This window comes from Jeotgalibaca ciconiae, assembly GCF_003955755.1.
Taxonomy (GTDB): domain Bacteria; phylum Bacillota; class Bacilli; order Lactobacillales; family Aerococcaceae; genus Jeotgalibaca; species Jeotgalibaca ciconiae.
The window spans coordinates 2,804,114-2,861,784 of the sequence record NZ_CP034465.1 but is presented as its reverse complement, the minus strand read 5'-3'; the positions used below and the strand labels follow the sequence as shown (position 1 = coordinate 2,861,784).

At 36.2% G+C, this 57,671-nt stretch carries 57 protein-coding genes and 1 other annotated feature (2 of these 58 running past the window's edge); of the genes, 46 read left to right on the top strand and 11 right to left on the bottom strand.

The genetic code is table 11. From position 1 onward, the window contains the following. From metK to EJN90_RS13265, 4 genes are all read left to right on the top strand, one after another. Positions 1-38: the 3' portion of a methionine adenosyltransferase gene (gene metK / locus EJN90_RS13280; RefSeq protein ID WP_126112049.1), read on the top strand. 1,165 nt of this gene lie to the left of the window's left edge; 38 of the gene's 1,203 nt are visible here — the last part of the coding sequence; its start codon lies off the left edge, out of view; the stop codon is at positions 36-38. 241 nt (positions 39-279) lie between these two features. Beyond that, positions 280-1,149 carry an AraC family transcriptional regulator gene (locus tag EJN90_RS13275; RefSeq protein WP_126112047.1) on the top strand — a complete coding sequence of 290 codons (870 nt, stop codon included), beginning with the start codon at positions 280-282 and terminating at the stop codon, positions 1,147-1,149. Continuing rightward, positions 1,149-2,327 carry a Gfo/Idh/MocA family protein gene (locus EJN90_RS13270; RefSeq protein WP_126112045.1) on the top strand — a complete coding sequence of 393 codons (1,179 nt, stop codon included), beginning with the start codon at positions 1,149-1,151 and terminating at the stop codon, positions 2,325-2,327. The genes EJN90_RS13275 and EJN90_RS13270 overlap by 1 nt, the downstream gene beginning before the upstream one ends. Before the next feature lie 16 nt (positions 2,328-2,343). Continuing rightward, positions 2,344-3,201, top strand: coding sequence for a sugar phosphate isomerase/epimerase family protein (locus EJN90_RS13265; protein ID WP_126112043.1), 858 nt, complete (start codon positions 2,344-2,346; stop codon positions 3,199-3,201). 88 nt (positions 3,202-3,289) lie between these two features. On the opposite strand, the gene EJN90_RS13260 is transcribed toward EJN90_RS13265, so the two are convergent. After that, positions 3,290-3,856: a tRNA (mnm(5)s(2)U34)-methyltransferase gene (locus tag EJN90_RS13260; protein ID WP_126112041.1), complete on the bottom strand. Its 567-nt coding sequence runs from the start codon at positions 3,854-3,856 to the stop codon at positions 3,290-3,292. Between the two features lie 183 nt (positions 3,857-4,039). On the opposite strand from EJN90_RS13260, the gene EJN90_RS13255 reads away from it, so the two are divergent. Together EJN90_RS13255 and leuS are read left to right on the top strand one after the other, a co-directional pair. Further along, positions 4,040-6,286 carry a LysM peptidoglycan-binding domain-containing protein gene (locus EJN90_RS13255; RefSeq protein ID WP_126112039.1) on the top strand — a complete coding sequence of 749 codons (2,247 nt, stop codon included), beginning with the start codon at positions 4,040-4,042 and terminating at the stop codon, positions 6,284-6,286. 46 nt (positions 6,287-6,332) lie between these two features. Continuing rightward, positions 6,333-6,537 (top strand) — a binding site (T-box leader). A 228-nt stretch (positions 6,538-6,765) separates the two neighbouring features. Beyond that, positions 6,766-9,180 (top strand): leucine--tRNA ligase, encoded by a 2,415-nt coding sequence (gene leuS, locus EJN90_RS13250; RefSeq protein WP_126112037.1) that lies wholly within the window; start codon positions 6,766-6,768, stop codon positions 9,178-9,180. Between the two features lie 194 nt (positions 9,181-9,374). Here the strand turns inward: leuS and EJN90_RS13245 are convergent, their stop codons facing one another. Then, on the bottom strand, positions 9,375-10,613 hold the full coding sequence (locus tag EJN90_RS13245) for a LysM peptidoglycan-binding domain-containing protein (RefSeq protein ID WP_227872521.1): 1,239 nt from the start codon (positions 10,611-10,613) through the stop codon (positions 9,375-9,377). A 345-nt stretch (positions 10,614-10,958) separates the two neighbouring features. Here EJN90_RS13245 and EJN90_RS13240 point away from each other — a divergent pair, with 345 nt between their 5' ends. The 14 genes from EJN90_RS13240 to trxA all read left to right on the top strand — a co-directional run bounded on the left by EJN90_RS13240 (position 10,959) and on the right by trxA (position 27,482). Then, positions 10,959-12,737 (top strand): putative polysaccharide biosynthesis protein, encoded by a 1,779-nt coding sequence (locus EJN90_RS13240; protein WP_126112035.1) that lies wholly within the window; start codon positions 10,959-10,961, stop codon positions 12,735-12,737. Positions 12,738-12,750: 13 nt separating this feature from the next. Next, positions 12,751-13,482, top strand: a complete 732-nt coding sequence (locus EJN90_RS13235; protein WP_126112033.1) for a pseudouridine synthase — start codon at positions 12,751-12,753, stop codon at positions 13,480-13,482. Positions 13,483-13,572: 90 nt separating this feature from the next. Beyond that, entirely contained in the window at positions 13,573-14,973 is a 1,401-nt protein-coding gene (gene pepV / locus EJN90_RS13230) for a dipeptidase PepV (RefSeq protein WP_126112031.1), read from the top strand. Positions 14,974-15,542: 569 nt separating this feature from the next. Continuing rightward, positions 15,543-16,862 carry a murein hydrolase activator EnvC family protein gene (locus tag EJN90_RS13225; RefSeq protein WP_126112029.1) on the top strand — a complete coding sequence of 440 codons (1,320 nt, stop codon included), beginning with the start codon at positions 15,543-15,545 and terminating at the stop codon, positions 16,860-16,862. A gap of 92 nt (positions 16,863-16,954) precedes the next feature. Then, positions 16,955-17,722 (top strand): TrmH family RNA methyltransferase, encoded by a 768-nt coding sequence (locus EJN90_RS13220; protein ID WP_126112027.1) that lies wholly within the window; start codon positions 16,955-16,957, stop codon positions 17,720-17,722. A 117-nt stretch (positions 17,723-17,839) separates the two neighbouring features. Next, complete coding sequence (locus EJN90_RS13215; protein ID WP_126112025.1) at positions 17,840-18,370, top strand: HD domain-containing protein; 531 nt, start codon at positions 17,840-17,842, stop codon at positions 18,368-18,370. Positions 18,371-18,446: 76 nt separating this feature from the next. Then, a complete protein-coding gene (locus EJN90_RS13210) occupies positions 18,447-18,776 on the top strand; it encodes a winged helix-turn-helix transcriptional regulator (protein WP_407657504.1) in 330 nt (109 codons plus the stop codon). Between the two features lie 316 nt (positions 18,777-19,092). Continuing rightward, a complete protein-coding gene (pheS, locus tag EJN90_RS13205) occupies positions 19,093-20,142 on the top strand; it encodes a phenylalanine--tRNA ligase subunit alpha (protein ID WP_126112023.1) in 1,050 nt (349 codons plus the stop codon). A gap of 3 nt (positions 20,143-20,145) precedes the next feature. Next, positions 20,146-22,560 (top strand): phenylalanine--tRNA ligase subunit beta, encoded by a 2,415-nt coding sequence (pheT, locus tag EJN90_RS13200; RefSeq protein WP_126112021.1) that lies wholly within the window; start codon positions 20,146-20,148, stop codon positions 22,558-22,560. 102 nt (positions 22,561-22,662) lie between these two features. Next, positions 22,663-23,412, top strand: a complete 750-nt coding sequence (locus tag EJN90_RS13195; RefSeq protein ID WP_126112019.1) for an acyl-[acyl-carrier-protein] thioesterase — start codon at positions 22,663-22,665, stop codon at positions 23,410-23,412. A gap of 164 nt (positions 23,413-23,576) precedes the next feature. After that, on the top strand, positions 23,577-24,086 hold the full coding sequence (gene zapA, locus EJN90_RS13190; RefSeq protein ID WP_126112017.1) for a cell division protein ZapA: 510 nt from the start codon (positions 23,577-23,579) through the stop codon (positions 24,084-24,086). Between the two features lie 4 nt (positions 24,087-24,090). Further along, positions 24,091-24,642 (top strand): CvpA family protein, encoded by a 552-nt coding sequence (locus tag EJN90_RS13185; protein WP_126112015.1) that lies wholly within the window; start codon positions 24,091-24,093, stop codon positions 24,640-24,642. A gap of 69 nt (positions 24,643-24,711) precedes the next feature. Beyond that, positions 24,712-27,096: an endonuclease MutS2 gene (locus EJN90_RS13180; protein WP_126112013.1), complete on the top strand. Its 2,385-nt coding sequence runs from the start codon at positions 24,712-24,714 to the stop codon at positions 27,094-27,096. A gap of 74 nt (positions 27,097-27,170) precedes the next feature. After that, complete coding sequence (gene trxA, locus EJN90_RS13175; protein WP_126112011.1) at positions 27,171-27,482, top strand: thioredoxin; 312 nt, start codon at positions 27,171-27,173, stop codon at positions 27,480-27,482. 96 nt (positions 27,483-27,578) lie between these two features. Here trxA and EJN90_RS13170 read toward each other — a convergent pair whose 3' ends face one another. Together EJN90_RS13170 and EJN90_RS13165 are read right to left on the bottom strand one after the other, a co-directional pair. After that, positions 27,579-27,995, bottom strand: coding sequence for a DUF2507 domain-containing protein (locus tag EJN90_RS13170; protein WP_164544096.1), 417 nt, complete (start codon positions 27,993-27,995; stop codon positions 27,579-27,581). Between the two features lie 432 nt (positions 27,996-28,427). Then, the gene (locus tag EJN90_RS13165; RefSeq protein WP_126112007.1) at positions 28,428-28,727 is read right to left on the bottom strand and encodes a P-II family nitrogen regulator; all 300 of its coding nucleotides are present in this window, start codon (positions 28,725-28,727) and stop codon (positions 28,428-28,430) included. Between the two features lie 140 nt (positions 28,728-28,867). Between EJN90_RS13165 and racE the strand changes: the two genes are divergently transcribed. The 4 genes from racE (at position 28,868) to cbpB (ending at position 31,408) form a co-directional block, all read left to right on the top strand. Beyond that, positions 28,868-29,683 (top strand): glutamate racemase, encoded by an 816-nt coding sequence (gene racE, locus EJN90_RS13160; RefSeq protein WP_126112005.1) that lies wholly within the window; start codon positions 28,868-28,870, stop codon positions 29,681-29,683. A gap of 14 nt (positions 29,684-29,697) precedes the next feature. Then, positions 29,698-30,300 (top strand): XTP/dITP diphosphatase, encoded by a 603-nt coding sequence (locus EJN90_RS13155; RefSeq protein ID WP_126112003.1) that lies wholly within the window; start codon positions 29,698-29,700, stop codon positions 30,298-30,300. 12 nt (positions 30,301-30,312) lie between these two features. Next, positions 30,313-30,834 carry a YfcE family phosphodiesterase gene (locus tag EJN90_RS13150; protein WP_126112001.1) on the top strand — a complete coding sequence of 174 codons (522 nt, stop codon included), beginning with the start codon at positions 30,313-30,315 and terminating at the stop codon, positions 30,832-30,834. 88 nt (positions 30,835-30,922) lie between these two features. Further along, positions 30,923-31,408, top strand: a complete 486-nt coding sequence (gene cbpB / locus EJN90_RS13145; RefSeq protein WP_126111999.1) for a cyclic-di-AMP-binding protein CbpB — start codon at positions 30,923-30,925, stop codon at positions 31,406-31,408. Positions 31,409-31,451: 43 nt separating this feature from the next. Here cbpB and EJN90_RS13140 read toward each other — a convergent pair whose 3' ends face one another. After that, complete coding sequence (locus EJN90_RS13140) at positions 31,452-32,351, bottom strand: mechanosensitive ion channel family protein (protein ID WP_126111997.1); 900 nt, start codon at positions 32,349-32,351, stop codon at positions 31,452-31,454. 222 nt (positions 32,352-32,573) lie between these two features. Between EJN90_RS13140 and EJN90_RS13135 the strand changes: the two genes are divergently transcribed. Beyond that, a complete protein-coding gene (locus EJN90_RS13135; RefSeq protein ID WP_126111995.1) occupies positions 32,574-33,035 on the top strand; it encodes a DUF948 domain-containing protein in 462 nt (153 codons plus the stop codon). Between the two features lie 54 nt (positions 33,036-33,089). Beyond that, the gene (locus EJN90_RS13130; protein ID WP_126111993.1) at positions 33,090-33,521 is read left to right on the top strand and encodes a YtxH domain-containing protein; all 432 of its coding nucleotides are present in this window, start codon (positions 33,090-33,092) and stop codon (positions 33,519-33,521) included. Between the two features lie 198 nt (positions 33,522-33,719). On the opposite strand, the gene EJN90_RS13125 is transcribed toward EJN90_RS13130, so the two are convergent. Next, positions 33,720-35,078: an IS91 family transposase gene (locus EJN90_RS13125; protein WP_126111991.1), complete on the bottom strand. Its 1,359-nt coding sequence runs from the start codon at positions 35,076-35,078 to the stop codon at positions 33,720-33,722. A gap of 137 nt (positions 35,079-35,215) precedes the next feature. Then, on the bottom strand, positions 35,216-36,334 hold the full coding sequence (locus tag EJN90_RS13120) for a M24 family metallopeptidase (protein ID WP_126111989.1): 1,119 nt from the start codon (positions 36,332-36,334) through the stop codon (positions 35,216-35,218). 191 nt (positions 36,335-36,525) lie between these two features. Here EJN90_RS13120 and ccpA point away from each other — a divergent pair, with 191 nt between their 5' ends. Further along, a complete protein-coding gene (gene ccpA / locus EJN90_RS13115) occupies positions 36,526-37,536 on the top strand; it encodes a catabolite control protein A (RefSeq protein WP_126111987.1) in 1,011 nt (336 codons plus the stop codon). A 62-nt stretch (positions 37,537-37,598) separates the two neighbouring features. Here ccpA and EJN90_RS13110 read toward each other — a convergent pair whose 3' ends face one another. Then, complete coding sequence (locus EJN90_RS13110) at positions 37,599-40,328, bottom strand: transglycosylase domain-containing protein (RefSeq protein ID WP_126111985.1); 2,730 nt, start codon at positions 40,326-40,328, stop codon at positions 37,599-37,601. A 138-nt stretch (positions 40,329-40,466) separates the two neighbouring features. Continuing rightward, on the bottom strand, positions 40,467-41,441 hold the full coding sequence (gene trhO / locus EJN90_RS13105; RefSeq protein WP_126111983.1) for an oxygen-dependent tRNA uridine(34) hydroxylase TrhO: 975 nt from the start codon (positions 41,439-41,441) through the stop codon (positions 40,467-40,469). A 225-nt stretch (positions 41,442-41,666) separates the two neighbouring features. Here trhO and EJN90_RS13100 point away from each other — a divergent pair, with 225 nt between their 5' ends. Then, entirely contained in the window at positions 41,667-42,542 is an 876-nt protein-coding gene (locus tag EJN90_RS13100) for a diacylglycerol/lipid kinase family protein (RefSeq protein ID WP_164544095.1), read from the top strand. Positions 42,543-42,665: 123 nt separating this feature from the next. Here the strand turns inward: EJN90_RS13100 and EJN90_RS13095 are convergent, their stop codons facing one another. Then, a complete protein-coding gene (locus EJN90_RS13095) occupies positions 42,666-44,474 on the bottom strand; it encodes a M3 family oligoendopeptidase (RefSeq protein ID WP_126111979.1) in 1,809 nt (602 codons plus the stop codon). 166 nt (positions 44,475-44,640) lie between these two features. On the opposite strand from EJN90_RS13095, the gene EJN90_RS13090 reads away from it, so the two are divergent. Next, the gene (locus EJN90_RS13090) at positions 44,641-45,372 is read left to right on the top strand and encodes a YebC/PmpR family DNA-binding transcriptional regulator (RefSeq protein ID WP_126111977.1); all 732 of its coding nucleotides are present in this window, start codon (positions 44,641-44,643) and stop codon (positions 45,370-45,372) included. A gap of 54 nt (positions 45,373-45,426) precedes the next feature. Here EJN90_RS13090 and EJN90_RS13085 read toward each other — a convergent pair whose 3' ends face one another. Continuing rightward, complete coding sequence (locus tag EJN90_RS13085; RefSeq protein ID WP_126111975.1) at positions 45,427-46,326, bottom strand: YitT family protein; 900 nt, start codon at positions 46,324-46,326, stop codon at positions 45,427-45,429. 113 nt (positions 46,327-46,439) lie between these two features. On the opposite strand from EJN90_RS13085, the gene comGA reads away from it, so the two are divergent. The 17 genes from comGA to recN all read left to right on the top strand — a co-directional run. Beyond that, positions 46,440-47,492 (top strand): competence type IV pilus ATPase ComGA, encoded by a 1,053-nt coding sequence (gene comGA, locus EJN90_RS13080; RefSeq protein WP_227872520.1) that lies wholly within the window; start codon positions 46,440-46,442, stop codon positions 47,490-47,492. Continuing rightward, complete coding sequence (gene comGB, locus EJN90_RS13075; RefSeq protein ID WP_126111973.1) at positions 47,440-48,498, top strand: competence type IV pilus assembly protein ComGB; 1,059 nt, start codon at positions 47,440-47,442, stop codon at positions 48,496-48,498. Before comGA ends, comGB begins: the two co-directional genes overlap by 53 nt. A gap of 4 nt (positions 48,499-48,502) precedes the next feature. After that, a complete protein-coding gene (gene comGC, locus EJN90_RS13070; protein WP_227872519.1) occupies positions 48,503-48,805 on the top strand; it encodes a competence type IV pilus major pilin ComGC in 303 nt (100 codons plus the stop codon). Further along, a complete protein-coding gene (comGD, locus tag EJN90_RS13065; protein ID WP_126111971.1) occupies positions 48,792-49,256 on the top strand; it encodes a competence type IV pilus minor pilin ComGD in 465 nt (154 codons plus the stop codon). Before comGC ends, comGD begins: the two co-directional genes overlap by 14 nt. Continuing rightward, positions 49,234-49,572 carry a hypothetical protein gene (locus EJN90_RS13060; RefSeq protein ID WP_126111969.1) on the top strand — a complete coding sequence of 113 codons (339 nt, stop codon included), beginning with the start codon at positions 49,234-49,236 and terminating at the stop codon, positions 49,570-49,572. The genes comGD and EJN90_RS13060 overlap by 23 nt, the downstream gene beginning before the upstream one ends. Further along, positions 49,547-50,014 carry a competence type IV pilus minor pilin ComGF gene (gene comGF / locus EJN90_RS13055; protein ID WP_126111967.1) on the top strand — a complete coding sequence of 156 codons (468 nt, stop codon included), beginning with the start codon at positions 49,547-49,549 and terminating at the stop codon, positions 50,012-50,014. Before EJN90_RS13060 ends, comGF begins: the two co-directional genes overlap by 26 nt. Further along, positions 49,992-50,315 (top strand): hypothetical protein, encoded by a 324-nt coding sequence (locus tag EJN90_RS13050; RefSeq protein ID WP_126111965.1) that lies wholly within the window; start codon positions 49,992-49,994, stop codon positions 50,313-50,315. Before comGF ends, EJN90_RS13050 begins: the two co-directional genes overlap by 23 nt. Before the next feature lie 234 nt (positions 50,316-50,549). Beyond that, a complete protein-coding gene (locus EJN90_RS13045) occupies positions 50,550-51,611 on the top strand; it encodes a M24 family metallopeptidase (protein ID WP_126111963.1) in 1,062 nt (353 codons plus the stop codon). A gap of 66 nt (positions 51,612-51,677) precedes the next feature. After that, positions 51,678-52,235, top strand: coding sequence for an elongation factor P (gene efp / locus EJN90_RS13040; RefSeq protein WP_126111961.1), 558 nt, complete (start codon positions 51,678-51,680; stop codon positions 52,233-52,235). Between the two features lie 29 nt (positions 52,236-52,264). Further along, complete coding sequence (locus tag EJN90_RS13035; RefSeq protein ID WP_126111959.1) at positions 52,265-52,681, top strand: Asp23/Gls24 family envelope stress response protein; 417 nt, start codon at positions 52,265-52,267, stop codon at positions 52,679-52,681. A 3-nt stretch (positions 52,682-52,684) separates the two neighbouring features. Then, a complete protein-coding gene (gene nusB / locus EJN90_RS13030) occupies positions 52,685-53,134 on the top strand; it encodes a transcription antitermination factor NusB (protein WP_126111957.1) in 450 nt (149 codons plus the stop codon). Positions 53,135-53,249: 115 nt separating this feature from the next. Next, positions 53,250-54,095, top strand: a complete 846-nt coding sequence (gene folD, locus EJN90_RS13025) for a bifunctional methylenetetrahydrofolate dehydrogenase/methenyltetrahydrofolate cyclohydrolase FolD (RefSeq protein ID WP_126111955.1) — start codon at positions 53,250-53,252, stop codon at positions 54,093-54,095. A 9-nt stretch (positions 54,096-54,104) separates the two neighbouring features. Then, positions 54,105-55,445 carry an exodeoxyribonuclease VII large subunit gene (gene xseA / locus EJN90_RS13020; protein ID WP_126111953.1) on the top strand — a complete coding sequence of 447 codons (1,341 nt, stop codon included), beginning with the start codon at positions 54,105-54,107 and terminating at the stop codon, positions 55,443-55,445. Continuing rightward, the gene (locus EJN90_RS13015; protein WP_126111951.1) at positions 55,438-55,674 is read left to right on the top strand and encodes an exodeoxyribonuclease VII small subunit; all 237 of its coding nucleotides are present in this window, start codon (positions 55,438-55,440) and stop codon (positions 55,672-55,674) included. The genes xseA and EJN90_RS13015 overlap by 8 nt, the downstream gene beginning before the upstream one ends. Before the next feature lie 20 nt (positions 55,675-55,694). After that, on the top strand, positions 55,695-56,609 hold the full coding sequence (locus EJN90_RS13010; protein ID WP_126111949.1) for a polyprenyl synthetase family protein: 915 nt from the start codon (positions 55,695-55,697) through the stop codon (positions 56,607-56,609). A gap of 2 nt (positions 56,610-56,611) precedes the next feature. Then, positions 56,612-57,457 carry a TlyA family RNA methyltransferase gene (locus EJN90_RS13005; protein WP_126111947.1) on the top strand — a complete coding sequence of 282 codons (846 nt, stop codon included), beginning with the start codon at positions 56,612-56,614 and terminating at the stop codon, positions 57,455-57,457. Between the two features lie 13 nt (positions 57,458-57,470). After that, positions 57,471-57,671 carry the 5' portion of a DNA repair protein RecN gene (gene recN / locus EJN90_RS13000; RefSeq protein ID WP_126111945.1) on the top strand. It continues 1,476 nt past the right edge of the window, so the window shows 201 of its 1,677 coding nt (coding positions 1-201); the start codon lies at positions 57,471-57,473; the stop codon falls past the right edge of the window.

Below are 57,671 nucleotides of genomic sequence, written 5' to 3'. Positions count from 1 at the left end.
AGTTGTTAAAAGAAAAACTTGCTATCAGTGAATTCTAAAAAAAGAATCAGTTAAAAAAGAAGAAATTTTGCTATCAAAATAAGCAGAGTTTCTTCTTTTTTGTCAGTAAATAATTATCTAATGAAGCTATTGAATGAATGTCAAAAAATAATAAAAACATCATCTATTAACTGCTTCAGCCTTTCTAGTCAATGAAAAGAAAAATAAAACACAAAGGGTCATGGCTATGAAAGCGGTTATTATCTATAATGGAATAAATAGTAGAGAAGGGGGATTGTAGTGTTTGAAGAACAAGAGGAGGTTGTTGTCGCAACAATCCGAGAAAGAGGAGTTACTTATTCGTTAGATTTCCATACACACAAAGAATATGAACTGGTATTACTTCACGGAGGGAATTGCCGATTTTTAGTAGGAAATCAATTTTTCTATCTTCAACCTGGTAATTTATTAATGCTGGACGGGACGATTATCCACAAAGCATATGTATCGGGAGACCCCCAGGAATATGAAAGAAGTGTCTTGAGATTTGATGCGGAATGGATACAACCTTTATTGCAAGATTTGAAGGTGGAACATTTATTAGAGTTGTTTACTGAAAATCGCAATGGCCTTATTCGAATTTTTAAAAAGCGCGATGAAGCGATTATTGAGAATATGATGAAGGAAATTTGTACTTTAATTGTATTAGGGGATAATCATTTAAATGATGTACAAAAGAGATTAGCTGTTGTCCAACTACTAATTCAAATTTCGATATCCACCGATTATATTATTCGAAAAGACCAAACATTTCGAGATGAGAAAACAGAAATTGCAGAGAAAATATCAAATTTTTTATTCAAAAACTATAGCCGACCGATTAGTATTGATGATGTTTCTTCTGCAGTAAATTTAAGTAAATCGTATATGTCTCATGTTTTTAAAGAGGTAACGGGACATACCATTATGACTTACTTGATGCAATATCGTTTATCAAAAGCTCGTAACCAGTTAATTCAAGAACCAGATGAACGAATAAAGATTATTTCACAGGAAAATGGATTCGAAAGCGAAGCTCATTTTAGCCGTTTTTTCAAACGTAATATGGGTGTCTCGCCAAGTGAATATCGAAAACAACAATATAATATTATTAACGAAGGAGAATTGTAATGACAGAAAAAGTTAAATTAGGGATTATTGGATATGGTGCAGAAGGCGGAATGTATGCTGGCTTTTTTGCAAAAAATGATGAGAGATTGGATCAAAACGTCATTGAGTTAGCTGCAATTTGTGATAACGATCCTGCAAAAAAAGAAAAAGTAGCCCAGGACTTTCCAGAATTACCTTTCTTTGATAATTATTTAGATATGCTTGAGTCGGGTGTCGTAAATGCAATCGTTACAACAGTTCCTCACTATGAGCATGTAAAAATGGGGATGGATGCATTAAAATACGGTATCCATTTATTAGGTGAAAAGCCAGTAGGCGTTTATACAAAAGAAGTAGAGCGCTTGATCGCAGCATCCAAAGAATACTCTGACACAACTTTTGCTATTTTCTTTAACCAACGTACAAATCCGTTATACCGTCGCGTTAAAGAACTAATGGACAATAAAGAAATTGGTGATTTACAACGTGCAACCTGGATCATAACTACTTGGTGGAGACCTCAAGGATATTACAATCAGAGTAATTGGCGTGCGACATGGGGAGGAGAAGGTGGAGGCGTTCTTGTCAATCAAGCTCCTCACCAACTTGATTTGCTACAATGGATTTGTGGAAAACCAGAAAAAGTAACTGCAAAATTACAATACGGTGCAGGAAGAGATATTGCCGTAGAGAATGAAGTGAATGCACTACTAGATTTTGGGAATGGTGTAACGGGATCCTTCATCACATGTACCCACGATATGATTGGAACAGATCGTTTTGAAATTTTTGGTTCAAAAGGAAAAATCGTTGTAGAAGATTCCAAACGACTAACCGTTAAAAAATTAGTTAAAGCTGAAGAAGAGCTGTCAGAAACAATGTCCATGGAGGACGTCGTAAAACTATTCATGGGACAAATGAATATGTCTGATTATGTTGAAGAGACAGTTGAAGAATTTGAAACGGTTATGGGGCAACAACATATTGATGTCTTAAATAACTTCGCAAATCACATTGTAAATGGTGAAGAACTATTGGCGCCAGGAGAAGATGGAATTAATGGCGTTCGATTGGCAAATTCGATACATTTGTCCTCATGGTTAGACAAAGAAGTGGATTACAACCATGACAAAGATCTTTATTTAGACGAGCTAAACAAGCGTATCGTTGAAGAAGGAAAATTTGAAACAAAAGCATAAAGGAGGAAACAGAAAGATGGCAAAAATAGGTGTACAAGGTTCAACAGTAAAACAGCAATTTCAAGAGCTAGGTGTCTATGAGACAATGAAAAAATTGTCTGAGATTGGTTATAAATCAGTTGAGATTTCACAAGTAGAAACAAGCCCGGAAAATATTGAAGCAATTCAAAAAGCATGCAAGGATTTCGATATGGAAATCGCTGCAATGAGTGCTTCTTTAGAACCACAGACAAAGGATGGAGAATCATTAACAACTCATTACGACAAAATCGTCGCAGACTGTAAAGCAGTGGATGCAGACCTTTTACGTATTGGAATGTTGCCTATCCCTGCAATGGCGAGCCTTGATAAGGTTTTAGAATTTTGCGAAAAAGTAAATGACGTTACAAAAAAATTAAAAGAAGATGGTATCACACTGTATTATCATAACCACCATGTGGAATTTCGTAAATACGATGGTAAATTCTTATTAGACATTATTCGCGAAAAAGCACCATTACTTGGATTTGAACTGGATGTGCATTGGATTCAACGTGGTGGAGCTAATCCGTTAGAAGTAATTCGTGACTATAAAGGGAAAGTAGAATTGATTCATTTGAAAGATTACCGTGTCGGCGAATTGCCACAAGAATCAGTGGATGCATTGTTCCAAGGTGATGCTAGCAAATTTATGGACAAATTTAATAATCTAATCGAATTTGCCGAACTTGGATCAGGAACGCTTCCGTTGAAAGAAATAATTGAAGAGTCCCTTTCGTCTGGAGTACGCTATTTATTAGTAGAGCAAGATGATACTTACGGAGTTGATCCATTTGAAAGTCTAAAAATTTCCTATGAACATTTAGTTGAATTAGGTTATACAGAATTATTCTAAAATGAAGTAGGGGATAGGCGGCTCATCCGACTATCTCCTACTTCATTTATTTTTGCCGCTCTATTTTTTAGTATGGGTAGAGGAATGATCACTTCCTTCTTTCGATTGCAATGATAAAGGGAGGTTCATTTTTTTGATTGATAAATTGATAACGAAGAACAGAGAATTCTTTTTGATCCAATTGTTCTGAAAATTGCAGAAGAGCATCTTTCTCTTCGGTACCTGCTGGATGGCCACTATAGATTACAATGATTAAAAGACTTCCAATCCTCAAATGTGGAAGCAGACTTACTATACTTTTAATAGTGGAATCTTTCAAAGTTGTAATACTTTTATCTCCACCTGGAAGATATCCCAGATTATAAATAATAGCACCGATTTCTTTATTTTTTGGGAGATAACTTTCTGCATTTTCATGACCGACTTGATGAAGAGTGACTCGTTCGCCTAAACCGGTCAGCAGTAATTTCTGCCTCGTTTTTTCTATGGCAGATGCTTGGATATCAAAACCGATAACAGTACCTCTGGAGCCCGTTAATTGAGCTAGCAAAATGGTATCATTTCCATTACCAACTGTAGCATCTATTACCAAATCTCCTGGTACAATGGTTTGTTTTAATAAATCATGACTAAAACTAACTGCATTTTTAAGCATAAAGAAACACCTCGATTTTTTTTATTATCATAACATACAGGAGGCAAGTGGATAACTGAAAATACATTTGTTACAATTTGATTACTTTTATAACAATTCATAGAAAACCGTAAACGAATTGACAAAACAATCTATAATGGAATTAATATGATAATTTTCTAATTTTTGATAGGAGTGGTATATTTGGATATCTCTAGAAAGCAGCTGCATTCCATAAAAAGAACAAAAGATGTACAAAAGAAAATACTGAATTCAACCCGTAAGATTAAAAAAGGGTTTGCTTTAATGGGTGCTTCTGTCCTTGTTTCAACAATTGCTATGCCTATTCAACAAGTGATGGCAAAAGACAAAGATTCTGCTAATCAACCTGAAACTAAAAAATACTCTGATAATCCATTTCTCAATTCCATTATTGCTCCTGCATCAAGCATTGCAGCAAAAAATGACTTATATGCATCGGTAATGTTGGCACAGGCTGTGCTTGAAAGTGGTTGGGGACAAAGTGGATTAGCTGCTGCACCCAATTATAATTTGTTTGGCATCAAAGGAAATTATGAAGGAGAATCGGTGGTAAAAGACACCTTGGAGGATAATGGAAATCAAGAATATTACAATATAAAAGCAGAATTCCGTAAATATCCTTCTTATACAGAATCATTGGAAGATTATGCACAATTATTGAAAAATGGAACAAGTTGGGATTCAAACTTCTATAGCGGAGCTTGGAAAAGCAATGCGAAAACTTATAAGGATGCGACATCCTATCTAACTGGTAAGTATGCGACAGATACTGCTTATAATACTAAATTAAATCGTATTATCGAAGAGCATGGCTTGACGGCTTATGATACACCTGGATCGTCTACACCGCCTGCTCAAACGGATGATAAGAATACAGAATCAAACAATACAAGTGGACAAACCTACACTGTTAAATCAGGTGATACTTTATATCGAATTGCAGCAAATCATGATACAAGCGTTGTTGACTTGATGACATGGAATAAATTAAATAGCTCAAATATTTATCCTGGAATGAAATTAGTTGTCGGTACTACTTCAACTCCACAAGAAACAGTGCCTGGAGCGGGTAACACTACACCAAACCAATCAGGAACAGCGAATCAAACATATCAAGTAAAATCGGGCGATACACTGTGGTCTATCAGCCAGAAATACAATGTGACAGTTGCTCAAATAAAGAGCTGGAATAATTTATCAAATGATATGGTTCAACTGGGACAAACAATCAAGGTTTCTGCAAGTGCTCAAACTGAAAAACCAGCACCGGAAACAAATACAGGGAATCAAACCAATAATAACTTATCTGTTCAATCAGTGAAAGTTGTCAACGGGGACACCTTATATCGAATCGCCACAAAAGTAGGTATCTCAGTATCCGAACTAAAAGCAATCAACGGTTTGACTTCTGATAATATTTTCCCGGGGCAAGTTCTCAATACGAAAAAGACAAGTTCTGTAGAGGAAGAACCAGCAACAGAAACTCCTGTTACAACGGGAAAAGATTACACCGTTCAAAAAGGAGATACCTTGTATCGTATCGCGCTGAACGCTGGAGTTTCGGTTAATCAAGTTAAAGAGTGGAATAAATTATCTTCCGATAATATTTTTATTGGACAAATTTTAAAGTTATCTACCAATGTGCAGGTTGAAAAGCCATTGGCAAATACAAATAATCAAACAAGCACGGCAACTGCTACTACTATTACAGTAGCAACTGGCGATACTTTGTATAAGCTTGCGACAAAAATAGGTATTTCAGTATCCGAACTGAAAGCAATCAATGGTTTGACTTCTGATAATATTTTCCCAGGGCAAGTTCTCAATACGAAAAAAACAACTTCCGTACAGGAAAAACCCGTAACAGAAACAAATACAAACACCCAGGCAAGTACGACAACTGCTACTACAATTACAGTAGCGTCAGGTGATACTTTGTATAAGCTGGCTACGAAAACTGGCCTAGCTATATCGGAACTGAAAGCAATCAACGGACTGTCTTCCGATATTATTTTCCCAGGACAAGTTCTCAATACGAAGAAAACGACTCCTGTACAGGAAAAACCCGTGGAAGAAACAAACGTTATAAATGGTAAACAGTACACTGTTCAAAAAGGAGATACCTTATACCAAATAGCAACAAAAGCAGGGGTTTCAGTAAACCAAATGAAGGAATGGAACCAATTGTCTTCTGATATTATTTTTGTAGGACAAAGCTTGCAAATTGGCTCAGCTGCAATTGTTGTAGAAAAAGAAGCGCCTGTCCAAATAAACACTTATCAGGTTCAAAAAGGTGACACACTTTATTCAATTGCTAAAGATAATGGGGTAAGTCTTACACAGTTGATGGAATGGAATAATGTTAACAGCACAACAATTTATCCAGGACAAGCGCTTAAAGTAAAGTAGCTTATTGAAATAATTGGATATATTTGTTAGAATACGGTAAATAAAATGAAAAACGTTGAGAAGGATTAGTAGAGTGGAAGATTCGCTAGAGAGTGCATGGTTGGTGGAAATGCACGTTTTCTATACTTGAACTCACCTTTCAGTTGCAATACTGAATAAAGTAAGTATTGTCGGTTCACCTCGTTAGCGGTATGAGAAGAGAATAGCTATTCTAAAATAATAGGTGGTACCACGATAAAATCGTCCTATAGATTTCCCAAGGGATTTCTATAGGCTTTTTTATAGACTAGGGGATTATAAGTTCAGCCATCAATGTCTAGCTCCCAAGTCCTGACCTAGTGAAAAAAAGATAAATTTGGCCCATTGCGCGCTTCGCTGCTCATTCAGGGTCAAATTTCCTATTTTTTCATAGGTCAAGGCGGACTTGTCCGCTTTTCTTATTCTACGTTTTTAATATCTTTATAAAAGGAGCAAAGAAAATGTCTTACAATCATCAAACGATTGAAAAAAAATGGCAAAAATATTGGGATCATCACCAGACTTTCAAAACAGAAAAAAACACGGAAAAACCAAAGTATTATATTTTGGATATGTTTCCCTATCCTTCGGGTCAAGGCTTACATGTTGGGCACCCTGAAGGGTATACCGCAACTGATATTCTAGCGAGAATGAAAAGGTCACAAGGCTATAACGTCCTTCATCCCATGGGATGGGATGCATTTGGTTTGCCAGCAGAACAATACGCACTCGATACTGGTAATGATCCAGCAGAATTTACCGCTCATAATATTAAAACCTTTAAGCGCCAAATTAAATCTCTAGGTTTCAGTTATGACTGGACAAGAGAAATCAATACAACGGATCCTGATTATTACAAATGGACACAATGGATTTTTACAAAGCTTTATGAAAAAGGTCTCGCTTATGAGGCAGAAGTTTCCGTTAACTGGTGTCCTGCATTAGGAACCGTGTTGGCTAATGAAGAAGTAGTAGATGGAGTAAGTGAACGTGGGGGACATCCTGTGTATCGCAAACCAATGCGCCAATGGATGTTGAAGATTACAGCATATGCAGAACGTCTATTGGATGATCTAGAATTAGTAGATTGGCCGGATAGCATAAAAGAAATGCAACGCAATTGGATCGGTCGTTCAGAAGGTTCAAACGTTACTTTTAAAATTAAGGATACTGATAAAGAGTTTACAGTATTTACAACGCGCCCGGATACATTGTTTGGTGCAACTTATACAGTAATGGCTCCTGAATTGCCTTTAGTGCAAGAAATCATGTCGGACTCTCAAAGAGCAGAAGTAGAAGCATACATCGATTCAGTTGCTCTAAAAAGTGATTTAGAACGTACAGAACTAGCAAAAGATAAAACAGGGGTGTTTACTGGTGCTTATGCCATAAACCCTGTAAATGGGAAAGAAATCCCGATTTGGATTTCGGATTATGTTCTTTCAACCTACGGAACCGGCTCAATTATGGCGGTACCTGCTCATGATACACGTGATTATGAATTCGCATCTAAATTTGGACTAGAAATCGTTCCGGTTTTAGAAGGTGGAAACGTTGAAGAAGAAGCATATACGGGAGATGGAGCTCATATCAACTCAGATTTCCTAAATGGAATGGATAAAGCTACTGCTATTAACACGATTAACGAGTGGTTAGAGAATAAAGGAGTCGGAGAGACAGTTATTTCCTATCGCTTGCGTGACTGGCTGTTTTCTCGTCAGCGTTATTGGGGAGAACCAATTCCAGTTATTCATTGGGAAGACGGCACAACTACCACTGTTCCAGAAAAAGACTTACCGCTGAATCTGCCAAAAACGGATAAAATTCAACCGAGTGGTACGGGTGAATCACCACTTGCCAATATCGATGAATGGGTAAATGTTGTGGATCCTGAAACAGGTCTGAAGGGAAGACGAGAAACAAACACTATGCCTCAGTGGGCAGGTAGTTCTTGGTACTTCTTGAGATTTATGGATCCCAAGAACAGAGAAGCTATTGCAAGTGATGAAGCGATGGATTATTGGCAAAATGTCGACTTATATATCGGAGGAGCAGAGCATGCCGTTCTTCATTTGCTTTATGCACGCTTTTGGCATAAATTCCTTTATGACATTGGTATTGTCAAAACAAAAGAACCTTTCCAAAAATTATTTAATCAAGGAATGATTCTAGGTGAGAACAACGAAAAAATGTCTAAATCAAAAGGAAATGTAGTGAATCCGGATGACATTGTCGCTGAATTCGGTGCAGATACTTTGCGACTTTATGAAATGTTTATGGGACCTTTGGATGCAAGCACCGCTTGGAGTGAAAAGGGGATTGAAGCAAGCAGACGCTTCCTAGACCGTGTATGGCGTCTTTTCATCGATGATGAAGGCGAAGTCCGCGATCGTGTTACGAAAGTCAACACAGGAGAACTAAACAAGGTCTATCATCAAACTGTGAAGAAAGTAACAGAAGATTACGAGCAACTTCATTTTAATACAGCTATTTCGCAAATGATGATTTTTGTGAATGAAGCAAATAAAGTAGATGCGTTGCCAATTCAATATGTAGAAGGGTTTACTCAATTACTTGCGCCTATTGCTCCTCATTTGGCTGAAGAAATCTGGGAAAAGCTTGGCAACAAAGAAAGTCTAAGTTATATTTCTTGGCCAGAATATGATGAAAGCCAACTAATAGAAGATGAAATTGAAGTTATTTTCCAGATTAATGGAAAATTAAAAGCACGAGCAAATGTTGCAGCTTCTCTAACAAAAGAAGAATTAACAGAAGTAGCAATGGAACATGAAAAAATTAAAGAAGAGCTCGAAGGGAAAACAATCCGTAAAGTAATTGCAGTACCTGGAAAACTTGTAAATATTGTCGCAAATTAAGACGGCAAAAAGGATGGACAAATTGTCCATCCTTTTTTATAGACTAGGGGATTATAAGTTCAGCCATCAATGTCTAGCTCCCAAGTCCTGACCTAGTGAAAAAATAGGAAATTTGCCCCATTGCGCGCTTCGCTGCTCATTCAGGGTCAAATTTCCTATTTTTTCATAGGCCAAGGCGGACTTGTCCGCTTTTCTTAGCGTACTCGTAATTGTTGTCCTACGCGAATGAGATTTGGATTACTGATTTTATTCCAAGAAACGAGTTGTTGAACAGTGGTATTGTAGCGCAATGCAATGGCGTATAGGGTGTCACCACTTTTTACTGTATAAGTGGTTGTTGCAGGTGGAGTTGAAGAGTTACCACCACCACTGTTAGATATTTTGAGAACTTGACCAACCCGGATGAGATTCGAATTGGCGATGTTATTTAATTGAACAAGCTTTTGTACGGTAGTGTTATAACGAAGGGCAATGGCATAGAGAGTGTCGCCGCTTTTTACCGTGTAAGTAGTGGTAGGTGCTGTAGGAGCAGTTGGGGTAGTCGGAGTAGAACCACCTGGAACTTTTAGAACTTGACCGACCCGAATCAGATTTGGATTTGTGATACTGTTCAATTGAGTCAATTGTTGCACAGTCGAATTAAAACGAAGGGCAATGGCATAAAGTGTATCGCCGCTACGTACTGTGTAAGTAGCTTGCCCTGTGTTCGGTAATGTTGGGTTACCAGTGATACCTAACAATTGAGAAATTGTAACGAAACGATAGCCCATATTCTTTAAGGAAGGAATAATTTTTTCTAAAGCTGATGGGGTTCCACTTGCACCTGCACCTGTATGCATTAAAATAATAGAACCAGGCACAATATTATTGAGAACACGATTGGTAATATCTGTGGAACTGTTGCCGGTCCAATCGATGGAATCAATCGTCCAATGCAGTGTATAGGTATAGCCAGCATTTCCTACGGTACTTAGTGTAGAAGCATTGGTTGCCCCATATGGTGCTCTAAAAAATGGTTTTGTGCTTTTATTAGTCAAATTCTTCACGATAGTCTCAGTCCGGGAAAGTTGGCTAGTCATTTCAGAAGTAGATATTGTAGTGAAATCCGGATGATCGAAAGAATGATTTCCAATATCATGTCCGGAAGAGACTGCTTTTTTAATTATTTGAGGATGGTTATTTGCTCCTGCACCTGTTAAAAAGAAAGTAGCTTTCACATTATTCTTGGTGAGAATATCTAAGATTTTATTAAAGTTTGTTCCATCTGAACCATCATCAAATGTTAAAGCAACAATTTTTTCGGAAGTACTGCCTTTGATAATAAATTGAGAAGAAGCCGCATGAACGCTTGGTGCAATTAGAAGGAACGTCATAAGGAATGACAGGAAAATAGAAAAGAAGGCTCTCCGCATTCTTTTAGCTCTGTTATTCATTTTAATCCCTCTTTCTTTAAGAAAACATCATGTGTGATCTTGAAGTTGACGATAAGATGTCAAGAAAGAAAAATATTCGTTCAACAGAGGACTAGGTATGATGGTAGAAGATGATAAACGAGGCGGAAGGGTAAATAGATGACCGTTATTCTACTGTTATTATACCATAACCTTAACGATAATGAACATTTTAATGTCTTATGTGTCATTTTGAGTAGATGGAAATAATTGTTTAGGAAGGCTATAATGGAAAAGCAGCACAAATATTCATTGTATTGAAATCATTTAATAGTTTGGTAAAATAATTTAGATGTACATTAAAGATGATAGGTCGAGGTAAAAAACATGCAGAAATATAAAACAAGAGCTGAGAGAAAAAGAGCTGAAAAACAAAATCAGTTGAAACAAGATAAGTTTGAAATAGAAGATTTAGAGGAAATTACCACAGTTCCTTCTGAGGATAGTCCCGAAGAAGAAAGTGTCATGGAGAATCTTGGGGATTCTGAAGATAAAATGGTAGAAGGTACTTTTTGGATGACTTTCGGAAGTATTTTTTCCCGGTTACTGGGAGCTTTGTATATAATCCCATGGAATGCAATGATGGGTGCAAGTTCTCAAATAGGAAATGCTTTATTCTCCATTGGTTATACACCCTATCAATTCTTTTTATCTGTTGGGACTGCAGGTTTTCCATCTGCGATGTCAAAGCAAATTGCAGAATACAATGCGAAAAAACAATATAAAGCCGGACAAGAACTCTTTAAAAAAAGCCTTATTTTTATGCTATTTACAGGGGTCGCGAGTAGTCTTTTAATGTTTTTACTTGCCCCAGTAATTGCACACTACAGTCCGGGAGCTTCTGTTGCAGATAAAACATTAGTTATTCGTTCATTGGCACCGGCATTATTGGTTGTGCCAGTCATGAGTTTAATCAGAGGATATTTTCAAGGTTATCAAAATATGATCCCTTCTGCGATTACAAATATAGTCGAGCAAGTTGTTCGGGTAGCTTACATGTTACTAGCTACTTATGTTGTTATGCAAGTAATTGACGGACGGATTGCTACTGCCGTTGCTCATTCTACTTTTGCTGCTTTTGTCGGTGCTTTTGCTTCTTTGCTAATGTTGATGTGGTATTATCAAAAGCATATTCGAAAATATGGTTCTGCATTAAAAAATGACACAATTGAAGTATCGATTGACATTACCAGTGCAATAAAGAAATTAGTTGCAGAATCTATTCCATTTATTATTGTTGGTTCGGGAATTACTTTTGGTAAATTTATTGATCAATTTACTTTTGAACCGATTATGTTACACCTAACCGAATTTGACAAAGATCTGATAGGCGAATTGTACAGTCTCTTCAGTTTTAATGCCGACAAATTAATTATGATTATTATTTCTTTAGCAGTAGGTATGTCTGCAACATCAATTCCACTGTTAGTGGAAAATTATATTAAACAAGACTTTAAACAACTTGGAAAACAAATTAAGCAAGTTTTTGAACTCTTTTTCTTTGTCATGTTTCCATCCGCGTTTGGCATGATGATTGTTTCAAAACCAATTTACAGCCTATTTTATGGAATAACCGATTTTAACCCATTAGGTGCGAAATTACTAGCCATTGCAAGTGTAATGAGTATTATCTTAGGTGCATTTACAATTGCAGTATCTATTCTGCAGTCTTTTGGTGATCATCGCTCAGCAATTATTTATTTAGGAATTGGTCTTTTAGTGAAGATTGCGACACAATATCCATTCATTTATCTATTTGAAACTTCTGGAGCTCTATATGCAACGAGTGTGGGATTTTTAGTTACAACAATTTTATCTGTATGGAAGATTCAACAGCTGGTTCGATTTGATATAAATAGTACCCTGAATAGTATAGGAGTAATTGCATTGATAACTGGTTGGATGATTGCAATTGCTCATATCGTTCTTCGTGTAGCTGGTATCTTTTTATCATCCGAACGTAGATTCACAGCGTTATTATTAGTTTTTGTTGTTGCGATAGCAGGGGGAACAGTATACTTATACTTGGCCTTAAAAACAAGAATTGCTGATAGGGTTCTCGGCGACCGAGTAAGCGGATTGCGTAAAAAATTAAAAATATCATAGGAGGCTCAAGTTGATGAGATTAGACAAGTTTTTATCTCATACTGGCTTTGGTTCCAGAAAAGAAGTAAGACTCCTTTTAAAACAAAAAAAAATCTTTGTGAATGAAAAAGTCCAGACAAAAGGCGATTTGAAAATTGATGTAAACAAAGATCAGGTATCCATGGATGGAGAAAAAATACACTATCAAAAATTCCATTATCTTATGCTGCATAAGCCAAGTGGTGTATTGAGTGCAACAGAAGATGTTAAACAAAAAACAGTCATTGATTTACTTAGTGATGATTATCAGCACTTAGATTTATTTCCAGTAGGAAGATTAGATAAGGATACAGAAGGTTTGTTGCTTCTTACAAACGATGGCGAATTAGCACACTTTCTACTTTCACCAAAAAAAGAAGTTAAAAAAGTCTATTTCGCTCGCGTAGAGGGGATAATGGATGATGACGATAGAGTCGCTTTTCAGAATAGCATCCTATTAGAAGATGGCTATAAATGTTTGCCAGGGCAATTAGAAATAAAAAAAACTGATAGCGAACAAAATCAATCTGAGGTACTGATAACGATTCAAGAAGGAAAATTCCATCAAGTAAAGAGAATGGTGAAAGCTAGAGGAAAAGAAGTTAACTATCTGAAGAGATTATCTATGGGAACTCTAAAACTAGACCCTTCGTTAAAAAGAGGAGAATATCGTTATTTAACGGACGAAGAATTACAAAGTCTTAAAGAGCATTTACCAAATAATTAGGAAACATTACTGAATAGAATTTCAAAAAATGATAAGATAGAAGAGTAATGCTCCTTTCTTGGAGCCAAGTAGCGAAAAGGACGTGTTAGGATGGAAATCAATTGGAAAAATGAAGTAGAAAAAAGAAAGCAAGATTTATTAGATGATCTGTTTACGATTTTAAAAGTAGATAGTATTCGAGATGATTCGAGAGCAACGCCAGAAATGCCAGTAGGACCAGGACCCAAAGAAGCATTAGAAGCTTTCTTAGCAATCGGAGAACGTGATGGATTTATTACGAAAAACGTTGGTAATTTAGCTGGACACATTGAATATGGTGAAGGCGAAGAATTAATGGGTGTATTTGGGCACGTAGATGTTGTACCAACAGGCAGCGGCTGGGATACAGATCCATTTGATCCTATAATCAAAAATGAACGTATCTATGCACGCGGATCAAGTGATGATAAAGGGCCTTCAATGGCAGCTTACTATGCTATTAAAATTATTCGTGATTTAGGTCTGCCCATTTCTAAACGTGTTCGTATGATTATCGGTACAGATGAAGAGAGTGGTTGGCAATGTATGGATCACTACTTAGCGAATGAAGAAACTCCTGCTTTTGGTTTTTCACCCGATGCTGACTTTCCGATCATTAACGGTGAAAAAGGAAATCAATCTCTGTACGTGAAATTCCGTGGCAATAATGAAGGTGGTAAAAATCGATTAGTTAGCTTTGATGCTGGCCTGCGTGAAAACATGGTGCCCCAAGATGCAACAGCTATTTTTACATCTGAAGAAGCTGAAAAAATTGAAAAAGACTTTTTCGAATTCGTTGAAAATAATCCAGTTACTGGAACAATTGAAGTAGAAGACAATAAAGTAAGCATTCAATTAGTTGGTAAAGCATCACATGGCATGAATCCAGCAGGTGGAATTAACGCTGGAACTTATTTAGCTGTATTCTTGAACCAATATTCATTTGGAGGAGAAGCAGCAAACTTCTTCCGCTTGATCAATGATTATATTCATTTAGAACATACTGCAGAAAAACTTGGCTTGGCTTATACAGATGAAGTAATGGGTGAGTTAACAATGAATGCTGGAGTCTTTACTTTTACACCCGAAGACGGTGGAACAATTGCATTGAACTTCCGTTATCCAGTGGGAGTTACTGCAGAAGCATTAGAAATAAAAACAGAGGCAGTCTTAAGTGAGTTTGGAGTAACCATAGCGAAAAACGTTGGGAAGTTACCTCATTATGTTCCAGCTGATGATTCATTGGTAAAAACATTACTAGATGTATACGAAAAACATACAGGTCTAAAAGGAAAAGAACGTTCCATTGGCGGAGGAACATATGGCCGTCTGCTGGAGCGAGGAGTAGCTTATGGAGCATTATTCCCAGACAGCATTGATACTATGCACCAAGCAAATGAATTCTTCGCTCTAGATGATTTATTCCGTGCTACGGCAATTTATGCCGATGCAATTTATCAATTGTTGCAATAATTATTCCCCACTAGCAATAAGCTCAAAGGTGTGTTATACTATTTAGTACATGAAAAATATTGATATACGAGATTTTTGTTTTTTTGAAGAAATTTATTCACACTGGCGTAGCTAAGGGGCTGCAAGGATGTATTAGTGGTTAGGGAATACATCGTTTAAATGAGAAATGATTAAAAATTAGTAGTAGTAATAACAGTTTGACAAGCTTTATAATATTGAATATTGATTAGTTAGATAGCCTTCTCTTAATAAGAGAGGGCTATCGTTTATTTTATAGCACTTTATAAGAATTACAAATATTACAAAAAGATTACATTGAAAAGATTGAACATTATAACTATAATCATTCACAAATTCAATTTAAGACTACTAATTATTCATTTAACAAATTTTATTTGAAATATTATATCATTTACGAAAAAAAGCAGTTTATATTGACATAAAAACTTTATATAGTTTGCTTGTGTGTGAAGGATGGTTTGCAATCAAAATGTCATAAATCTATTACAGACTAGTATTTTTTTAATGTTATACTCTGTAAGGTGATTAAACACAAAGGAGAGTCATAATTGAAGAAAAAATATTTAGCACTAGCATCTTCCATCTTGCTGTTATCTCCATTTGTAGCTCAGACAAACGTTCAAGCACATACATTGGATGAATTGAATCGAGAGAAACAACAATTGGAACAAGAAACAGAAGATGTACAAAATAAAATCAGTGAAAAAGAATCTTCTCTGAAAAAATTAGAAGATGAAAAAAACGAACTGCAAGCTAATGTAGAAAAATTGCAAGAAAGCATAAATCTTTTACTAAGTCAGTTGGAAGAGCAAGAACAAAAATTGACTGAAATTGAAAATAAAATTACTGCCCTTATTGAGCGTATTGAAGAATTAAGAATTATCATAGAGCAACGTACAGAAAAATTAAATAATCAAGCTCGCGTAATTCAAACAGAAGCAAGTATGACGGACTTTGTTACAATTGTAGCGAATTCGGAATCTTTCACTGATTTAATTGGTAAGGTAGGTACTGTCAATAAACTCATTACTGCTAATAAAGAGATTGTTGTTCAGCAAGAAGACGATAAAAGAGAAGTCGAAGAAACGAAAGCTCAAGTAGAAGAAGAGAAAGTTGCAGCAGAACAATTAAAACAAGAGATTATTATTTCTAAAAATAACGTAGTTGCTCAACAAGATGAATTGAATGTACAAATCGGACTTGTATTAGAAAATGTTGCATTAACTGAACAAGAAAAAAGTGGTTTAGAATCTACTAAAGCAAAATTAACGGAGCAAACAAAACAAATCAGCACTGATATTGCTGCAGAAGAAAAACGTATTGAAGAAGAACGGATTGCTCGTGAAAAAGCTGAGGCAGAACGTGTTGCCCGTGAGAAGGCGGAAGCTGAAAAGCTTGCACAAGAAAGTGCAGAAGAAAGCTTAGTTGCATCCGTTACGAATACACCAGTGAATATCACGGGGAATAATTCTTCCGGCTTTATTCGTCCAGCTTCTGGATACAATTCATCGCCATACGGTTACCGTATTAATCCAGTTGATGGAGGCTACCGTATGCATAATGGTACTGACATCGCTGGCAGCGGTCCGATTATTGCTGCACAGAGCGGTACGGTAGAAACTGCTGGATTTGATGCGACATATGGTTATCATGTAGTTATAAATCATGGAACAATTAATGGCAAACAAGTAAAAACGAAATATGCGCATATGACTGCTGGATTGCAAGTTGCTCCCGGACAACAAGTCCAACAAGGTCAACAAATTGGAACGATGGGAACCACTGGTCAATCAACTGGAGTGCATTTACACTTTGAAGTATTTGAGAATGGTTCACAAGTCAATCCATTAAATTACATTTCATTATAAAATAAGAAAGTCGTTGTGTGATGCAACGACTTTCTTATTTTATACTTGATCATTCCTTGTTATAATAATAATCGTCGATAGGAGGCTCATACATGGAAAAAATAATATCTACTAGTAACCAAAAAGTTAAAGAATGGCGCAAACTGCATACCTTAAAAGGAAGAAAACAGTCAGCTATGTACATGATTGAAGGGGAGCATCTTTTCATAGAGGCTATAAAAAATGATATTACAATAGAAACAATCATTATTACTGAAAACTATTTAAGAAAATATTCTGAAGCAGAGCAAGAAGAATTGTTTACCAAAGCAATTCTTGTCAGTGATTCGGTTATGCGGTCACTTTCGCAAACAGAAACAGCACCAGGAGTTATTTGTATACTATCAATAATCGAGCAAAAGCTGCCAAAAGAAATAACAGGCAAATATATTTTGCTTGATGCGGTTCAAGACCCTGGAAATGCAGGGACAATTGTTCGTACAGCTGATGCAGCTGGATTTAATGGAGTAGTTTTCGGAACGGGAAGTGTGGATCCATTTAACGACAAAGTGATTCGTTCTATGCAAGGAAGTCATTTCCATATACCGATTTATCGTATGAGCTTGCCAGAACTAATAGACAGGCTTCAAGAGTCCGCTATTCCTGTGTTTGGAACTGCTCTTGACGAAAAGGCACAGCGGTATCGAGATGTACCGATAACTGATTCCGCAGCTATCATTCTAGGGAATGAAGGAAATGGGGTCTCAAATCAATTACTCGCGAAAACAGATGGGAACATCTATATTCCTATTATAGGAAAAGCAGAATCGCTAAATGTAGCAGTTGCAGCAAGTATTTTGATGTATCATTTTGTCCCTTAAAAGTGTTACTGATATGTGACATTTTTATCAAATTGGGTAAAAAGTAAGTAATAATACTAGCCAAGCTACTAATTTCATGTATAATAGGAGACGAACTTTTAATAAGGAGAATGATGAATGACATACATGAAGTGGGAAAAAGATGAGGAATTCCTTTCTTATATAACCGATTTACTGGAAACTGAAGAAGTCCAAAAGTTAAAAGATATTACTCAGCACTATTATAGCACTCGTTTAGATCATTCGATTTCTGTAGCTTATCGCAGCTATTGTATTGCAAAAAGATTTAAATGTGATGTACGAGCTATTGCAAGAGCTGGGCTACTACATGACTTATTTTATTATGACTGGAGAACAACGAAGTTTGATGAAGGTTCTCATGCATATGTTCACCCGCGCATCGCTTGTGAAAACGCTGGGAAATTAACAGAGCTGTCTGACTTAGAAAAAGATATTATTTTAAAACATATGTGGGGAGCAACGATTGCTCTTCCAAAATATAAAGAAAGTTATATTGTTACTTTGGTAGACAAATATTGTGCTTGCGATGAAGCTTTGTCACCTTTCTTTGTAAAAACAAAAGAGAATTTCCGTGGTAAGTGGGCTTTGATTAAACGAAGCATTTTAACAAATACAATTACTTTTTAATAGAAAATGATAAAAGTGGACGATGAAACGTCCGCTTTTTTACTGAATGATTGATCCGATTAATGAGGTGGAAAGAATGGAAAATTTACTGCTTAATAAGGAATGTATATGCCCGCGCTTTGAGAAATCTTTTATGATACTAGGGAAAAAATGGTCAGGCTTAATTATCGAAGTATTGTTGCTCGAAGATCGTCGTTTTAAAGATATCTCTGAACAAATACCTGGAGTTAGCGATCGAGTATTGGTAGAGCGCTTAAAAGAATTAGAAGAAGAAGGAATCGTGCTTCGTACGGAACATACAGACGGACCCGTAAAAGTAATATATAGCTTAACTGAAAAGGGCAGAGATCTTGAAAAAGTAATGCTTGAAATACAAAGTTGGTCTGATAGGTGGATTCACGCATAGGCTTGACGATTGCCCTATTTATTGTTAAATTAGTTAAAGAATAAAAGAAATGCATTGATAGGAACCACTTGCCGAATAAAGCTGGTTACAGGGAGATTTGTCGTTGACTGAGAGCAAATCAAAAAGAATCGGTATGTTTTCATTCCTTGAGCAGACTTTGGGATTTGCATACGCAATGAATAAAGTTCCGGCAAAATTGTCGTTATTGAATGAAGTGTTGTTCATCATGAACAAAACAAGGGTGGTACCGCGATCTCTCGTCCCTTTCTGGGGAGGGGTTTTTTTTATGCATTTTTTTAGATTGTGAGGGAGAATAATGGATATAAAAGAAAAATTAGAGTTGCTTCAAATGGAAGCACTAGAAAAAATTCAATCATCAAATGATTTAAAAGAATTAAATGAATACCGGGTAGCTTATTTAGGTAAAAAAGGTCCGATTACGGAGGCGCTGCGCGGGATGAAAGATGTTTCACCGGAAGAGCGTCCCGTAATCGGTAGTTTGGCGAATGAAGTCCGCGATCAATTAAGCGGAGCTATCCAGACGGTTCGTGAAGAACTAGAACAAAAAGCATTGACAGTTGCACTGGAAGCTGAAAAAATTGATGTGACCCTGCCTGGGAAAACTGTTTCTGTAGGTACAAAACATGTACTAACACAAATTATGGAAGAGATTGAAGACCTTTTTTTAGGGATGGGTTATCAAATTGTTGATGGACCAGAAGTAGAATTGGATCGCTATAACTTTGAAAAAATGAATCTTCCTAAGGATCATCCTGCTCGTGATATGCAAGATACTTTTTATATTACAGAAGAAGTTCTTTTGCGTACCCACACTTCACCGGTGCAAGCTCGTACAATGGAGAAGCACGATTTTTCGAAAGGGCCGCTTAAGATGATTAGTCCCGGAAAAGTTTACCGAAGAGACAACGATGATGCAACGCATTCTCATCAATTTACTCAGATTGAAGGGCTTGTAGTAGCAGAAAACATTACTTTAGCTGACTTAAAGGGAACATTGGATTTGTTCGCTAAGAAATTGTTTGGGGAAGATCGCGAGATACGACTCCGTCCTAGTTATTTCCCATTTACTGAACCTTCTGTTGAGGTAGATGTTAGTTGCTTCAAATGTGGAGGGGAAGGATGTAACGTTTGTAAGGGAAGCGGTTGGATCGAAATTTTAGGATCAGGTCTCGTTCATCCAAACGTTCTAGAAATGTCGGGAGTCGATTCGACAAAATACTCTGGTTTTGCTTTCGGTATGGGGCCGGAACGTGTAGCGATGTTGAAATATGGAATTGACGATATCCGTCACTTCTACCAAAATGACAAGCGGTTCTTAGACCAGTTTAAAGTGAAGGAGCAGTAAACAATGAAAGTTTCATATAAATGGTTACAAGAGTATTTGGATTTGACAGACATTGCACCAAATACATTAGCAGAAAAAATGTCACGTACAGGAATTGAAGTAGATGATGTCCTTTTACCAGGCAATGGTCTTAAAAAAATTGTGGTTGGAAAAACGCTGGCGGTTGTTGACCATCCTGATTCAGACCACCTCCACGTTTGTCAAGTGGACGTGGGCGAGAACGAGCCGATTCAAATTGTATGTGGAGCTCCTAATATAGCAGCCGATCAAAAAGTTATTGTTGCTTTGCACGGAGCTAGAATTAGTGGGAACGCAAAAATTAAAAAGGGAAAAATTCGTGGTCAAGTATCGAATGGCATGATTTGTTCGCTTGAAGAACTAGGCTATACCGATAGTGTGATTCCAAAAAAATATGCCGATGGAATCTTTGTCTTGCCAGAAGATGCAGTAGTGGGAGAAGACATTATAACGACTTTAGCTTTAGATGATTCCATTCTAGACATTGATATTACGCCTAACCGGGCAGATGCATTAAGCATGCGAGGTGTTGCTCATGAAGTGTCGGCTATTTACAATAAAAAGGCTGAATTTAAATCTTATCCAACTTCCGAAACAGTAGATGATATCAAGGATTATATCCAAGTTTCTGTAGAGGATCCAAATGATGTCCCAGCATATAATATTCAAGTTATTAAAGATGTTACTATCCAAGAAAGTCCATTATGGCTACAAATCAAATTAATGAATGCTGGAATGCGTCCAGTTAATAATGTTGTCGACATCACCAATTACATTCTTTTAGAATATGGACAGCCATTACACGCGTTTGACTACGATGCTATTGGCTCAAAAAAAATTATTGTTCGTCGTGCCCATGAAAAAGAAGCTTTAAAAACTCTAGATGGAACCGACCGGGAACTAAGTAATACAGATATTGTGATAACAAATGGTATCGAGCCAATTGGTCTTGCCGGAGTAATGGGCGGTTTTAACTCTGAAATAACTGATAAAACAACGAATGTTGCTTTGGAGTTTGCTTTATTTGATCCGTTATCAATCCGAAAAACAGGTACTAAGTTTAACTTACGCAGTGAATCGAGTGCTCGATTTGAAAAAGGAATTAATGTTTCAACAATTGAAGAAGCAGGAAATCATGCAGCAGCTTTGATTCATGAGTTAGCTGGAGGAACGATTGTTAGAGGAACTGCTTCAGAAGTAAACTTTACTCCTGAAAACAAAGAAGTTTCGATTACATTGGAAAAAATCAACTGTTCTCTTGGGACTTCTATTACGATGGATGAAGTCATTAAGATATTAGATCAGCTTGGTTTTGGACATAAATATACAGAGGAAAAAGTGGTCGTTTCTATTCCGCCAAGAAGATGGGATATTGAAATTGAGGCAGATATAGTAGAAGAGGTGGCTCGTATTTATGGGTATGATCGTTTGCCTGCTACCCTTCCTGTAACGGCATCTGTTCCAGGTCAGTTGACAGCAGCACAAAAACTAGTTCGTCAGACACGTAACTATCTAGAAGCTGCTGGATTAACTCAAAATATTAGCTATGTTCTTACGACAGAAAAAAAATCTACTGCTTACTCACAGCACGCTGCTGAACCAATTCGTCTCGCATGGCCGATGAGTGAAGATCACAGTACACTTAGAATGAACCTTATTTCAAGTTTATTAGGAAATGCATCTTATAACGTAGCTCGAAATAATTCGGATATTTGTTTCTATGAAATTGGGAAAATTTTCATTCCGAATGAAAATGAAGTATTGCCAACCGAATTGGAACAAGTTGCTGGAGTTCTGACCGGAAACATTGTCCATCAAGGATGGCAAACAAAAAATGTCCCTGTTGATTTCTATCATACAAAAGGTATTCTAGAAGAATTCTTTACTCGTATTGGAGTTTCTGATCAAATTGAATACCGCCCTGTAGAAAACATTGCCTGGATGCATCCTGGAAGAACAGCGGAAATCTTATTGGGTGAAGAAGTGATTGGCTATATTGGACAAGTACATCCAACTACTTCAAAAGAATATGATTTGAAAGAGACGTATGTTTTTGAATTTAACTTAGATAAAGTATTGGATGCTGAAAAAGAAGAAATTACACAAAAACCAATTCCTAAATACCCTGGAACAAGCAGAGATATCGCGATTTTAGTTGACGAAAAAGTAAGTCATGAGCAGATTCGTCAAGTAATCGAGCAGAATGCAGGGAAAAATCTGATAAATATACATCTGTTTGATATTTATCAAGGTGAAGGAATTCAAGATGGATCAAAATCAATGGCATATTCACTTGCCTTCTTAAATCCTGCTGGAACACTCGTGGATGAAGACGTGCAAAATGCGGTTGAAAAAGTTGAAAAAGCTTTAGTAGATACATTACAAGCTGTCATTCGTTAGTAGAAAGCTGTCTCTTTTTAAGAGACAGCTTTCTTTATCTTCAATCAATGATAAAATATAAAGTAGAGAAAATTTGTTAAAAGCAGGAGTGGATCAATCACAATGAGTGGATTAAAGTTCAGAACCGAACATCAAGTAAGAGGCTATGAGTGTGATTTTCAAGGAGAAATTACGATACCTTCTTTGATTAATGAAATGGTTCATGTATCGAGTATGCAGAGCGAGGCATTAGGAAATACAGAAGAAAGCATGATGATGAGAGGATTAAGTTGGATTATCATTCAATATAATATCGATATTAGTCGTATACCTGAAAGAGACGAACGAATTATCCTTGAAACAGAGGCAGTAAGTTATAATCGCTTTTTTACATATCGGATTTTTCGTGCTCTCGATTTAGAAGAAAATCTGTTAGTAGAAGTGTTTACGACTTTTTCTATTATGGACTTGGAAACGCGTAAAATGATAAGAATTGACAAGGAGATTGTTGCTCCCTATAAAGCTGATGAAATACGGACGTTGATACGCCAGCCAAAAATTGTATCGGTTTGTGAAGAAACAAAAAGCGAAAAACCTTTCAGAGTTCGTTATTTAGATATCGATGCAAATAAACATGTGAATAATGCTAAGTATTTTGACTGGGTTATTAATACAGTAGAAATGGAATTCCTGCTGGCTCATCAGATTAAGTCCATTAACATCAAGTATGAAAAAGAAGTTGAGTTTGGAACAATGATTTCAAGCTCAATCTCTACAAAAGAACAAGAGGACGGTACAATCCTAACTGCTCATCAAATTATCAATGGAACAACAATTGCTTGTGTAGCGAATATTATTTGGGAAAAACGATAATCAGGATAGAGAAGGAATGGAGAAATCCAAGTTCTTCTCTATTTTATTTTAATACTTCTAGAGAGAATACTATGAGGACCAAAGAAAAGAATAACATTTTTACTGTAAAGAAAGTGAAAACGTGGTAAAATATACGAGATGTAGTATTGCAAGGAGGATGGAAAATGGCGGAAGATAAACGTCGCTACAAAGCAACCATCGCAGGTAGAACGTATACCATAGTGGCAAAGAAATCAGAAGAACATTTGAAAGTTGTTTCTGAACTAGCGAATGGAAGAATAACACAATTAAAAAGCGCTATGCCGGATTTAGATGTTGAACAGCGTTCCATTTTGGTAGCAGTGAACGCCATATCGGAGACAATAAGTAAGCAAGCGGAATTGGATGAGTTGAAAGGAAAAATAGCGCATTTAGAAAAAGAACATGAAAAACAACTGAAGATGATTACCGCAAAATCGAGTATAGAAAATCAAGCAGAAATACGAAAAGAAGAAAAGCCTGTTAAAAAAACAGCAAAAGAAGCAGGCAGCAGATTTGTTCGACCAACAACAGCTTCTGAAACAAGGCTTCAAAAAGCAAAACAACAAGAAAAAACGCAACAAAATATGCCTACTTCTACAAAAAATAAATTGACTAAACAAAATCAAGGGCAGCGTCCTTCAGGAAACAGGTGATTAGATGTTGACAATAATAATTCTTGTTATATTATTTATCGGAGTTTATGCAGGAGTCCGAAGAGGGTTAGTTCTACAACTAATTCATACAGCTGGATATATTGTTTCTTTTTATTTCGCACAAAAATATTATTTGGTTTTTGCTGATTATTTAGAAATGTTAATTCCCTATGCACAACCCGGTGTAGGAGATGAAATGGTTTATTATGATGCCATTCAGATATTAAACTTAGATATGGCTTTCTATAATGCAATTTCTTTCCTGCTTATCATTTTGATAGGATGGCTAGTGACTAGAGTAGTGGGATACATGTTAAATTCTCTCACATATTTACCAGTTATTCGTCAAGTGAACTCACTTGGCGGAGGGATTTTAGGCTTTCTCATGCAATATCTAGGGGTATTCTTATTGCTGTACTTTTTGACATTGATTCCTTTTGAAGCGATTCAATCCCTATTAGAGGAAAGTCATTTAGCAAATTGGATCATAAAAAACACACCTTATCTATCATCGCATATTTATAAATGGTGGGTAGGGATTGTAGCACAATTATAATTACATTGAGCGATAGGATAGAAAACTCTATCCTATCGCTTTGAATCAACTACAAAAGAGGTGAATCAGTTGAATTCAAAAATAATAAAAACACTAGAATTTGAAAAAATACGAACCCAACTAGCTAGCTTCGCGGCTTCTGAATTAGGCAAACAGAGACTGCTTCGATTAGAGCCCCAAAAAACGCTAAAGGATGTTCAGGATCTGCAAGATGAGACGGACGATGGCCGAAAAGTCTATCGTTTAAAAGGCGGCATTCCGATACCAAAATTAACAGATATTAGTATGTCCTTGAAACGGCTGCAAATTGGTGGTTCTTTAAATGGAAAAGAAATTTCCCAAATTGGAAGAGTGTTAAGCACTACAAAAGAAGTCATTCAATTTTTTGAAGCACTTCACGAACAAGAGGTCGAGTTCTACCGCTTATATGCCATTGTCGATCAGTTGATTGATTTACCTGATATTAGAAAGACCATTGCATTATCAATAGCAGATGATGGTGATATTTTAAGTGATGCAAGTTCTGAATTAAAACGAATCCGTCAATCGATCCGCTCCACTGAAACCAATGTTCGTGAAAAATTAGATGGCTTCATACGAGGGAAAAAATCGCAATATTTGAGTGATAGTATTGTGACGATTCGAAATGATCGTTTTGTGATTCCAGTAAAGCAAGAACACCGAAATGTATTCGGCGGCGTTGTTCATGATCAAAGTTCAACAGGACAAACTTTGTTTATCGAGCCTCAAGCTGTCCTGGAGCTAAATAATAAATTGCGTTCTTTAAAAGCACAGGAAAGAAGAGAAGAGGAACGGATTTTATATGAGTTGTCCGCACTGTTAGCACCTCATGTGGATGAAATTACTGAGAATAGCTATTTGTTAACTGAATTAGATGTGATTAATGCAAAGGCAGCATATGGAAATAGCATTGATGCAACTCGTCCTCATTTAAACGAACGAAATCATATTGCGGTATGGGGTGCACGTCATCCATTAATTGATCGGGAACAAGTCGTTTCAAATGACTTAATTATTGGAGAAGAGTACCAAGCAATTATCATTACAGGTCCTAACACGGGTGGAAAAACGATTGTTTTAAAAACATTAGGATTGATTCAGTTAATGGGACAATCAGGTTTGCAGATTCCTGCAAAAGAAAATAGCCAGATCGGTATTTTTACGGAAATATTTGCAGATATCGGGGATGAACAATCCATTGAACAAAATTTAAGTACCTTTTCTTCACATATGTCGAATATCGTTTCGATACTTGATCAAATCGATGATAAAAGTTTAGTTCTATTTGATGAGGTTGGTTCCGGAACGGATCCGCAAGAGGGAGCTTCTCTTGCGGTCTCCATTTTAGATTACGTTGGTACAAAAGGAAGTTATGTTGTTGCGACAACTCATTATCCGGAATTAAAAGTATATGCATACAATAGGCCAGCAACGATTAATGCGAGTATGGAATTCGACTCTCATACACTAGCCCCTACATACCGGCTGATGATTGGAATACCTGGACGAAGTAATGCGTTTGATATTTCTCGTCGTTTAGGCCTCCCGGAACAAGTCATCCAACAAGCCGCAGGATTTATCAAAGAAGATAGTCAAGAGCTTAATGAAATGATTGCAGACCTAGAACAAAAACGTCGTAGAACCGAATTAGAGTCTCATCAATTAAAACAACAAATCGCTGAATCAGAAGCGTTATTGCGAGACTTAAGGAAGGCTTCGGAACAATTAGAAGAAGACCAGACGACTGTAATGGAACGCGCTAAAAAAGAAGCAAATAAAATTGTTGAAACATCAAGAGAAGAAGCGGAATTACTTATGCAGGAAATACGTGAAATGCAGATGAACTTAGGTAAAAGTGCTGGTGTAAAAGAACATGAATTAATTGATTTGAGAAAACAATTTGATGAATTAAGACAAGAAGAATCACTTTTAACAAAAAATAAGGTTTTACGAAAAGAAAAAGAAAAGAAACAATTAAAAGTAGGCGATGAAGTACTAACGGAAACCTATGGACAAAGAGGTACCTTGCTAGAGAAGACAGCTAAAGGCGAATGGGTTGTACAAATTGGTATCATGAAGTTAAAACTGCCTGAATCGGATTTAAGAAAGATTGAAGAAGAGCCGGATAAACAAGTACGCAGAGCAAAAAGGCAAATCGCTAACCTTCGTTCTTCGACGGATAGCCATGTCTCGACCCAATTAGATTTACGCGGTTTTCGTTATGAAGATGCGATTATGGAATTAGACAGCTATTTGGATGCTGCTTTATTGGCTGGTTATCCTCAGGTGACGATTGTCCATGGAAAAGGAACCGGCGCAATTCGTCAAGGAGTAGTCGAAGCATTAAAGAAGCATCCTCAAGTGAAATCATTTGCATTTGCTCCAGCAAATGCAGGTGGAAATGGGGCAACCGTAGCAGTTTTTAAAGGTTAGGCAGAAAAATGGCTAACAAAAAATAACTTTGCTATAATGTGAATATTGATTAGGAAAAGGGAGGAAGTATAATCATGGTTAAAGCATTAACAGATTCAAATTTTGATACAGAAACAAAAGAAGGGGTAGTCCTTGTAGACTTTTGGGCAACTTGGTGTGGTCCATGCCGCATGCAATCACCAATCATTGATGAACTTGATGAAGAAATGGGAGATAAAGTATCTTTTACTAAAATGGATGTAGATGCAAATCCATCAACGCCACAAGAATTTGGTATTATGGGTATTCCTACTTTGCTTATTAAAAAAGACGGAGAAGTTGTTGAAAAACTAGTGGGCTTCACTCCAAAAGAGCGTCTTGAAGAAGTATTAGAACAATACGTATAAAAAAAGCAGGCTGATATAAAATCAGCTTGCTTTTTTCTTAGAACAGAATATTATTTCCTGTTTTTTCATCGGACAAGATGGGCTTGTCCATTTTTTTCAGTAATTAACAATTAAGTTGACTATTGTATTTGTTTTATTTTTCAAAATTTTCACCTGGACCTCACAACTTATTTTTGTAGTGAGGAATAGTTGTTCAGAAAGAAAGCCTGCTTCTAGATGAAAAGAAACATCTTGTTTTAATAAGCGTGTTTCAATAATCGAACCATGAAGATGATAAATATCCCTATTACGCTCTTTTTTCACCAAGTCTAAATTACCAAAACCGCAGTATTCGAATGATTCTTGGATATCTGTTTCATCTAAGAGAGGAAATTGTCGCGCAAGTTGTTTTCCGCTCCAATACAATACGTCACTCGTTTCGTTTCCGAGAATAGTAGGTAATAAAAAATCTCTCATTAAAATAAGTGGGAAATGCTGACTATTAATTAATTCTTCGCGTTTGTTACTACTCATAAAATACCTCACTTTACTAATTACTTGTGGGATGTGTCTTATTAGCATTTTATAAAAAAATCATGCATAATGAAAATATAAGATAAATTACTTTTTTAGGAAGGGTGTCAGTCATATGAGGAGCTTAAGAAAATGGATTGGTTTAATCTTTCTAATTATTCCAGTGTATAAATACATTGAGAATTGGAGAGAAGAAGAAAGAGAACGTGAATTAAAAAAAAGATTGAATTAAACAATCATTTAGCAAGAGAGTGGGAAAAAAGGCGTTCAGCCCCGAATCACTGGAGCGAATAAGCGCAAGATGGTTGCAGACCATCTTGAGCATGATTCGTGAAGTGGACGTCGGGGCTGCCTTTTTGAGCACATTTACGCTACATTATTCGGGTATAGGAAAGAGGCTGGGAGTTTTTTCCCAGCCCCCTTGCTAATATATTATATTCCATGTACACGATTTACGCGCATTCCAACTAATACACCGTTTCCCGGTTCCCTAATCTTAATAGCATCATCAATATGACCTACGATTTCCTCTGCTTTTTCTTCTGGTGTTACAAGAAGTAAAATATCCTTTTCAGGTTCTAATGCTACAGATAGAATTTTTTGTTTTTCGTGAAGACCTGAGCCTCTTCCTTTTAAAAGCGTCCCAGAATGTTGGCCGCTTTTATTAACGGCTTCAATTGCTTTATTACTTTCACCCTGATCCATAATGGCAATCAATGATTGATAATTCAATGCAACCCCTCCATTTATTAAGCATGTTTTTTCAAAAAATCTTAATAAAACTATTAAAGTCATTGTATCATATTCAAGCTAAACTTCCGAATATTTGTTATAATATGTTTAGTAATTAAATGTAAATAAGGGAAGATACCATGAATAAAAAAGCGATTGGATTTTTAGATTCTGGTGTAGGTGGACTAACGGTAGTTAAGCAAGCAATGAAGCAGCTTCCGAACGAAACTTTCTATTATATAGGAGATAACGCTCGTTGCCCATATGGTCCTAGGCCAGCTGAAGAAGTCGTTCAGTTCACGTGGGAGCTTACTCAATTCCTATTAAAAAAAGATATAAAGCTTCTGGTAATTGCTTGCAATACAGCTACCGCTGTTGCACTAGATGAAATAAGAAAAAGAATAGATATACCCGTGGTGGGCGTTATTCTACCTGGAAGCAGGGCCGCTCTCAAATATTCTTCAAATCATCGCATTGGAGTTATCGGAACAAAAGGGACAATTGAAAGTGGCGTCTATGAACAAACATTACGAGATAAAGACGCATCTCTAAAGACATATAGTATTAGTTGTCCGAAATTTGTTCCTCTAGTTGAAAGTAATCAGTTCAATACATCCATTGCAAAAAAAGTAGTATTTGAAAGTTTACAGCCGCTAACAAAATTAAATATTGATACTTTAATTTTAGGATGCACGCATTATCCATTACTGAAACCTTTGATTCAGAATGTAATGGGAGATGACGTTTATTTAGTCGACTCTGGAGCGGAAACTGTTTCGGAAGTCAGCACAATTCTTGATTACCATAATATCGCTGCAGACAGCAGTGGGGAAAAAATAGCGAATCGATTTTTTACTACCGGTTCTACTAAGTTATTTTCAGAAATTGCCACACAGTGGTTGGGAACTAATCATATGTTAGTTGAAAAAGTAAATTTATTAGAAAATAATCATTAAAGGAGTCTGGAATAATGGGTGAGAAGAAAATTATTATTGCAACAAAAAACCAAGGAAAAGCGAACGAATTTAAGCAAATACTCGAACCAAAGGGATATATCATTGAAACGCTAATTGATTATCCAGATATTCCAGATGTAGTGGAAACTGGTTTTACTTTTGAAGAAAATGCACGTCTAAAAGCGGAGACTATTAGTAATTTATTACAAGTGCCCGTTTTAGCAGACGATTCTGGACTTTGTATTGATGCCTTAGACGGCTCACCGGGAGTGTTTTCTGCTCGTTTTGCCGGAGAACCGAAGAGTGATGCAAGAAATAACGCAAAAGTATTAGCAATGTTAGGTGAATTGAATGAACTGAGTCGTGGTGCGTATTTCCATTGCACATTAGTATTAAGCAGCCCTAAAAAAGAAAGTCTTGTAGTAGAAGGAACTCTTTCTGGAGAAATTGCAAAATTTCCAGTAGGAGACTATGGTTTTGGTTATGACCCTATTTTCTTTGTACCTGAGTTAGGAAAGACATTAGGAGAAGTTTCTGAAGATACGAAAAACCGAATTAGCCATCGAGCAAATGCATTAAAAAAATTAGATGCTCAAATTGCTGAATGGTTTAAATAGAAAGGGGATCCTATGCGTTTACTTATCGTCAGTGATAGTCATGGAAATAGTCATATTTTAGATGAACTGGTCGAGAAATATATTGATCATGTCGATAAATTTGTGCACTGTGGCGATTCAGAATTGCCTGATAATCACCTTGTCTGGAATATTATGGATACTGTATCAGGGAACTGTGATTTCTATGCTGATTTTAAAGATATACATATTGAAAGAGAGACTGCATTTCCTTATGCGATTGTCCATGGCCATCATCATAATGTAAAGTGGACTTTGGAGGATTTAAAAGAATTTGCTAAGTTAAATAAGCTTTCGTTCATGTTTTATGGACATTCTCATATTCTCAAATTTGATTATGAGGATGGTATTTTCTTTATTAATCCAGGCAGTATCCAAAGTCCTAGAGGATTATTAAGAGAAAAAACATATTGCTTATTAGAAGCCAATGATACGACAGTTAAAATCAGAGTTTTTGATGATCAGCATGAAGAACTTCCTGAGCTATTTCAAAAATGGGAACTTACACAAGTCTAAAAATTCGATAAAGATTTTATTACTTTTGTAAACTTCCATCTATGAACATGTATACTTAAGTCAGAAAGTATTCGAGGAGGATTTTTAAATGATTAGTAACGAAGTCCAATCAATATTACTTCACGATAAAGGAAAAGAACTGATTATTCCGAGTGAAAATGTAGCTAATTTGAATTGCAATAATAATTTATATCATGCTTTACTAGTTCTTTCTCAAGTAAAATACAGTTCAATACCTGTTTTAGATAATGAATCTCGTATCAGAGGTTTAATTTCAATGCCTATGATTATTAAGGCTATCATGAGTATTGACTCCATTCATTTTGAAGAAATGGAAAAAATCACTGTAAAAGAAGTAATGAATAAGAATGTTCCAATAATTTATACTTCAAGTGAACTAGAGGAAATTCTCAACAAGTTAATCGATCACAACTTTCTATGCGTCATTGATGAACAAGGGTATTTTATCGGAATTATTACACGTAAAGAAATGTTAAGTCGAGTGAATCATTTAGTGCATGAGATGCATAATCAATATGATTTGAATGATAAATCTTTAACAAAAATAAATTAACAAAAGGGATGGGGGCTCAAACGCTCCTATCCCTTTTGTTATATCATCTTCCCAAAAATGTATTTTTTGGTATATCTATATTTGCATCTTTCAATGCTTGTAAGTATTCTGTTAAAAATACATCCCTTACTCTAAATTGTTGCCCATTGAGTGTATAAAAAACAATACTATAACTCACAAGACCGTTCCCCAAATTTGTGGGACCGACAAAATTAGGTCCGCTGACAATCTCAGGATAATCAGGAACCAATTGCTTGTTTTTCGCTTCAATAATCTCTTTAACAATTTCAAAATCAGTATCGGGATATAAAGTTAATTCAATCATGGCACGCATATCATTGCGTGAATTATTACTAATCACGTCAATTGTATGATTTGGAAGAAAATGATGGGTACCATCGAATCCTTTTAATTGTGTCGAACGAAGTCCGATTGAAACAACTGTACCAGAAAAATCACCAATAGTGACAGAATCACCGACATCAAATTGATTTTCTAACAAAATAAAAAAACCATTAACGATGTCACTAATAAAAGATTGGGCACCCAGACCAATTGCGATACCAGCAATCCCTGCTCCTGCCAATAATGTTGAAACAGGAATACCAATGATAGAAAGAATACTGTAAATCAAGAAAAAAGCGATTGTATAGGAAACAGCGTTATCAACCATTTTATAAATTGTATTTCGTCGATTCATCGAAACGTGTGCTTTTTTACTTTGCGTTGTAAAGGTCTTCTTTAAGAAATATTTTACCAATCGATTGATGACCGTGAAGACAAGTAACACGAAGAAAATATAAATCGATTTCGTTATCACTTGTGATACAATCCCACTCCAGTTAATGCTGTTCCACCATGTAATGATAAAATTGGAAGATTCCACAACACTCTCTATTGTTTCATCAACAGCATTGTTTGCTACAGAGTTAATAAAAAACATCAAACCTCATCCTTTTAAAATATACTTTTACTATGCTCAGACTATCATTTTTCAAGATACAGGTCAAAGAAAAAAACAATGAAACCTCTACCAATAAAAGTGGTTTCAATGGAATAATAAAAATCCTTATGGTATTATTTTATTAACGATTACGTAACTACTAGAATTTATTTTCAAGCATTCTACGACTTACGAATAAATGAAAAGGAGTGAGTGGTTCTTATGAGTTGGGGAGAAATTGCTGCTTTAATCGCAGCCGTAGCCTTTGCAGTGCTAGCAGTATTTTTAGTACTAGCAGTTAGAAAAGCTACCAAAATTTTAGATGAAGTGTCGAAAATAGCTGAAGAAGCAAACAATAGCATTTCAGTTATTACGAAGGATGTAGACCATTTAGCAATTGAGGTAGAAGGATTGTTGAACAAAACAAATACCTTGATGGATGATTTAAATGGTAAGATAAGTAAAACAGATCCATTATTTACTGCAATAGGAGACATCGGAGTTACTGTTTCTGATGTAAACCAATCTACTCGAAATCTAGCGGGTTCAATTGCAGGAGGAAAAACTTCGAAAAAGAATAAAAAAAGTTCTACTATGAGTAATTTAGGTAGAACTGCTGCATCTATGAATCGACGCAGAAAAGAACAAAAAGCAGCAAAAGATACAGATATTACAATTTATTAAGGCAATAAGTTATTATTAAAAAATATATTTAAACAATTGAAGGAGAGAAATAACATGAGTAAAAAAGACGGCGGATTTGTATTAGGTGCAATTATTGGTGGAGCAGCAGCAGCAATAACAGCATTACTGTTTGCACCAAAATCTGGTAAAGAATTAAGACAAGATATTACAGATGAATTTAATGACGTTATGGATACAGTATATGACTATACTGATATCGCTGTGGAAAAAGGCAGCGAGCTTGTGGAAGTAGCCAAAGAAACTGGTGAAGACATCAAGGTAAGTTTGAAAGATACTGGCGAAAATCTGAAATCACAATTCAGTGAAACTTCATCAAAAGTTTCAGATGATTTAAAAAAAGCTAAAGAAGATGTATCTCAATCAGTAGCTGAAGTAAAAGAAAAATCAAAAGACGTGAAAAAAGAAGCTGAAGATATTGCTGATGAAGGCAAAAAAGAGGCTGAAGAAGCAGCGAAAAAACAATAATAAGAAAACCTCGAGCTAACGCTCGAGGCCTTTTTATTTTAGTGGAGACTTTCAACTCGGAGATATCGATTGTCGTAGAGGACGCCGGTGGCACCTCGGAAATATTCTGGAATCATTTCTCCCTGGCAGACTTGGCAGCTGAACCGCGGTGGGTCATGAGGATCTCCCCCATCCAGCCAATCGAATTGCTCCACGACCTCAAGTGGAATCTCTTCCACTGCCCTGCATTGACGACAGATATAGCTCACGCTCTTGTCCTTGGGCTCTCTGTCGTAATCCTTCCCAGTCGAACCGAAGGTTTTCAAGAGCTTGCGCTTCTGCTTTTCCCTGCTGGTGTTTTTCTTTTTCTGACTCAATCCGTTCAATCTCCTCCCGTAAATACCTTCTCGCATCCCAATCGTTCGCATATTGGATGGTAAGCTGTCCTTTTTTGGACACAACAATCCCCTTGAACTCGTAGTAGTTGCCGCATTTCGAACATTTGAGTGGATCGATTCCGAATGTTTCGGTTATCCTTTCGCGCCATTTTTTCGGTTGGGTCATCTTTCGCGCATGGATGAGCAACTTCGTCATCTTCTCCTGTAGATGACGGACCACCTTTTGGACGGTCTTCTTGATACGTCTGCTGTACAACCCGTAATGGCGGATTGTTTTGAAGCCTTTGTCCGGGATGTGCCGGATCAGCGAAAGGATAAACTCTTTGGCCCCCATTATCTTGATTGCTTCTTTGTTTGTGCGTTTGTCATGATACCGGAAGAGGACCGTGTCACCATCGTAATAGATGATCCGTTCGAGCGCGATGGGTCCTCGTTTCATGTATCGACTGATATATTGCAGCAGTGCCTTCACATTGGTCCTGCTCCGTTTCGGGGCGTTCACGTAAAAGCCTTCCGCATTCTTCGAATACGCGTTTTGCAGCAGGGGCTGGGCTTTCTTCTTCTCCTTCGGAGTAAGGGTACGCCGCAGGAGCTTAAGAACCGCGTTCTGCCAATGTATTCGCAAGAGTTTATAGGGAATGTAGTCGTAATCCACCCATTTCCCGCTGTCTGTCAACCCGCCCATGGTCACAATCATGTGCACATGGGGATTGAACTCCAACTGGGAGCCGAAGGTATGTAGGCCTGCGATGATGCCCGGGGTGATGCGTTTCTTGCGGAAATACGCCTTCACCACGTTTGCTGCCTCATCCATTAATCCCTTCAACAGTTCCTCCCGGTGAAGGAGAAACAAATCCCGCAATCCTTCATCAATCGTGAACACGATATGCCGGTGAATGGTGTGGTACATGTCATCCGCAATCATGTCGCTCCAGCGCTGACTCTCCCCAACCGCACAGGTTGGGCAAAACTTTCCCTTGCAGCGAATCGGAACATGCTTGACATCATGACAGCCTTCGCAAACGAACAATCGAAATCCTTTCCTCACATCGCCGCAATAGCGGAACTTATCTACTTCCGACAACACCACAGAGCGAATTCTTTTCTTGTGTATTCTCACAAGCGAGTCCCAATGGTGTTCTTTATCAAAGAAGATGGCGTGAAGAATATTCTTATTCATACCTTTATTTTACCCTCCGTGGAACAAAAAGCAAATTTGTGGAACATGCATCCAGATAAGCTTCTTTTCAAGAATAATTTTATAAAACCCTATACTATTAGCAAAAAGGACTAGAGAAATTTCTAGTCCTTTTTAAGTTATTCAGAGATAAACTCACGATAAGCGTTTATATTGGTTGGGAAAGATGTAAAGGAATGAAAACCATTTTCATCAAGGAACCCACAATCTTCGATCCGAACACCTATATCATCTTGAATATATATACCTGGTTCAATCGAAAAACACATGTTTTTTAGCAAAGGCATGGTATTTCCTTGCATGATGGAAGGAAACTCATGGACGCTCTGTCCTAGTCCATGTCCAAGACGGTGATTAAAGTATTTACCATAACCTTCCCTGGAAATAATATCTCTTGCAATTCCATCCAGCGTCTCAGCACTCATATTCAAAGTCGCTTTCTCCATTGCATCATTATGCGCTTGTAATACTAAATGGTAAATTTTTTCTTGTTTATCTGTAGGCGTTGATCCGAAAAACAGAGTTCTGGTGATATCGCTGGCATATCCCTTATACATAACACCTAAATCAAAGAGGACAAATTGATTTTCTTTTAAAGGAGTTGTTCCAGGAGTGCCATGCGGACTTGCAGCATTTGAGCCAAATAAAACCATAGTATCAAAACTCATCTCGTTAATTCCACGTTTTTTTAATTCATATTCTATTTGTGCTACAACTTCTAATTCTGTGATTCCAGTTTTCAAGATAGAGGCGCCAATTTTAATCGCTTCATCTGCCCAAAAACCTGCTTCTTTCATAATAGCAATTTCATCTGAAGTTTTTTGAAGACGAAGTTTTTCTAAGAAATGTGAAAAATCGTATTGAATGTGACTATCTGGAAAAGAATTTTCCAAAGCTTCCTTTCTACTTACCGTTAGAAAATCTTTCTCAACTGCCCATGTTTTTTCAGGGACATTGATCTCATGAATTTTCCTTTTTATTATATCCCACGGGTTCTCAGTGTCGTGATAACTAAAAACTTCGAATTCCTTTGTAACTTTTTTTGCGTCCTCATATTCTAAAGCAGGCGTAAAAAGAAGTGGAGCATGATTTTTAAATAATAGAACAGCTAAAATTCGTTCATGTGGTTCACTTTTATAGCCGGTTAAGAAATTGATAACCATAGGATTATTGAAAAAAGCAATATCAATATTATCATCTTTCATTTTTTGAGTAATAATCTTTATTCTTTCATTCATTAGTGTTCCTCCTTTGTTTTATTTCATTATAGCATCAAAAAGCATGTTTGAAAAAAGTTGTGAAATTTTCATGAAAACATCTGTGAAACGCTTGCAATTTTATGAAAATAATGATAAATTCTTCTTGAGAATATAATTCAAACATTTTCAATCTTTAAACTAAATAACAAGTTAAGAAAAGGGGAAAAAATATGGAAAAGCAAACAATCACAATTTATGATGTTGCTCGTGAAGCAAATGTTTCAATGGCAACTGTCTCTCGTGTAGTGAATGGTAATCCAAATGTTAAACCAACCACACGTAAAAAAGTATTAGAGGTAATCGATCGATTAGATTATCGTCCAAATGCAGTAGCAAGAGGGCTAGCAAGTAAAAAGACAACCACTGTGGGCGTAATCGTTCCAGATGTAACAAATTTATTCTTTGCTTCGTTAGCACGAGGAATTGATGATATCGCGACAATGTATAAATATAATATTATCTTAGCAAATTCTGATCAAAATGAAAGTAAAGAAATTCAGGTATTAAATACATTACTTGCAAAACAAGTAGATGGAATTATTTACATGGGGAATAAAATCACAGACGAGTTGCGCGCAGAATTCTCACGCTCTAAAACTCCTGTAGTACTTGCTGGTACAGTAGACCCCGATCAACAAGTGGGTAGCGTTAATATCGACTATATCGCAGCTACAGAAACAATCATTTCTAAATTAATTGAGAATAATAATAAAAAAATTGCGTTTATTTCAACTGCTTTAGCAAATCCAATCAACGGACAATACAGATTAAAGGGATATAAAAATGCTTTACTTTCTGCAGGAATTCCTTTTGATGAGTCCTTAGTATTTGAAACGGCAGCTACTGTTGCTGCAGGTGAAGAGTTAGCGCAAGAGATGATTGAGAAGGACGTTAAAGGTGCTTATGTCAGCGATGATGAATTGGCTATTGGTTTATTAAATGGCATGATAAATGCTGGGGTAAACGTTCCTGAAGACTTTGAAATATTCACAAGTAACAATTCAAAAATCACTGAAATGGCACGTCCACAACTTAGCTCAATCATGCTTCCTTTATATGATATCGGTGCGGTAGCTATGCGTCTATTAACAAAAATCATGAATAAAGAAGAAATTGACGAAAAAACAATTACATTACCTTATAAAATTGCTTATCGTGGCACAACTACAAAAGAAGACTAATACGATTGATAAAAAGAGCCAACTTGGAATCCAAGCTGGCTCTTTTATTACACGATGAAAATTTAATTATTGTTTGCTTCCTCTTTCTTTTTCTCTTCTTCTTTCTTTCTCTTTTCTTCTTCCTCTTTTTTCTTTTGCTCTTCTTCTTTTTTCTTTTGTTCTTCTTCTTTTTTCTTCTCTTCGGCCTTTTTCTTTTCTTCCTCTTGTTTTTTCTTCTGTTCCGCTTCTTTTTTCTTTTTCTCCTCAGCTTCTCTTACTTTCTGAGTTTGTTTATCCCAGTATAGTTGCTTTAAATCCTTATCGGAAGCACCAGGGGAGAAGTCATAAGTGATGGCTGTAGGAAGATTATCAGCTTTAAATAACTCTGTTTTCTTTTTGCCATCAACTGAAATGGTAGTATTGGTTCCAGGAATTGTAACTTTACCTGGAAGAGTACCTGTCTCATCAACAACTTCTTTTTCAACAATTCCTTCTGGTCTTGTAAAAGTCTGATCGGTACCGAGAGTTTCTGGGCTGGCAGCATGGATTTTGTTGGCAATTAATGACCAATAACGCATATTATTTGCGGATGGAGCTCCAGTAGAGTACGGATCATAGAATGTATGATCTTCAACCGCATTGTTATAACCAATCCACGAGCTTAAAGTAACTGTAGGGGTACTAGCGATAATCCAATAATCACGATTATCTTCGGATGTACCAGTTTTCATTGCGATGTCTGCAGAGAAATTAATATAGTTTTTAATTTGACTTGAGAAACCTAGATTGATTACGTCACGTAAAATATCTACTGTTAGATAAGCTGTTTCAGGTGAAAATACATCCCGTCGTTCTGCTTCGTGTTGGTAAACAATATTTCCATCGGCGTCTTCAATTTTCTCGATTAAATAATAATCAACATAGTCTCCTTGATTTGCAAAGGTGGCGAATCCAGTTGTTTGTTCGGCTACAGATGTTCTTCCGGCACCTAAAGAAAAGGCAGCATTAGCTTTATCATCATCTATTTGTGTATAGTTCATCATATCCATATATTTATAAGGTTCCATACCTCTTTCTAACATCTCAAGATACAGTTTACCTGTTGGATTATTCATGGACTGATAGAGGGCTTCTCGAGCAGTAACCAGAGTGTTCGAAACAACTTCTCCAATGTTGGTTACATTCCAAGGTGCGCCAGAATAAGCAGTAGCTTGATCGCCAATAGGTGAATCAGGAACTCTGGAAGCTGGAGTAATAAGATTCATTTCAATAGCAGGAGCATATACAGCTAACGGCTTATTCGTTGAACCCGGGTCTCTGTAAGTATCAAAAGCATGGTCATTTTGATCAATTGAGAAATCTCTACCGCCGATAAAACCAAGAATTTTCCCAGTTTCATTTTCTAGTAAAATACTACCTGATTGTGCTAATTCGATAACTTCTTCTGTCTCACCAGTTTCTTCGTTTACATAAGTATCTACGAATGTAGGACCAATATTTTCGCCGTATTCATTGACAGCTTCTTGCATGGCGTTGTAGATGTCTTTATTAATAGTGGAAGTCACTTTATATCCAGAAGTATTCAAAACGTTTTGATTACGGAAATAATACTCGTTATATAACTCAACATCTGCATCTACTTCTTCAAAAGTGAGACCGTTCTTTTCTGCTTCCTGAGCCATTAATATTTCGATAGCTTGTTTTTCAACTTGTTGGTATAAGTAATTGTGACTGTTTTGACCTGAGTTCTGCGCAGGAATAAAATCTTGTGTAATATCATATTGCATCGCTTCATTATATTCTTGTTCAGATATTTTTTGTTCTTCAAACATCCGGGTAAGAACAGTCTTCATTCGGTTTACGCCATCTGAAAAATCCTCTTTCTTCTCACCATATACAGTATAAGGGGTATAGGTATAAGGATTTTGCGGTAAGCCCACTAAAAAAGCAGCTTGAGGAAGGTTAACTTCGTTTGCATGAACACCAAAAATTCCTGTGGCAGCTTCTTCGATACCAGCAACATTTCCGCCATTGCTATTGCGCCCGAATGGAGACACATTTAGATAAGCAGTGATGATTTCATCTTTATCAAAATAGTTCTCTAGTCTCAACGCTAAAAGAATTTCATTTGCTTTTCGCGAAAAAGTAACTTCATTTGTTAAAATTTGTTGTTTTACTAATTGCTGCGTGATGGTGGAACCACCCGTAGCAGAGCCCAAACCAGTAACTTCAGTAAGGAGAGCACGAAGAACTGCCTTCGGAACAACCCCATTGTGTTCATAAAAATATTCATCTTCCGTAGAGACAAGCCCGTCAATTACATACGGTGAAATTTCATCCTTTGTAACGATTGTTCGCAATAAATCAGTACGTACTTCAGAAATCATTTGTCCGTCATTATAATGCAGACTTGAAATCAACTCAACGTTTCCGATTGCTTGAGACATATCGGATTCAGAAGGGGGTTCTTCTTCAGAAACTAAAGCCGCAAAATAACCCATTCCTGTTCCCAATCCTAAAAATCCGAGTAAACAAAGAAAAAGAATAATTGTAACAAAAGTAGTCTTAACGACTCCATATGCTACATTAAAAGTAAATAAGCCTTTTGAAAAAAGCTGATTCAAGGAGAAAACCTGTTTTTTATTCCTTTTTCTTTGCTTAGCTTTAGCTTGAGAGATATCTTTCGATTGACTGGCATAATCTTTGTTAATTAGCTTCTTGATAAAAAGAAGACTATTGGAATAGAACTTTTTAAAGAAAGTTTTTATATGATCTAAAACTTCTTCAAATTGATTTCTATTTGAATGATTCATTTAATCCCTCTTTCTTATTCTTTCCATAATCGGAGCTATTATAACAAAAATATTACTCTATAGCTATTAACGTGTTTATATAGAAACAAAAAAGAAACCAGTATGTAATATATCTGGTTTCTTTTGACTCTAATTATTTTATATTGAGACGGATTGATGGCTTTCTTGAGCGATTGTTGCAAGACGTTCGTTTACTTGGTCTTCAGAAAGTTTGTGTTCAATGACATAGCGATTTGTTTCTACAAGGCGACATTCATGAGAACAGCTTCTTAGATATTTATATTCATTCTCTTCTGAACAAAGCATTTGACGATTGCAATCTGGATTAGCACAATTTACATAACGCTCACAAGGTGTTTCGTCAAACCAATCTTTACCCACGATGACATGTTCTTTTCGATTAATGTCAACAGCGATTCTTTCGTCAAAAACATACATTTTTCCATCCCAAAGTTCTCCTTGAACTTCCGGGTCTTTTCCATAAGTCGCAATTCCACCATGAAGCTGGGCAACATCTTTAAAACCTTCTTTGACTAACCAGCCAGAAAATTTTTCACAGCGAATTCCGCCAGTACAATAGGTAACTACCCGTTTATCCATAAATTCTTCCTTGTTTTCGCGAATCCAATCTGGTAATTCACGAAATGAACGAATATCTGGACGTACAGCGCCGCGAAAGTGTCCCAAATCAAATTCATAGTCATTTCGAGCATCAATGACAACTGTGTCTTCATCAAGCAGTGCCTCTCTGAATTCTCGTGGTGAAAGATATTCACCCGTGGTTTCGTTTGGATTTAAATCATCTTCTCCAAGTTGTAAGGTTACTATTTCAGGACGATAGCGGACAAACATTTTTTTAAAAGCATGCCCATCAGCTTCATCGATTTTCCACATAATATCATTAAAGCGTTCGTCTTCATTCATATATGTCATATAAGCATCAGTTTGTTCAATTGTACCGGAAAGAGTACCATTAATGCCTTCTCCCGATATTAAAATTCTTCCTTTAATTCCTAAGTCTTTACAAAACTTCAAATGATGTTTCGTAAATATTTCTGGCTCTTCAATGGTTACATACTTATAAAATAGTAACACACGATAAGATTCAACCATATTTAATTCCTCCGTTCTTTCTTGCTATCCAACTATTAATTATACAACGAAATAAAGATAATGGCTAGACTTTGATGATAGGGGACTTTCATTTATCTCTATTCCAATAAATGATATAATTATATAGAAGTAATTTTGTAAAGAGAGACCGAGCGTCTCTCTAAAAGAGCAAAAATATAAATTTTATTAAGCTGATAAAGGAGTAACTTCTGGATGGAAAGCTGTTTGTTAATAATTAATCCTTCTTCTGGGAAGGCAAATGGAGCAGAGTTGCTTCCGAAAATTTTAAGTGCACTGTCTACACGTTACTTGGATATTGAGGTGCGTTACACGAAGAAAAAAGGGGATGCAGAGTGTTTTACAAAGCAAGCAATCCACGATAGCCATCAATCAATTTATTGTGTCGGTGGGGATGGGACAATTAAAGAGGTGGTTAATGGCATTGTGAAAAACAATTCTGGCATCCATCTCGGTATTATTCCAAATGGTACAGTGAATGATGTAGCAAGATCTTTAAAAATCCCACTTCCAGCTGAAAAAGCGATTGAAAATATTCCAAATACTTCTATAAAAAAGATTGATGTTGGTCAAGTGAATGATGATTATTTTATATCATTAATTGCGATAGGTGGTATACCGGAAGCAATACAAAATGTTAGTGTGTCTGCGAAGACAAGATGGGGCGCCTTATCCTATCTGGTAAATGGAGCACGATATGCCTTTCGACAAAAACCGTTCCGAGTCAGGGTAACTATAAATAATGAATGCAGAGTAATTGAAACATCACTTATTGTGCTTTCATTACATAATTCTGTAGCCAGTATGAAAAACTTTTTTCATACTGCAAAAGCAGATGATGGTTTTTTACATATGATGATTTTTCCGAAATTTCGTCTTATTGGTGCAGCTGTGTTTGTGTGGAAAATTATTATCGGGTCCATATCCAATGATAAAGCGATATCCATTGAAAAAACCAGACATGTCGAGATAGAAACAGAAAGTGCTTCTTTACCCATCAATGTTGATGGGGATAAGGAAAACCAGTTTCCACTCCAAATAAGAATACTCCCAGCAGTTCTTTCTGTCTTTGTACCTTTTTAAAAATGGAGAAACCTATCTTAAGTCGCTAGACATTGGAGGTAGAAAATAACTAAAACAAAGGAGCTGGAAAAAAACTCCCAGCTCCTTTGTCTATTTTTTTCGCACTCATTTTGTTTTGAATATTTAAATAAGTTTATCAGTAAGAGCTAAGAAAGATTTAACATCTTTCTCCATAATTGCTAAGCCTTGTTCCCAAAAAGCTTCTTTTGTAATATCTTTTCCTAAGTGCTTTTTAACAAGATCTTCTGTCTTCATAACAGCCGTATCTCTTAAGAGAGCCATATACTTCTCCTCAAAACCATTCGCTTCTTTTTGATATTCCGCAAAAATACTTAAACTAAACAGGAAACCAAACGTATATGGGAAATTATAAAAGGGTACATTATCAATAAAGAAATGAAGTTTTGACGCCCAAAAATGTGGATGATATTCACTTAATTGGTTTTGGTAAGCTTCTTTTTGAGCATGAACCATCAACTCGGATAGTTGTTCAGAAGAAACCAAACCTTTTTGTCTTTCGGTATAAAATGATTTTTCAAACAGGAAACGAGAGTGAATGTTTAAAAACATAGCAGTCGCATTCTCCAGCTTTGTATTGAGTAGTGAAATTTTCTCTTCATCCGTTTCAGCGGCTTCAACAGTTGCACTTGATACGATCGTTTCTGCAAAAGTGGAAGCTGTCTCAGCAACATTCATTGCATAATGAGTATTCATTCTTGGTAAATCCCACATTGTATAACTATGGAATGCATGACCGATTTCGTGTGCCAATGTACTCATGTCGCTAGCCGATCCAGTAAATGTCATAAAAATTCGTGATTCTTTTGACTCTGGCAAGCTCGTACAATACCCGCCTGGTCTCTTACCAGAACGGTCTTCAGCTTCTACCCAACGTTTTTCAACAAGTTCTTGTGCGAAATTAGCAAGAATAGGACCAAATTTAGCAAAATTATCTACAATAAAATCAACTGCTTCGTCATAAGTAAATGTTTTTGCCTCGAATTCACCAATAGAAATGGGCGCATCCACGTCGTACCAAGCTAATTGTTCTTTTCCCATTAGTGCCGCTTTACGATTTAAAAAGTCTAAGTAAGGTTGTTTATTGGAAGAAATTGCATTCCACATAGCATCCAATGTTTCTTTTTCGATACGGTTATAGCGAAGAGGTTCTTCCATAAAATCTGTTATACCATGTAGAGCATAATCTTCTAAGCGGAATCCTTGCAAATGATTCAATGTTTCAGCGAATAAAGGCGCAAAATTACCCCAAGCTTTTTCCCATTCATCGAATAATTGTTTGCGGACTGCCTGATCAGGATCGGAGTACATTCGATTCATCGCTTGTCCAGCAGATAGTTCTTGGATGGAACCATCTTTTGCTTGGAATGGAATCTTAATGTAAGAGACCAAGGTATCATAATGGTCACTCCAAGCGTGGAATCCATCTTGGCTTAATTTTGATAGCATACTTTCTTCTGCTTCACTCAATAAACGACTTCCTTTTTCACGTGTTTCCCTGAGCGAAAAAGCTAATTCTTTGAAAGAATCAAGTGCTAGCAGAGCATCAAAATCTCTTTCTGGAATTGCAGCTAACTTCTTGATAACTGAAGTTTGGAAGATTGAGTATTGGCTGCCTAGTTTTGCAATTTGATTACGGACAATCGGTGCATGTGTATTTGTCACATCTGCCGATTGGATGGCGTTAATAAAACTGCCGGTTTGTGATAAACCATTTGTAATTTCTTCCGCTTTATCAATCAATGACGTAAGGACTGTATATTTAGGCTGGTCCTTCGATGGTTCCCAATCTTCATTTAAATCTGCATACTCATGAATAGCTGTTTCTATTTTCCTCAATTTATCTTGTAATTCTGTTGAATGACTTCCTCCTGAGAAAAGGGATTCCAAATCCCACGTTAAACTATATTTCATAAAACTCTCCTTCCAAAGTGATAATAAGTTTGTGCTCTACTAACTTTAGAATAAGAAACGAAAAATTGCAAAACAATTCAATGAGAAAGTGTTAAGAAGGAATTGCACTATAGTCTGATAATTGATAGAATAAATAGATGAATTAAACATAGAGAAGAGGGATTGAATGGCTGGACATTCAAAATGGAGTAAAATTAAAAATTCTAAAGGTGCAGCAGATCAACAACGTGGAAAAGTTTTCCAAAAATTTTCGAAAGAAATTTACGTGGCTGCAAAAAGTGGTGGACCGGATCCCTCGTCTAATCCTGCGTTACGTTTGAAAATTGAAAAAGCAAAAGCAGCGAACATGCCGAACGATAATATTAATCGTGCGATTAAAAAAGCATCGTCAGCTGGAGAAGGCGAAAACTATGAAGAAGTGACTTATGAAGGATACGGACCGAATGGTGTGGCTGTCTTAGTACAAGCATTGACAGATAATCGAAACCGAAGTGCTACAAATATCCGCGTGGCATTTAATAAAAATGGTGGCTCTCTAGGTGAGTCAGGCTCTGTTGCTTACATGTTTGATCGCAAAGGCTATATCGCGATTGAACGTGAAGGTTTAGACGTAGACGAAGATACCATGTTAATGAGCGTTCTAGAGGCTGGTGGGGAAGAACTTGAAACAAGTGAAGAAGTTTTTGAAATCTATACTGACCCGGCTGATTTAAATGATGTCCGTGATGCATTAGAAGCTGAAGGATATAAACTAGCACAAGCAGAATCAACCATGGTTCCTCAAACAATGATTGACATCGATGCTGACAAAGAAGAGTTATTTAAAGTGATGTTAGAAAAACTTGAAGATGACGACGATGTTCAAGAAGTTTACCACAACGGGAATTTAACAGAATAATAAATAAAAAAGCAAAAGATACCTTGATCGTATCTTTTGCTTTTTTTGTGTATTTCATCGCGTCTTTTTTTCTCCTGATTCTATGAATTCATTGATTTTATGTTGGTATTCTTCGTCGGATATTGCATAAGAAAAGCCTTCACCAACTACGTTTTGAACCTCACTGATGACTACAAAAGCATTAGAGTCAATTTCAGCAATGAGTTTGTTTAATGGCATAATTTGCTGGCGATTGATAACAACCATGATTACTTTTTTATTATCTTTACGATAGTATCCTGTTGCATCAAAAAGTGTCATTCCTCTACCAATTACTCGATCAATTTCAAGAGATATTTCTTCATATTTATTCGAAATAATAAATATTGATTTCTTTGGATTAAATCCTTCTAAAATAAAATTTAAGACTTTCGTTTGCACATATAAATGAACGACTGTTAAAACAACATTCTCTAATCCAATAACGAAAATAGAAGGGACGACAATAATGATATCAATAATGACTAATGCGATACCTGTACTCCAACCAAAATATTTATTCATGATTAAAGCAATGATGTCTGTTCCAGCAGTTGAACCGCCCGCTTGCATAATAATGCCCAAACTTAAACCAACCAGAGCACCTGAACAAAGAGGCGCAAGAATCGCATGATTCATTTCATATTGCCAACCATAAGTGAGTTGTAAGAAAAGGGAAACGAGAATAGTGGACAAGATGGTCAAAGCCATCGTTTTTTTGTCTAAATAGCGATATCCGACAAGCAAGATAAATCCATTCAGTACAATAGTTGTTACGGATACTGGAATATTTGTTAGATAATACATCATTAATCCAATCCCTGTAACGCCTCCTTCCCCTAAATTATTAGGAATAGAAAAAGTATTGATAGCAATAGAAAAAATAAGAGCACCGATTGTGCATAAAATAATAGAAGTACTTGTTTTTCTTTTCATTGAATGTCCTCCTCAAATAAAACACTTTCAAGAATTAGTATAACAAATATTAAAGAAAAAAATGGAATGAAGTTCTTTAGAGGAACTATATATATGAATGGAGGGAGAAGATATTGGATCAAAAAACAAATGAAATGATTCATTTAGCGATGAAATCGGGTGTAAGTGATATTCATATCCTGCCAAACGAAACGAAATACGGTGTTTACTTCCGAGTTCCTTCAGGCTTAAAGAAAATGATGGATTTATCGTCAGAAATGGGAGAAAAATATCTTTCCTATTTTAAGTTTTTATCAAATATGGATATCGGGGAAAGGCGCAAACCACAATCGGGATCTTGTAATATCAAGATGAATAAAGAAAATATTGAACTCAGAATATCAACCATTTCAAACTATTTATATCAAGAATCGATGGTTTTACGTATTTTGTATTCAGAAGGAAACTTGAATCAGCAGGATATGGAAGTCTTTTTCCCAAAAGATTATTGTAAACTTGAGAAATTACTCAATTATAAGAGTGGGTTAATTCTTTTTTCTGGTCCAGTAAGTTCTGGAAAAACGACAACGATTTATCATTTTCTTCGCAAACAGTATGCCAAAGAACCCTTGCAAATCATAACCATGGAAGATCCAGTCGAAATTAAAGAACCGCGTTTTTTACAGTCTGAAATAAATGAGCGGGCAGGATTGAATTATGAAGTACTCATTAAACAGTCACTGCGGCATCATCCGGACATATTAGTGATTGGGGAGATACGCGATGAAGAAACAGCAAGAATGGTTATTCGAAGCGCGCTGACTGGGCACTTAGTCATTGCTACAATACACGCCAAAGAATGTACGGGGGTCATTGAGCGAATGCTGGAGATGGACGTATCTTATGAACAATTAAAACAATCTTTGGTAGGTATTGTTTCCCAAAGAATGATTAATAAGAATTGTTGTTTTTGTGAAGGAGCTTGTTCGATTTATTGCGAACACTTTCCTATCCATTATAAAAAGGCTATTTTGTTTGAGATACTTATGGGCCCCGCGCTGAAAAATATTCTATACAAGGAAGGAGGGGAAAGGCCGCACTTTGTGACTATGAACCAAAAGTTGCGGAAAGCATATGGATGTGGGTATATTACACAAAAAGATTTCGAGAATCACCAAATCTTCTGAAAAATGGAAATTAAAACAACAAGATATTTTCCTAAAGCGAATATCGGAATTATTGCAAGAAGGATTCTCACTATCAGATGGGCTGCGCTTTTTACAAGTGATGATGGTAAAAGAAAAAAATGATATCCAAAAAATTATTAATGAAATGGAGGCAGGGAATTCCTTTCCAACTAGTTTACATTTACTTGGTTTTTCGGAACAATTAATTGTCCAACTTCAATTTTCAATGATTCACGGAAACTTTATCGAAACACTTCAGTTTTGTTCGGAGCATATTTCAATAAAGCAAAAACAAATAAAACAATTTCAGAAAATAGCGATTTATCCTATGTTCCTCTTAGGATTAGCGACAATGATGTTATTTGCCATTCGTCAATTCCTGTTGCCGACTATCCGTAATTCAACGAGTACGGATAGCAAAACAACCATTTTTTTAATTTTCTTCTTATCCTATTTTCCACAAATACTTCTGATTATTCTAAGTATTATATGGATTATTATTTTATTATGGAGAGTAAAATTTAAGAAAAAGAGCGCTTATGACCAAGCCGTTTCTTTAGAAAGGATTCCGTTATTTGGAAAATGGTACAAAGACTATTACACATTCTTTTTTTCAAGAGAATTTGCTTATTCTTTGCTTAGCGGTCAATCAATCTATCAAATCATTGAGATGATGGAAGCGGAGCCTACGAATTCTTTAATAATAGAAGTGGCCACTAAGTTATCGAAAGATTTAAAAAGTGGAGAAAACTTACCAACGATTATCACCAGTATTCCGTTTTTCAGGGAAGAAATGACTTGGATTATTTATCATGGTCAATTGACAAGTCAACTGGGTATAAAATTAAAAATTTATTCACAGGAATGTTATCGAATTTTACTAGCGGATATTGAGAAAAAAATCAATTGGCTTCAACCAATTTTATTTTTAATTATTGGTCTCATCATTATTTCAATATATGGAATTTTGATGTTGCCAATGTTAAGCATGATGAGAGGAGTTTAATAAAGTGAATAAAATAATGAAAAGAATGAAGGAACGTTCTGGGTTTTCACTAGTAGAAATGTTAATTGTTTTGCTTATTATTTCCGTGCTTAGTTTATTAATTATCCCCAATTTAAATAAAACAGGACAACAAGTAAATGAGGATGGAAAGGTTGCTCTCGAACGATTAATAGAGTCACAAATGGATTTGTTTGAATTAGAAAATTCAGGGAAAACAGCTACAATGGAGCTTCTATTATCTGAAGGCTATATTAATCAGAGCCAACATACCAAAGCGATAGAATGGGAAATTAGTGTTGGAAGATAACAAGAGATTAAGAAAAAACGGCTTCACATTATTTGAATCCTTGCTTGTTCTTTTTATACTGTCCATTGTCTTGCTTTTAAGTACGCCGATATCTCAATTTTCAACTGACAATTATTCTATGAGACTTTTTGTGGATGATTTCTTAACCGAAATCGAAAAAGCGCAAAATTATGCAGTTATTCAAAACAAACCAGTAAAAGTAGAAATGCGAACAATTAATGGAGAGACATCCATTCATTTTTATGTTGAAAGTAGTAATCCTTACTTTAAGGATGATGTTTTGTCTGTTCCGGAAGGTGTCGCAAGTGATACAAATCAAAATTTTTGGATAAAAAGTGAGAGTGGATACATTCAACCAAGAACGATTCAATTTTCGACTGAAAAGCTAACAACAAAGATTACTGTGCAAATGGGAATGGGGAGATATCGTGTGGAAGAAATTAAACGATAGAAAGGGATCGATATTGATTGAGAGTATGACGGGAATGATGATTATTAGTGTTGTCATCATTACAATTGTTCCCCTGATATCCTTCATGTTTTCACAAATCAGCATGAAGAAAAGGGAAGTAGAAGTTTGGCGTTTCTTCCAAGACGTTGCTATTGAAAGCAGAGAGGATTCCAGTGAAATGGAAAGTCAGATTCGTCAAAGTGATGGTGTATTTTTAGAAGCAAGGGCTAAAAATAATCATAGAACAATTATCGTTGAATCGAATACCTCAAAAAGAACGGAAGTTTACTATGTTGAATTACTTCAGATTGAATAAGATAAAAAATAATCAAGGTTTCACACTGTTCGAAAGTTTACTATCCTTATTTGTAAATACGCTCATATTATTATTGATCGGTCTAACTTTTCAAACTTTACAAGGCTTTCAGCAAAATGTTCATACTGATAAAAATATTGAGTGGCATCTATTTTTAAATCAAATGGAAAATGATTTAACTGATAAGACACTATCCTTGCGTACAAAACAACAGTTGGATTTTGACGAAAACGGTACAAAGAACAAAATTAAATATGAATGGAAGCACAATGAAATTATTCGTAAAAAGAATAATGCCGGGTATGTGCCAATGTTGACGAAAATAAGAGAAGTAACTTATCGAGATACCCAAATGAAGAAAAGTGTGGATATAGAAATACACTTTTCTAATGGGCAGATACTGAAAGGAATGGTACCGGTTGAAAAGAAAGATAAACAATAAAGGATCTATTCTTCCAATTATCCTTTTATCAGTCGTGCTGGTACAAATATGTTTTTACAGTGTTCATAATGTTTATCAAAATCAAATGGAGACGTATCACTTATTAAACGAACATTATTGTTCACAAACGATTCTTGCTTTATCAGAAAAATATATGAGAGAAACAGGCGGGGAAAACAGAGTGTTTCACTATAATGTCGGTAAGGTAACCGCAACAAATTATTCGGAAGAGACAATTTTATTAGTTAGTTTGTTGCCATCTGGATTTTCAGAAGAAATAATAATTAAAAATGACAAGTAGGGTGAGAAAGAGGATCGGTCGAAAGGATTGGTTCTCTTTTTTGTTTTAGAATAAGGCAGTACAATGTTTTTGTGCTTTCTGCGTCTAGCTGCCAAGGCGGGCTTGTTCGCTTTTCTAGTTTATGATGAAAAACGCCGGTTACTTTCATAATTATTCCCTCATAAGATATTTCTTTGTTATAATAGGAGAGGATTATTTCATTCTTATGTTTAAACTTGAAAGGAAGTAGATGAAGTGAGTAGACTTTCAAAACTACAAGAAGTACTAAAACAAGAAAAGTTAGATGCGGTTCTTGTGACAAGTCCTTATAATTTGCGATATGTATCCAATTTTACCGGAACAACAGGTTTGGCAGTTGTAACACAAGAGAAAGCATATTTTGTAACAGATTTTCGTTATACAAAACAAGCTGGAAATCAGGCAAAAGGATATACAATTGTTAAAAATGTCGGGCCTATATTTGATGAAGTCAAAAAAATTGTAGAAGAAAACTCAATTGAACAATTAGGTTTTGAAGATGCCTTTGTATCTTTTAGAAGTTATGATCAGTTAGAAATTTTACTTGATTGCGACCTTATTCCAATCAGCGGTATGATTGAAGAATTGAGGGAAGTAAAAGACGCAGAAGAGATTGCTACAATCAAAAAAGCTTGTGAAATTGCAGATGCTGGATTTAAGTATATCCTTGACTACATCAAACCAGGTGTTTCAGAGATTGAAATCGCAAACCGTTTAGATTTCCATATGCGTAAATTAGGCGCAACAAGTGTATCTTTTGATACGATTGTTGCTAGTGGATATCGTTCTGCTATGCCTCATGGAGTTGCAAGCGAAAAAATAATTGAGCAGGGAGATTTTGTCACAATTGACTTTGGTTGTTATTATAATGGTTATGTTTCGGATATGACACGTACTGTATCCGTTGGAGAGCCAGATCCAAAGCTGAAAGAAATCTATGATATTGTTTTACAAGCGCAGCTAAAGGTAAATGAAGAAGCAAAACCAGGCATGACTGGGATAGAAGTAGATAGTATTGCAAGAGACTATATTACCGAAAAAGGTTATGGTGAGTATTTTGGTCATTCTAACGGTCATGGTATTGGTCTAGAAATTCATGAAGGACCAAATACTTCTCAAAAATCACCGAAAGTTCTTGTAGAAAATAATGTGATTACAAATGAACCAGGAATTTATATAGATGGACTTGGTGGCGTTCGTATTGAAGATGATTTATTATTAACTGCTGATGGAAATGAAGTTCTTACATTTTCACCAAAAGAACTGATAATTCTTTAATTCAATAGCAACTAAGCCTTACAATATGGTAAACTAAAGCAAAAGCATCTCTCGGGAGGAAAAGATATGATTTCAGTAAACGATTTTAAAACAGGATTAACAATTGAAATGGATGGAGGACTTTGGAGAGTATTAGACTTCCAGCATGTTAAGCCTGGTAAAGGAGCTGCTTTTGTTCGCTCAAAATTAAAAAATCTTCGTACAGGAGCGGTACAAGAAAAAACTTTTCGATCGAATGAAAAAGTAGGCCGTGCGCATATTTCAAATCGAAAAATGCAATATTTATATGCTTCTGGAGATTCTCATGTATTCATGGATATGGATGACTATGAACAAGTAGAATTAGGCTCAGAACAAATTGAAGACGAACTAAACTATCTAAAAGAAAACATGGAAGTTCATTTGATTATGTACGGGGCTGAAACACTAGGTGTTGATTTACCAAATACGGTTACATTAACTGTAGCAGAAACTGAACCAGGAATTAAGGGCGATACAGCTTCAGGTGGTTCAAAACCAGCAACTATGGAGACTGGCTTAGTTATTAACGTTCCATTCTTTGTAAATGCGGGCGATCAGCTCATCGTAAATACATCTGAAGGAACTTATGTTTCACGTGCGTAAGTTACCAATAGAAAGAGGGGTAAAAAACAATGGAAGAAACAAATATTTCTATTAAGGAAAAGAACACAACTCTTGGGAAGATCGAAATTGCACCAGAAGTTCTTGAAGTTATTTCTGGAGTAGCAACGCATGAAGTAGAAGGTGTATATGCGATGCAAGGATCTTTTAAAAGCGGCGTTAACGAATTACTCGGACGCTCTGCCCATAACAAAGGTGTTCATTTAGAAATTGATGAAAATGGACTATCTGTAGACATCTATTGTTTTATAAAATATGGTGCATCAGTGCCTCAAGTAGCAATGGAAATTCAACAAAAAGTAAAAGAGCAAATTTTATTTATGAGCGATTTAGAAGTGAGTATGGTAAACGTTCATGTAGTGGGACTTGTTACACCAAAAGAGGTTGAAAAACAACAGTTGAGTATCCAGAAAGAACTGGGGGAGTAAACTGTGACTTTTCCACCACTTAATCGTCACCAGGTTAGGGAAAAGGCTTTGCAAGCAATTTTTCAATTAAAATCTAATGATGAATTAGACAAAGAAACAGCCATTAGGATGGCTCGTCTAAGTGAACAAGAAGATCTGAATGAAGATGAGGAATTGCCAAATGAGTCATATTTAAATGAACTAGTGAATGGTGTAATCGAGAAACAAGAAGAAATCAACGAACAGATACGTCCTTATTTAAAAAAATGGACATTCGAAAGATTACCAAGAACAGATGGGATTATTTTACAATTAGCTGTTTATGAAATGGTCTTTGTTGAAGAGAGCGAAGTTCCCAGCAAAGTTGCTTTGAATGAAGCAATCGAATTAGCAAAAGAATATTGTGATGAAAGTTCTCGAAAATTTATTAATGGAGTTTTATCCAATTTAATGAGTAATATCGAAAATCCTTAATGAGTTTCATTAAGGGTTTTTCTTATTGCCCAGAAAATTTGTTGGTCAGCTAGTTCTTTCTAAAATAACTGTGTATGGTAAAATAATAGAAAACAACATAAGAAGGAATGAGGATATGAACACGCAATTACTTGAGGGAAAAAAATTAGCAGTTAAAATGCAAGCAGAAATGAAAGAACGTGTACAGAAATTAAAAGAAAAAGGAATCATTCCTGGATTAACGGTCATATTAGTTGGCGAAGATAAGGCGAGCCAAGTTTACGTTCGTAATAAAGAACGACAAGCTAACCAAGCAGGCATAAATTCACAGGTCATTCGTTTGCCAGAAACGACTACAGAATCAGAATTGCTCAATGAAGTAAAAAAATTAAATGAGGATGATTTTGTTCATGGCATACTGGTTCAGTTGCCATTACCAAAACATATTGATGAACAAAAAGTACTCTTATCCATCCAATACGAAAAAGATGTAGATGGATTTCATCCAATGAATATGGGGAATTTCTTTTTAGGGAATGAAGGGACATTACCTTGCACTCCATATGGAATCATGATGCTTCTAAAAGAATATGAAATATCTTTTGAAGGAAAAAAAGCACTTGTAATCGGTAGAAGCAACATTGTTGGAAAACCGATGGCTATGATGCTGATGAATGAAAATGCAACAGTTACGATTGCACATTCCCGTACTCAAGAATTGAAGAAATTAATCAAAGAATCTGATATCGTTGTTGCCGCAATCGGCAGAGGACATTTCATTTCCGGTGATGATCTGAAGACAGGGGCGGTTGTTGTCGATGTGGGAATGAATCGAGATGAGAATGGAAAATTAATTGGCGATGTTGATACGCAGTCGGCAATGGGGATTGCAAGTTATATTACTCCTGTTCCAGGTGGAGTTGGACCAATGACAATCACAATGTTATTAGAACAAACCATCCGAAAAGCAGAATTGAACTGAGGTGGATAAGTGAGTACACAGTATTTAACGGTTACAGCTTTAACAAAATATATTAAACGAAAATTTGATGCTGACCCTTATTTGGAACGCGTTTATTTAACTGGGGAGATTTCAAATTTTAGAAAGAGACCCAATCATCAATACTTCAGTATTAAAGATGATCATTCATTAATCCAAGCTGTCATGTACCGTAGAGAATTCAGCCAATTAAAATTTAATTTACAAGAAGGGATGAAAGTCTTACTGGTTGGACGGGTGAACGTTTATGAGCCTAGCGGTAGCTATAATATGGTTATTGAACATATGGAGCCAGACGGCATTGGAGCGCTGTATCAAGCTTATTCGGAATTAAAAGAAAAGTTAAGCAAGGAAGGTCTATTTTCAAGACAAAAAAGAGAACTCCCTCTTTATCCTAAAAAAATTGCAGTTGTGACAAGTCCAAGTGGTGCTGTTATTAGAGATATCATGACGACAATCAAAAGAAGGTATCCAATTGCTCAAATTATTCTATATCCAACGGTTGTACAGGGAAAAGAATCAGTAAAGAGTATCGTTCAAAATTTAAAAAAAATTAATGCTAAAAATGATTTTGATGTTGTCATTATTGGCCGTGGCGGCGGTTCTATTGAGGATTTGTGGTCTTTCAATGAAGAAGCAGTCGTTCGCCAAATCGTTGAAATGAATGTGCCGATTATTTCATCGGTGGGCCATGAAACAGATACCACTCTTTCGGACCTTGCTGCAGACGTACGTGCGGCAACGCCGACTGCCGCTGCTGAACTATCGGTTCCAGTGCTGACTGATGTACTGCAGGATATTCAAAAACAAGAGCAACGTCTCTATCAATCTTTGAAAGGGAATCTGGCAGTTCGCCAGGAACAGTTGAATCGCTTGATGCACTCTTATATCTTTCGTCAACCCAAGCGCTTATATGAAGCCCATTTATTGAAACTTGATCAAATGACCAATCAACTTCAAAGTTTAACAAATCAAAAGTATCAAACATTCTCTCATCAACACCATCAATTAGATTTAAGAATTAAGAATGTTAGTCCCAAGAATCAAGTTCGTATGCTGCAAAGAGAGTGGCAGAACCTGGATAAAGATTTGCTGGATGTAATAAACCGATATATGGATAATCAAAAACGTTCATTAGCCCAAACGATGGAGTCCTTGGATTTGTTGAGTCCACTAAAAATAATGGCAAGAGGATATTCGTACACGACCTTTGACAAAAAAATTATCAAATCAGTTAATCAACTGGAAGCAGGAAATGAAATCAACATACATTTTCAAGATGGAAATGTACAAGCAGAAATTAAGACAATTCAGGAGGAAAATAATGGCTGAGAGTAATGTAGAAGCTTTAACATTTGAAGAAGCAATGAAAAAATTAGAAGGAATTGTATCAAGTCTTGAGTCAGGAGATGTTCCCTTAGAGGATGCGTTAAAACAATTTCAAGAAGGAATGGAACTAAGTAAACACTGCCAAGATACTTTAAATAATGCAGAAAAAACTTTGACAAAAATTATTTCTCCAGATGGAAGCATTCAGGATTATGAAGAAACTAATCAATAAGAAAAGAGTGAGTAAATCGTATGAGCAATCAAGCTTTATTAAGTAATGAGCTAAATCAATTTGAAGAATTTTTAGTTGGTTCATTAGAAAAATATGCCTCTGATTCGTCTACTTTATTGAAAGCAATGAGATACTCTCTTTCAACAGGTGGTAAAAGATTTCGACCTTTACTAGTAATTGCTGCTGTAAAATTCGGTAAAGGAAGTCTGCAACAAGCTTTTCCGATTGCTGCCGCTCTGGAATGGATTCATACCTATTCCTTAATTCATGATGATTTACCTGCTATGGATAATGATGATTTTCGTCGGGGAAATCCAACGACCCACAAGAAATTCAGCGAGGCAATTGCCATTTTAGCGGGAGACGCACTACTTACTTCTGCTTTCACCATGCTTCTTGATCAGGAAGATTTATCATTAAGTAAAAGAGTGCAATTAGCAAAGGGTCTTAGTGAAGCTGCAGGTTCAAATGGAATGGTAGCAGGTCAGATGGAAGATATTGAAGGTGAGAGTCAAGAGCTGACGATTGAGCAATTGGAATACATCCATAAGCGAAAAACAGGCGCACTCATTGAGTATGCCATTTCAGCGGGGTGTCTCCTTGCAGATATCCCTGTAAATGCGAGTGTTGCTTTATTAAAGTATGCAGAACATTTGGGATTGGCTTACCAGATTCATAATGATTTAAAAGATGTTGTTTTCAATTCAGCTCAATCAGGTAAAGAATCCAAGCGCGATGAAGAACTAGGGAAAAACACCTACCCTTCGCTTTTAGGGGTAGAACCAGCAATGGAAAATCTGAAACAAGAGATTGAACTTGCAACAGAGCAGATAGAGTTAATCAAAAATTCAATTGATGTGTCAAAGGTGGATATAGATACATTAGGTGTATTTATTCAATTACTTGATTACGTGAAAATCAACGTGGGAGCGTAACAATGGAAAAAGAAAGAATCGATTTATTAGTTGTGCAGCAAGGACTTGCTGACACTCGTGAAAAAGCAAAAAGAATGATTATGGCTGGTCAAATTTATGATGAAAATAATCAACGTTATGACAAGCCAGGAGAAAAGATTAAAAATGAAATCCAATTGCACGTAAAAGGAGAAACATTGAAATATGTGAGCCGCGGTGGCTTGAAACTTGAGAAGGCTTTGAATGAATTCAATATCTCGTTAAAAGATAAAATTGTTCTGGATATTGGTTCTTCAACAGGTGGTTTTACAGATGTTTCTTTGCAAAATGGAGCCAAATTGTGCTATGCCTTAGATGTTGGAACGAATCAGTTAGATTGGAAGTTACGCAGTGATGATCGGGTAGTAGTCATGGAGAAAATGAACTTTCGGTATAGCAAACAAGAAGATTTTACTCATGGACAACCTGAATTTGCTTGTATGGACGTTTCATTTATTTCTCTAAAACTTATACTACCTGTATTAAAAAATATTTTAATCGTAAACGGAGAAGCAGTTGCTTTAATAAAACCCCAATTCGAAGCTGGTAAAGAAAAAGTGGGAAAAAAGGGGATTGTTTCTGATCCCTCCACTCATAAGGAAGTTATTGATAACATCTTGGAATTTGCAACAAAAGCGGGCTTTGATGTAAATGGATTAAGTTTTTCTCCCATTACTGGTGGAACCGGTAATATCGAGTTTCTTGTTCACTTAGCTTCCAGCGAAGAAAGAGTTGGAATAATAAGCCAGCAAGTTTCTATTATCGAGGTTATCAAAGCTGCTCATAGCCAATTAAAGAATAAGACAATCAGCTTGCGTCCATTCGGATAAAAGGAGAAATAAGATGCTGCAAGAATTATCCATTAAAAATTTTGCGATTATTGATAATTTAGAAATTAGTTTTGATAACGGTATGACGGTTCTGACAGGGGAAACAGGAGCAGGTAAATCCATTATTATTGATGCTGTAGGACTTCTTGCTGGTGGAAGAGGATCTGCTGATTTAATTAGACATGGGGAAGAGAAAACAATTTTGCAAGGTTTA

Bases quoted from the DNA above. Each gene is read 5' to 3' on its own strand.
- EJN90_RS13240 (WP_126112035.1), top strand. From the start codon at position 10,959: ATGCAGAAATATAAAACAAGAGCTGAGAGAAAAAGAGCTGAAAAACAA.
- EJN90_RS13270 (WP_126112045.1), top strand. From the start codon at position 1,149: ATGACAGAAAAAGTTAAATTAGGGATTATTGGATATGGTGCAGAAGGC.
- racE (WP_126112005.1), top strand. From the start codon at position 28,868: ATGAATAAAAAAGCGATTGGATTTTTAGATTCTGGTGTAGGTGGACTA.
- comGB (WP_126111973.1), top strand. From the start codon at position 47,440: ATGGATGTGGGTATATTACACAAAAAGATTTCGAGAATCACCAAATCT.
- EJN90_RS13095 (WP_126111979.1), bottom strand. From the start codon at position 44,474: ATGAAATATAGTTTAACGTGGGATTTGGAATCCCTTTTCTCAGGAGGA.
- pheS (WP_126112023.1), top strand. From the start codon at position 19,093: ATGGATATAAAAGAAAAATTAGAGTTGCTTCAAATGGAAGCACTAGAA.
- trxA (WP_126112011.1), top strand. From the start codon at position 27,171: ATGGTTAAAGCATTAACAGATTCAAATTTTGATACAGAAACAAAAGAA.
- comGF (WP_126111967.1), top strand. From the start codon at position 49,547: ATGTTGAATTACTTCAGATTGAATAAGATAAAAAATAATCAAGGTTTC.
- EJN90_RS13130 (WP_126111993.1), top strand. From the start codon at position 33,090: ATGAGTAAAAAAGACGGCGGATTTGTATTAGGTGCAATTATTGGTGGA.
- EJN90_RS13245 (WP_227872521.1), bottom strand. From the start codon at position 10,613: ATGAATAACAGAGCTAAAAGAATGCGGAGAGCCTTCTTTTCTATTTTC.
- pheT (WP_126112021.1), top strand. From the start codon at position 20,146: ATGAAAGTTTCATATAAATGGTTACAAGAGTATTTGGATTTGACAGAC.
- EJN90_RS13135 (WP_126111995.1), top strand. From the start codon at position 32,574: ATGAGTTGGGGAGAAATTGCTGCTTTAATCGCAGCCGTAGCCTTTGCA.
- EJN90_RS13110 (WP_126111985.1), bottom strand. From the start codon at position 40,328: ATGAATCATTCAAATAGAAATCAATTTGAAGAAGTTTTAGATCATATA.
- EJN90_RS13195 (WP_126112019.1), top strand. From the start codon at position 22,663: ATGAGTGGATTAAAGTTCAGAACCGAACATCAAGTAAGAGGCTATGAG.
- EJN90_RS13170 (WP_164544096.1), bottom strand. From the start codon at position 27,995: ATGAGTAGTAACAAACGCGAAGAATTAATTAATAGTCAGCATTTCCCA.
- EJN90_RS13265 (WP_126112043.1), top strand. From the start codon at position 2,344: ATGGCAAAAATAGGTGTACAAGGTTCAACAGTAAAACAGCAATTTCAA.
- EJN90_RS13220 (WP_126112027.1), top strand. From the start codon at position 16,955: ATGGAAAAAATAATATCTACTAGTAACCAAAAAGTTAAAGAATGGCGC.
- folD (WP_126111955.1), top strand. From the start codon at position 53,250: ATGAACACGCAATTACTTGAGGGAAAAAAATTAGCAGTTAAAATGCAA.
- EJN90_RS13005 (WP_126111947.1), top strand. From the start codon at position 56,612: ATGGAAAAAGAAAGAATCGATTTATTAGTTGTGCAGCAAGGACTTGCT.
- EJN90_RS13090 (WP_126111977.1), top strand. From the start codon at position 44,641: ATGGCTGGACATTCAAAATGGAGTAAAATTAAAAATTCTAAAGGTGCA.
- EJN90_RS13260 (WP_126112041.1), bottom strand. From the start codon at position 3,856: ATGCTTAAAAATGCAGTTAGTTTTAGTCATGATTTATTAAAACAAACC.
- EJN90_RS13015 (WP_126111951.1), top strand. From the start codon at position 55,438: ATGGCTGAGAGTAATGTAGAAGCTTTAACATTTGAAGAAGCAATGAAA.
- EJN90_RS13085 (WP_126111975.1), bottom strand. From the start codon at position 46,326: ATGAAAAGAAAAACAAGTACTTCTATTATTTTATGCACAATCGGTGCT.
- EJN90_RS13215 (WP_126112025.1), top strand. From the start codon at position 17,840: ATGACATACATGAAGTGGGAAAAAGATGAGGAATTCCTTTCTTATATA.
- EJN90_RS13035 (WP_126111959.1), top strand. From the start codon at position 52,265: ATGGAAGAAACAAATATTTCTATTAAGGAAAAGAACACAACTCTTGGG.
- EJN90_RS13235 (WP_126112033.1), top strand. From the start codon at position 12,751: ATGAGATTAGACAAGTTTTTATCTCATACTGGCTTTGGTTCCAGAAAA.
- EJN90_RS13150 (WP_126112001.1), top strand. From the start codon at position 30,313: ATGCGTTTACTTATCGTCAGTGATAGTCATGGAAATAGTCATATTTTA.
- EJN90_RS13125 (WP_126111991.1), bottom strand. From the start codon at position 35,078: ATGAATAAGAATATTCTTCACGCCATCTTCTTTGATAAAGAACACCAT.
- cbpB (WP_126111999.1), top strand. From the start codon at position 30,923: ATGATTAGTAACGAAGTCCAATCAATATTACTTCACGATAAAGGAAAA.
- EJN90_RS13140 (WP_126111997.1), bottom strand. From the start codon at position 32,351: ATGTTTTTTATTAACTCTGTAGCAAACAATGCTGTTGATGAAACAATA.
- pepV (WP_126112031.1), top strand. From the start codon at position 13,573: ATGGAAATCAATTGGAAAAATGAAGTAGAAAAAAGAAAGCAAGATTTA.
- EJN90_RS13210 (WP_407657504.1), top strand. From the start codon at position 18,447: ATGGAAAATTTACTGCTTAATAAGGAATGTATATGCCCGCGCTTTGAG.
- EJN90_RS13155 (WP_126112003.1), top strand. From the start codon at position 29,698: ATGGGTGAGAAGAAAATTATTATTGCAACAAAAAACCAAGGAAAAGCG.
- EJN90_RS13120 (WP_126111989.1), bottom strand. From the start codon at position 36,334: ATGAATGAAAGAATAAAGATTATTACTCAAAAAATGAAAGATGATAAT.
- EJN90_RS13010 (WP_126111949.1), top strand. From the start codon at position 55,695: ATGAGCAATCAAGCTTTATTAAGTAATGAGCTAAATCAATTTGAAGAA.
- ccpA (WP_126111987.1), top strand. From the start codon at position 36,526: ATGGAAAAGCAAACAATCACAATTTATGATGTTGCTCGTGAAGCAAAT.
- leuS (WP_126112037.1), top strand. From the start codon at position 6,766: ATGTCTTACAATCATCAAACGATTGAAAAAAAATGGCAAAAATATTGG.
- EJN90_RS13185 (WP_126112015.1), top strand. From the start codon at position 24,091: ATGTTGACAATAATAATTCTTGTTATATTATTTATCGGAGTTTATGCA.
- zapA (WP_126112017.1), top strand. From the start codon at position 23,577: ATGGCGGAAGATAAACGTCGCTACAAAGCAACCATCGCAGGTAGAACG.
- efp (WP_126111961.1), top strand. From the start codon at position 51,678: ATGATTTCAGTAAACGATTTTAAAACAGGATTAACAATTGAAATGGAT.
- trhO (WP_126111983.1), bottom strand. From the start codon at position 41,441: ATGGTTGAATCTTATCGTGTGTTACTATTTTATAAGTATGTAACCATT.